Below are 56947 nucleotides of genomic sequence, written 5' to 3'. Positions count from 1 at the left end.
GCGGACCACGCCCTCGATCGTCGCCTTCACTGAAGATGAGCGACTGGTCGGTCAGCCTGCAAAGCGTCAGGCGGTCACCAACCCCGACAACACGATCTTTGGCGTCAAGCGCCTGATCGGCCGTCGTGTGGATGATGCCGAAGTCGAAAAAGACAAGAAAATGGTGCCTTATACCATCGTTGATGGTGGCAATGGCGACGCGTGGGTTCAGGCCCGCGGTGAAAAATACTCCCCAAGCCAGATCTCGGCCTTCACTCTGGGTAAGATGAAGGAAACCGCGGAAAGCTATCTGGGTGAGGAAGTCACGCAGGCGGTCATCACCGTTCCCGCATACTTCAACGACGCACAGCGTCAGGCCACCAAAGACGCCGGTAAAATCGCCGGTCTGGAAGTGCTGCGGATCATCAACGAACCGACAGCTGCCGCTCTGGCCTATGGTCTGGACAAGCAGGAAACCCAAACCATCGCAGTCTATGACCTTGGTGGCGGTACCTTCGACGTGACCATTCTGGAAATTGACGACGGCCTGTTCGAGGTCAAATCGACCAACGGCGACACCTTCTTGGGTGGTGAAGACTTTGACATGCGCATCGTCAACTACCTGGCGGATGAGTTCAAAAAGGAACACGGTGTCGATCTGTCTGCTGACAAGATGGCCTTGCAGCGTCTGAAAGAAGCCGCCGAAAAAGCCAAGATCGAACTCAGCTCGACCTCGCAGACCGAGATCAACCAGCCGTTCATCTCGATGGGTTCGAACGGTCAGCCGCTGCACATGGTCATGAAACTGACCCGTGCCAAGCTGGAATCCCTGGTCGGTGATCTGATAAAGAAGTCGATGAAGCCGTGCCAGGCTGCTCTGAAAGACGCAGGTCTGTCGGCCGCTGACGTGGACGAAGTTGTTCTGGTCGGTGGTATGACCCGGATGCCGAAAGTGATCGAAGAGGTCACCAAGTTCTTCGGCAAAGAGCCGCACAAGGGTGTGAACCCGGACGAAGTGGTTGCCATGGGTGCCGCCATTCAGGCCGGTGTTCTTCAGGGCGACGTCAAGGACGTGGTTCTGCTGGACGTGACCCCGCTGTCGCTGGGCATCGAGACGCTGGGTGGCGTGTTCACTCGCCTGATCGACCGCAACACCACGATCCCGACGAAAAAGTCTCAGGTCTTCTCGACTGCCGAGGACAACCAGAACGCCGTGACCATCCGCGTGTTCCAGGGCGAACGTGAAATGGCTGCGGACAACAAGATCCTGGGTCAGTTCAACCTCGAAGACATCCCGCCCGCACCGCGCGGCATGCCCCAGATCGAGGTGACCTTCGACATCGACGCCAACGGCATTGTCTCGGTTTCGGCCAAGGACAAAGGCACCGGCAAAGAACAGAAGATCACCATCCAGGCATCGGGCGGTCTGTCCGACGAAGACATCGAAAAGATGGTCAAGGACGCCGAAGAGAACGCGGAAGCCGACAAGGAACGCCGCGAGCTAGTCGACGCCAAGAACCAGGCGGAAAGTCTCATCCACTCGACCGAAAAGTCGATGGAAGAGCATGCCGACAAAGTCGACCCGACCACGATCGAAGCCATCGAACTGGCCATCGCCGCACTCAAGGACGAGCTGGAAACCAACAATGCCGACAAGATCAAGTCTGGCATCCAGAATGTCACCGAAGCAGCGATGAAGCTGGGTGAGGCCATCTACAAGGCGCAGTCCGAAGAGGCCGAGGACGAGCCTGTCGCAGCGGATGCCGCACATGGTGATGACGATATCGTCGATGCCGAGTTTGAAGATCTGGACGACGAAAAGCGTAACTAACGGGTAACCGGGCCAATGTGGGCCGGTCCGGATGCCGGGCCGGCCTATTTACGTTGAGGCAGAAGGAAATACTGATGTCAAAACGCGACTATTACGAAGTGCTCGGTGTGTCCAAGGGCGCTTCGGCGGATGAGATCAAGAAAGGTTTTCGCACGAAAGCCAAAGAGTTGCATCCGGACCGCAACAAGGACAACCCGGATGCCGAGGCGCAGTTCAAGGAAGCCAACGAGGCTTATGACGTGCTGCGCGATGCCGACAAAAAGGCGGCCTATGACCGCTTTGGCCACGCCGCGTTTGAAAACGGCATGGGCGGCGGTGGTCGGCCTGGCGGCGGCTTTGGGCAGGGCGATTTCTCCAGCGCGTTCTCGGATGTATTCGACGACCTGTTCGGCGATTTCATGGGCGGGCAACGTGGTGGTGGCGGCCGACGCGCCGCGCGCGGCTCTGACCTGCGCTATAACCTGCGTGTATCGCTGGAAGAGGCGTTCTCGGGCCAGCAGAAAACCATCAATGTACCTACAGCCGTGGCTTGTTCCTCCTGCGAAGGAACCGGTGCAGAAGGCGGGGTCGAGCCGACAACCTGCCCCACCTGTTCCGGTATGGGCAAGGTGCGGGCGCAACAGGGCTTCTTTACGGTCGAACGAACTTGCCCCACCTGTTCGGGTCTGGGTCAGATCATCAAGAACCCCTGCAAATCCTGTAAGGGTGCAGGCCGCGTCGAAAAAGATCGCGCTTTGTCGGTCAACATCCCCGCTGGTGTCGAAACCGGAACGCGTATTCGACTGGCGGGTGAAGGCGAGGCCGGAATGCGTGGTGGCCCTCCGGGCGACCTCTACATCTTTGTGGAAGTGTCAGATCACAAGTTGTTCGAACGCGACAGCGTAAACCTTTATTGCCGTGTACCGGTCAGCATGGCCAAGGCCGCGCTGGGCGGATCGATCGAGGTTCCGACAATCGATGGCGGGCGTGGGCGGGTGCAGATCCCGGCTGGCAGCCAGTCGGGTCGGCAAATGCGTCTTCGCGGCAAAGGCATGCCCGCATTGCGCGGCGGCGGTGTTGGCGACATGTTCATCGAACTGGCGGTTGAAACCCCGGTCAACTTGACCACCCGCCAGAAAGAACTTCTGCGCGAGTTTGATGACCTGGGCGAAGACAACCACCCGGAATCAAAAAGCTTTTTCTCATCCGTCAAATCCTTCTGGGACGGTATGAAAAGCTGACAACCAGGATTACCCGGGGGCTCTGCCCCCGCCGCCCGTTCCGGGCGCCTCCCCCGGGATATTTCCAGCCAGATGAAGCAGGGATCCGTTATTCATCTGGCTCTAAATATCCCGGAGCGCGAGGCAGAGCCTCGCAAAACACTCCCTAAAGACACTCAATTGGCCTTATCAGATGACCAAAAGTGGCAATGCATTTGCCAAATTGGGTCTTGATTCCGACCGTCGACCCTGAAATTGTCCACGACAACCGTTGGGGTGCCCGTATCAGGGCTGAGAGGCGCAGCCGCGCTAACCCATCGAACCTGATCCGGGCAATTCCGGCGTAGGGAACGGTCTTATGAACACAGACGTTTTCCCTACCTCGTTGCCCAAAGAAGATGGAGCAACGATATGGCGGCAATTGCCCTGACCATTGCAGGGTCTGACAGTGGCGGAGGCGCCGGGATTCAGGCCGATCTGAAAGCGATGTCCGCGTTGGGTGTATTCGGCGCTAGTGTCATTACCGCTGTTACGGCGCAGAACACGCAAGCCGTCACTGCGGTGCATGGGCTTCCTCTGGATATCATTGCTGCTCAAATCGACGCGGTGCTGAGCGATCTGGACGTGAAAGCCATTAAGATCGGTATGCTTGCCACGCCAGAGATCATTCACACAGTGGCTCGAGGTCTGGAAACGTTCAAGGGCCCCATAATTCTTGATCCCGTCATGATCGCAAAATCCGGAGATGCCTTGCTGGCGCAGGAAGCGGTCCGGACGCTGCGCGAAGTGATGGTGCCAGCAGCGACTGTGCTGACACCCAATCTGCCCGAAGCGGTGTGTTTGCTGGATGCGACACCGGCGCAATCACCGGACGAGATGGCCGCACAAGGCCAGGCCCTGTGTGATCTGGGCGCAGGTGCGGTTTTGATGAAGGGCGGGCATGGGTCCGGCGATGTCTGCCACGATCTGCTGGTCGACCCCTCAGGTATCGTGGCCGCGTTTCAGGCCCCGCGACAGAACACGAAGAACACCCACGGAACCGGATGCACCCTGTCGTCATCGATCGCCGCCGGTCTGGCCAGGGGCCTGCCGCTGAGGGATGCGGTCGCGCAGGCGCATGATTATCTCCAAGGGGCCATCGCGCGGGCGGATGAGCTGAAGATTGGTGCCGGGCACGGCCCTGTGCACCACTTCCATCGGATCTGGCCCGCGTGACGCCCTGGTCGGTCATAGGTGCAGGCGTTGCGGGTCTGGCCGTGGCCAGTGAGCTTGTGTCACGCGGCGCAAGGGTGCAGGTTTTTGATCCGGGCGGCCCGCCCGGCCCGCATGGGTGTTCCTGGTGGGCCGGTGGGATGCTGGCGCCTTGGTGTGAATATGAAAATGCGGAAGAACCGGTTCTGCGGCTGGGGCAGGAAGCCATCGAATGGTGGGCGCAGCGAACGCAGGTAAACAGAAGTGGAACCCTTGTTGTTGCCAACGCACGTGACCTGCCCGACCTGCGTCGGTTTGCACGCAGGACCGAAGGGTTCAGCGAGTTTGATCGCGCGAAAATAATCGAATTAGAGCCTGATCTGAGCAAGTTTAGCAAAGCTCTGTATTTTGAAAACGAAGCGCACCTTGATCCTCGCCAGGCATTGCGCGATCTGCATCGTCACCTGCAAGGCGCAGGCGTGGAATTCCACCGAAAGCTGGCTCCGGCGCAACTGGACAACGCCATTGACTGCCGGGGCCTGCACGCGCGCGAATATCTGCATGACCTACGCGGCGTGAAGGGTGAAATGCTGGTTCTCCGCTGCCCCGATGTGAACCTTTCGCGCCCGGTGCGGCTGTTGCATCCGCGGATGCCGCTCTACATCGTTCCGCGCGGGGACGGCGTCTACATGCTGGGTGCAACCATGATCGAATCCGAGGACAGCAGCCGCATCACCGCCCGCTCGATGCTGGAACTGCTCAGCGCGGCCTATGCCGTGAACCCGGCCTTTGGCGAGGCCGAGGTGCTGGAGATCGGTGTCGACCTGCGCCCCGCTTTTCCGGACAACCTGCCGCGTATCCGGCGCTTGGGTCGGACAATCTATGCCAATGGGCTGTATCGCCATGGCTATCTGCTGGCCCCTGCATTGGCGCGGGGTGTCGCTGATCTGGCATTGGACAACACACATTCGGAGATGGTCGATGAAGATCGTGCTTAACGGCGAGACGCGCGATGTGCGCGCGGAAACCCTGTCGGATCTGTTGCTGGAATGCGGCTTCTCAGGCCGTGTGGCCACCGCAGTGAACGAAGATTTCGTGCCGTCAAGCCTGCGCATTGCGCACAAACTGACCGATGGCGACCGGATCGAAGTTGTCGCGCCGATGCAGGGGGGCTGAGGATGAGAACGTTCTACGGCATCGAGTTGCCGAACCCGCTGATGCTGGGCACCGCCCAATATCCCAGCCCCGCCATTCTGGAACAGGCCTTTCGCGAAAGCGGTGCGGCGGTTGCAACGGTATCGCTGCGGCGGGAATCCGGCGCGGGGCAGACATTCTGGCAGATGATCCGTGAACTGGGTGTACTGATCCTGCCAAATACGGCTGGCTGTCATACGGTGAAAGAGGCGGTGACCACAGCCCATATGGCGCGCGAAGTGTTTGATACCAAATGGATCAAGCTGGAACTGATTGGCCACACCGACAGTTTGCAGCCGGATGTGTTCCAGCTGGTCGAGGCCGCGCGCATCCTGACCGAAGACGGGTTTGAGGTGTTTCCCTACACAACCGATGATCTGATCGTGGGCGAACGCCTGCTCGAAGCGGGATGTGAAGTGCTGATGCCGTGGGGGGCGCCCATCGGGTCCGGGCGTGGGCTGAACAACGAATACGCCCTGCGGTCGATGCGGGCCGAGTTTCCTGACACGCCGCTGGTGGTGGATGCCGGGATCGGCCTGCCCAGCCACGCGGCCCACGCGATGGAACTGGGTTATGACGCCGTTCTGTTGAACACCGCTGTGGCCCGTGCCGGTGATCCCGTTCTGATGGCCAAGGCGATGGCGCAGGCAATCCATGCCGGGCAATTGGCCCATCAGGCCGACCCGATCGAGGCGCGTGATATGGCCGAACCTTCGACCCCTGTTGTTGGAAAGGCCTTCCTGTCATGACGCTGGACCGTTTCTATCCGATCTTCGATCACTCGGACTGGCTGCGGCGGATGCTGCCCCTGGGTGTCAAACTGGTGCAGCTGCGTATCAAGGATCAGCCGGTTGAGGTGGTGCGCGGTCAGATTGCCGCCTCGCGCGATCTGTGCCGCGACTATGGGGCGGTTCTGGTGATCAACGATTACTGGCAACACGCCATCGATCTGGGTTGCGACTGGGTTCATCTGGGTCAAGAGGATCTGGATGATGCTGACCTGAAAGCCATCCAAAAAGCGGGTCTAAAGCTGGGCGTTTCCACTCATGACGATGACGAGCTTGAGCGGGTTTTGGCCATGGATTCCGATTACGTGGCGCTGGGTCCCGTCTATCCGACCATTTTGAAAAAGATGAAATGGCATCAGCAGGGCCTGCCCCGCGTGACCGAATGGAAGGCACGGGTTGGCGACATTCCTCTGGTCGGCATTGGCGGCATGAGCGTCGAGCGCGCAGCGGGGGTGCTGGCAGCCGGGGCCGATATCGTCTCGGCCGTCACGGACATCACGCTGAACACCGACCCCGAAGTGCGGGTGCGTGCTTGGATAGAGGCCACGAGATGAGCCGCTATGCCCGCCAGACGCTGCTGCCCGAGGTTGGGGCCGAAGGACAGGCCCGCCTGACTGCGGCCCGTGTTTTGGTGGTCGGCGCAGGTGGTCTGGCCGCGCCGCTTCTGCCGCTATTGGCCGGAGCCGGAGTGGGGCACATCACGATTGTAGATGGTGATATCATTGATCTGTCGAATCTGCATCGCCAAACGTTGTTTTCAGAAGAAGATTGCGGGCAGTCAAAGGCTGAACGCGCCGCTGACCGATGCCGTGCGTTGAATGCCGAAATCGATGTGATTGCCAAGAAACAGGCTCTAACAGGGGAAAATGCGCCCAATCTGGTGTCGCAGGCGGATCTTGTCCTGGATTGTGCCGACAGCTATGCGGTCAGTTATATGCTGTCGGATACTTGTCTGGCACAAGGCAAGCCACTGATCAGCGCCTCGGTGCTAGGGCTTTCAGGATATGTGGGCGGCTTTTGCGGCGGCGCGCCTTCTCTGCGTGCCGTTTTCCCCGACGCACCGGAAAGTGGCGCAAGCTGCGCCACGGCGGGTGTTCTGGGTCCCGTTGTCGGTGTGATCGGGTCCATGCAGGCGCAGATGGCGCTGAGCCTGATCTTGCGGCTTGACCCATCACCCCTAGGGCAGATGGTGCAATATCATGCGCGAACCCTGCGCAGCACCGGGTTTCGTTTTGATGACGCGCCGGAACCGTCAAGCTGTTTCCGCTTTCTCTCCGCCAGTCAGTTGAAGGAGACAGACCAGATTATCGAACTGCGTGACCCGAACGAAGCTCCGGTTCCGGCTCACCCGAATGCAACGCGCATTTCACCCGAAGAAATACAAAAAATAGACCCAAACAAGGGGCAACGCCTCGCCCTTTGCTGTGCCACCGGGCTGCGCGCATGGCGCGCTGCCGAGAAGATCCAACCGATTTGGCCGGGCGAGATTGTCCTCGTCGCGGCCTCAGCCTCCTGAGAAAAGGAAACGTGAGATATGAAAAAGCTGATGACAGCCCTTGCCCTTCTGGCAGCCGCGCCGGCCTGGGCCGAAGACAAGATGACCGTCCTGCTGGACTGGTTCATCAACCCCGACCACGGGCCCATCATCGTGGCACAGGAAAATGGCTATTTCGCCGAGCAGGGGTTGCAGGTCGAAGTCGTTGCCCCCGCCGACCCGTCCGCGCCGCCGCGTCTGGTGGCTGCCGGTCAGGCGGATCTGGCGGTATCCTATCAGCCGCAACTGCATTTGCAGATTCACGAAGGGCTGCCGCTGAAACGGGTCGGCACGCTGGTCGCGACGCCCCTGAACTGCCTGCTGGTTCTGAAAGACGGCCCGATCAAATCGCCCGCTGACCTCAAAGGCAAGAAAATCGGCTTTTCCGTCGCCGGTGTGGAAGAGGCCATTCTCAGCACCGTGCTTGGCAAATACGACGTCGCGCTGGATGATGTTGAGATGATCAACGTGAATTTCTCGCTCTCACCCTCGCTGATGACCGGTCAGGTGGATGCGGTGATCGGCGCCTATCGCAACTTCGAGCTGAACCAGATGGATATCGAAGGTCGCCCCGGCACCTGTTTCTATATCGAGGAAGAAGGCGTGCCGTCTTATGACGAACTGATCTATGTCGCCAACCCCGATACGATGGACAAAGACAAGATCGCCCGTTTCCTGGCCGCGACCGAAAAAGCGACTCAGTACATCGTCAACAACCCGGAAAAAAGCTGGGAGGTCTTCTCAGCCACTTCACCCGAACTGCAGGACGAGCTGAATGCACGCGCATGGGTCGACACGCTGCCGCGCTTTGCCCTGCGTCCCGCCGGGTTTGACGCTGGCCGTTATGCCCGGTTCGAGGCATTCCTGAACGACAGCGGCATGATCGACACCGTCCTGCCCGTCAGTGACATTGCCATCGACGTAACCGCGCAATGAGCGATTATGGCAAAGCCTTTGCGCTGATGCGCGATGCGGCGCAGGGGCCGTGGCGGGATTACACCCGCCACGCTTTTGTCGAAGCACTGAAAGACGGCACCCTGCCACGCCCGGCGTTCCTGCACTATCTGCGTCAGGATTATGTGTTCCTGATACACTTCTCGCGCGCCTGGGCGCTGGCCGTGGTGAAATCGGAAACACATGCTGAAATGCTGGCAGCGTCGCGTACCGTGAACGGCCTGATCAGCGAAGAGATGAAGCTGCATATCGGTATTTGCGAAGCAGAAGGCATTTCGCAGTCCGATCTGTTTGCAACGCCGGAACGGCCCGAGAATCTGGCCTATACCCGCTTTGTTCTCGAGGCGGGCTATAGCGGTGATCTGCTGGATCTTCTGGCAGCACTTGCACCCTGCGTCATGGGATATGGTGAGATAGGCACCCGCTTGGCTGAGGAGGCAACATCAACGACCTATCGTGGCTGGATCGATACCTACGCGGACGAGGGCTACCAGAACGCCTGCGTGGCCGTGGGTGAGTTGCTGGATTCGGCTCTAACAAGGCGGATTGGGGCGGATTTCCAAACTTCGCCTCGCTGGGATCGTCTGTGCAGGACGTTCCGCTCGGCCACGGAATTGGAAGTCAATTTCTGGCAGATGGGTCTGACCCCATGACCCCGGCGCCCGATCTGACCATCAGCGGCACAGCCATGATCGATGGCGCGACTCTGTTCGCGCCGCTGACCCTGACGCTTGACGCAGGGGCGTGGACCTGTCTGCTGGGTGGATCGGGTGTTGGCAAAACCACGGTTTTGCGGCTGATTGCCGGGCTGGAAACCGGGGCTGAATTCACGGGCCGGATCACCGCCAGCGATGGCCAGTCGGTTTCAGACCGGGTTGCTTATATGGCGCAGGACGACCTGTTGCTACCTTGGGCGAGTGTTGCGCAAAACGTCTCACTGGGCGCGCGGCTGCGGGGCGAGAAAGTTGACCTTGACCGGCGTGACCGCCTGATCGAACGGATGCGGTTGCAGGACCATATGACCAAGAAACCGCCCGAGCTTTCGGGCGGGCAGCGGCAGCGTGTGGCACTGGCCCGCACCTTGATGGAAGACCGGCCGATTGTGTTGCTGGATGAACCCTTTTCAGCCCTTGATGCCCGAACCCGTGCCGATATGCAGGATCTGGCCGCCGAGGCGCTGCGGGGCCGCACTGTCCTTCTGGTAACCCACGATCCGGGCGAGGCCGCGCGTCTGGGGCAATCCATCGTCGTCATGACACAGCACGGGCTGACACCGTGCGATCCGCCGGTTGCTCCAGCCCCGCGCAGCGTCGATGATTTGCAGACGCTGGAAACACAAGGCGCGCTTTTGCGGCTGCTGCGGGAGGGCGGGGTATGAAGTCCCTCTCTGTTCTGGCAGCAACCCTGTTTGCCATTGCCATCTGGCAGGGGACCGTGACCCTGACCGGATTGCCAAAGTTCATCCTGCCCGGCCCCGTGGTGGTTGCCGAGACCTGGTGGCAGAACCGCTGGCTGATTGCCGAACACACCTGGATCACAGCCATTGAGGTCATTATCGGCCTTGCCTGCGGCACGCTGCTTGGCGTTGTCACTGCATTGCAGCTGGCCAATTCCCGCGTCGCACGAGTTTTGGTGCAGCCAATGCTGGTGTTCACGCAGGCCCTGCCGGTCTTTGCACTGGCCCCGTTGCTGACCCTGTGGCTGGGTTATGGCCTGTTGTCCAAGGTCGCGATGGCGGTCCTGATCATCTATTTCCCGATCACGTCGTCCTTTTTTGACGGTTTGATGCGGACACCGCAGGGGTATCTGGACCTTGCACGCACGATGCAGGCCAGCAAGCGCACTGTGTTGTGGCACATCCGTATCCCTGCGGCGTTGCCGTCTCTGGCCTCGGGGATGCGGCTGGCGGCGGTGTATGCGCCGATCGGTGCCGTGATCGGTGAATGGGTCGGTTCATCGCAAGGTCTGGGATATCTGATGCTGCTGGCCAATGGCCGTGCCAAGACGGACCTGATGTTTGCGGCGATGCTGACTCTGGGCGTATTTTCGATCCTTCTGCACATGATTGTCCGCCGCGCCACCGCGCGTATGGCAGGAGAGGCTCATTAACCTTTCGGAAAGTGATTCTGCGTCAGGGTAAACGCATGACACAGGACGCCTTTGCCGAAGCCCCCATGCTGTTTGATACGGACGAAGCGCCAGCGCAGCCGCTGCCGAATGGTCGGTTACCCTCCTACATCAAAGACCATCGCAAGCGGCTGCGCGAACGGTTCATGGCGGGCGGATCCGCAGCGATCCCGGATTATGAGTTGCTGGAACTGGTTTTGTTCCGGTCCATCCCTCGGCAGGATGTGAAACCATTGGCGCGGGCATTGATGAATGCCTTTGGCGATTTCAACCGTGTGTTGGCAGCACCCGAAGAACGGCTGCGGCAGATCAAGGGCGTTGGTGATACGGTCATCACCGATCTGAAAATCCTCGAAGCCTGCGCGCATCGGATGGCACGGGCGCGGGTGATGCAACGACACGTAATATCCAGCTGGGACGCGCTGCTGGATTATTGCCACACGACAATGGCGCATCGCGAGACCGAGCAATTTCGCGTTTTCTATCTGGATCGCAAGAACGTCCTGATCGCGGATGAGGAACAGGCCAAAGGCACCGTGGATCACGTGCCGGTCTATCCGCGCGAAGTGGCGAAACGGGCGTTGGAACTGAATGCCTCGGCCCTGATATTGGTGCACAACCATCCTTCGGGCGACCCAACGCCGTCACAGTCAGATATCGACATGACCAACCGCATTCAGGATGCCTGCTCCGCCCTGGGGCTGACCCTGCATGACCACCTGATCATCGGCAAATCGACCGAGCTCAGCTTTCGTTCCGAAGGGTATCTCTAGCGGCTACTGCACCCAAATCTCGACCCGCCGGTTGACCTTGCGGCCCCATTCGGTGTCATCGCAGGCCATGGGCATCGCTTCACCAAATCCTTCGGCGGTGACCGTGATACTATCAGGGATCGGGGCTTCAAGCGCGGCGATAACCGCGTTTCGCACGGTTTGCGCGCGCCGTAGGGCGATGCGGGCATTTGAAACGGCACCCCCGTCCCCATCGCTGAAGCCTGCAAACACAACCTTGCGCGCCTGCAACGTACCCGCGTCCAGCATTTGCGCCAGTTGCTGAATATTGGCGCGCGACTGCGCGTCCGGGCGGGACGATCCGGGTTCGAACCGGACCGACAGGGACAGGCGCGACAGCGGGCGCAAGGTCTCGATCATGCGCTGCAACTCCTCCAGTCCGACCTCAGTTCCGCCGGTGACGACCGCATTGGCAAGCCGGTCCCCCTGCACGCCAACCGGCAGGGTTTCAGCAGATTGATCCACATATCCTGCGTCACGTATCGCCACCTGTGCCTCGGGGCTTTGGCTATAGGCCAGAAACTGTCGCGCAATCCGGGGCAGGCGGCGTTCCGGCAGATACAGGAACATGGGCATATTCAGCGGGTAATCTTCGGTCTTGATTGACTGGCGGGTCGCGGCCAGAGGATGCCCGCACCCGCCAGTCAAAGGCACAGCGCGGGTGCCATGGGCCGATGCCTTGCTGGCGATACCGATGGAAAACGGATCCTTAGCCACAGCCGCGGTCAGGTCATGTATGCGATTGTGGCGGATCGCCGTATCGGTCAGCACCACACCGGCGGTTTTCAGAACCTGATCCTCGACCGCCTGCGCCAGACCCGACCCGGCCTCTGGCACATGCAGTGCAATAGGGGCATCCGGCCCACCCAGCTGCGCCCAGTTGCTGACCTCGCCGGACAGAATGCGGGCCAGATCCGCCAGCGAAACCTGTCGCATCACGCTGTCGGGGGCCACGACCGGGACCATGGCATCCAGTGCAATGACCCGTGATCGCCGCGAGCGTTTCAGATCACCCAACCCCGCAGCTTCGGCAGCCTCCCGCTCGGCCTCGCGCATCTCGCGCAGGGCCATCACGATATCCGCCCGGTCTGCGATCAGGTCGCTGAACCCGCGATCCGTGGTGCCCACGTCAAAGAAAAACCGCGCAAGCGGCGCCGACCGGCCTGCCTGATGCAACTCGTAAATAAAGGTGTCCTCATCCATGCGGGCGGGGGTCGCGGTCAGGTCTTCCTGACGGGCAAAGCCGATGATCAGGGCGGGCAGCACCGTTTCGGCCATCACCGATGATCCGGAAAACTGCACTTCGGCGACGAAATCGATCAGGTTGGGGCAGGCGGGTCCCTCGCATGTGACGCCGGAACCATCCACGGTCAACGTCCCGAATTGCGTATCGACGCGATAAAACTCACCGTCAAAGCTCAGCAGATTGCCTGTCACTTCGACCTTGCCATCATGCGAGGTCAACGTGATGTCCTGCCCAAAAGCACCGGTCGCCACCGTCACGGAAAACAGCGCAGCCACCGCCACACGGAAAAATGTCATAAGAGGTTCAAGCCTGCCTGCGGATTACTTTGCCGCGATTGTCAGGTCTGAGAGCAGATTATTCAACACCAGAAACTCGCCCGAGCGCGAACAATCCGGCAAGGTCACAGACATGTCGCGCGACCGCAGGCGGCGGTCCGACAACAACTCCAGCGACTGCACGTTCAGCGTGTGGCCGCAATTTGCATCGGTCACTTCGGCCTCGACGGTCAGGTCAATCGTGCCCGACTGTTCAGATGTACTGGCCGGGAAAGAATACACTTCGATATTCTGAGTAATCCCGGAATCGGATTGACCCAAGCGCATAACCTTACCGGCGCCTTCGGCAGATGCGTCATCCCAGACATGGCCATCCGCGCCATAGCTGGCGCCAAATTCCAGCGCGTGAATCTGCAACTCGGTATCACCCTGCCATTGCAGGACAACACGATCAAAACCGGCGATTTCGGGGACGTGAGTGGTGGCGACGGTGCCTGTTTCATCTTCGAAGGAAAACAGGAAAATCGCATATTCCGAAAGGGCCGGGATCGTCATGTCCAGCGCGCCGCTGGCGTCAGTCATCTGGCTAACAGTCAGGCCGCTATGGTGGATTTCAATCCGCTCATTCTTGTGGCACGGCGCTTTCAGCGACAGGTGCGCCAAGGCACCGGGCGCTGCGGTCGCGTGCGCGCTGATCCTGCAACTCGATGTTCTGGGGACCGCGGGTACAGCACGGGGTGCCGGTGTGACATTGACCGGATCGGCATCTGATACTGTAGCCGACGTCAGCACGATACCGTCCAGCCCCGACAGAATCGAAGACTGATCGGCAACGGAGGCCACATCAACACTGCCCTGCGCGCGGTTCTGCTGCGCAGCCGGTCCGTTCTGCATCAGATAGCCTATGCCCAAGGCACAAGCGACCGTTCCGCACATGGTTACGTAGTTGCGAACTACAAACAAGACACCCTCCCCAGTTGAAGGAGCAGCTTGCACTCTCGCCACCAATCGCGGCCAATTTGTGGCCGCGAGACGGACTCATTGTGATGAAAGGGTGTTAACGTTAGGTCAATCTGCCGTGGCAGTGTTTGAACTTCTTTCCGGATCCGCAGGGGCACAGGTCGTTTCGCGACGGGTTACCCCAGGTTGACGGATCGCCCTCATCAAACCCCGGCAGGGCATCGCCTGATGCCGCCGCTTCGGCCTTGGCCTCGGCTTGGCTTGCGGCTTTGTCCACGGCCTGTTGTGCCTGCGCCTGTTGCGCCGCCATCTGCGCCAGCATTTCCTTCTGCTCTTCTTCGGTCAGTGGCCGCACGCGCGACAATTGCTGTGTCACGGTTTCCCGCAAACCGTCCAGCATGGTTTCGAACAGCTGGAAGCTTTCGTTTTTGTATTCGTTCAGCGGATCGCGCTGGGCATAGCCGCGGAAACCCACGACCGAGCGCAGATGTTCCAGCGTCAGCAGATGCTCGCGCCATTTGGCATCGATGGTCTGCAACAGCACCTGCTTTTCGATGTTGCGCATGTTTTCGGGACCAAAGGCGACCGCCTTCTGGGCCATCATCTCATCTGCGGCCTTAACCAAGCGCTCCCGCACTTGCTCGTCATCCACGCCTTCTTCGGCAGCCCAGTCCTGAACCGGGGCGTCGATGGTCAGCTTGTCCTTGATCGCCGCATGCAGACCGTCTGTATCCCACTGATCCGCATAGGATTTCGGCGGCATGTATTCGTCAATGAGATCGTCAATCACCTGCTCGCGCATATCCGAGACGATCTCGGACAGGTCATTGGCCGACATGATTTCGCGGCGCTGGCTAAAGATCACCTTGCGCTGATCGTTCATCACGTCGTCGAATTTCAGAACGTTCTTGCGCATGTCGAAGTTGCGGCCCTCGACCTTGGACTGCGCGCGTTCCAGCGACTTGTTCACCCAGGGGTGAATGATTGCCTCGCCTTCTTTCATGCCCAGCGTGGTCAGCACCTTGTCCAGCCGTTCCGAGCCAAAGATGCGCATCAGGTCGTCTTCAAGGCTCAGGTAGAACACGGTACGGCCCGGATCGCCCTGACGGCCCGAACGGCCGCGCAGCTGGTTGTCGATGCGGCGACTTTCGTGGCGTTCGGACGCCATCACATAAAGGCCTCCTGCGGCCAGAACCTTTTCTTTTTCTTCCGCGTGGCGTGCTTCTTCTGCGGCACGCAGGTCTGACGGATCAGCCTCGGGGTTGTCCGCCATCGCTTGCAGCACCTTCATTTCGACATTGCCGCCCAGCTGAATGTCTGTACCGCGACCGGCCATGTTGGTGGCGATGGTCACCGCGCCCAGACGGCCGGCATCGGCAACGATCTGCGCCTCCTGCTCGTGCTGGCGGGCGTTCAGAACATTATGCGCGATGCCTTCCTTGGTTAGCATCTGGCTCAGCAGTTCCGATTTCTCGATCGAGGTCGTGCCCAGCAGGACCGGCTGGCCCGTTTCCTGCGCCTTCTTGGTTTCTTCGATCATCGCGCCGTATTTTTCCATGGCGGTGCGATAGACCTGATCGTCCTCGTCCACACGGGCAATCGGCTTGTTGGTCGGAACCTCGACCACGCCCAGGCCGTAAATCTCGGCAAATTCCTCGGCCTCGGTCAGGGCGGTCCCGGTCATGCCGCCCAGCTTGTCGTAAAGGCGGAAATAGTTCTGGAAGGTCACGCTGGCCAGCGTCACGTTCTCGGGTTGAATCTGCACGTTTTCCTTGGCTTCGATGGCCTGGTGCAGACCCTCGGACAGGCGGCGGCCCGGCATCATGCGGCCGGTAAACTCGTCGATCAGAACGACATTGCCGTCGCGCACGATGTAATCCTTGTCGCGCTGGAACAGCTTGTGCGCGCGCAGACCCTGATTCACGTGATGCACAACGGTCGTGCTTTCCGGGTCATACAGCGAATGGCCTTCGGGAATCAAACCGGCAGCCAACAGCTGCTGCTCCAGAAACTCGTTGCCCTCATCCGTGAAGGTCACGTTGCGGGCCTTTTCGTCCAACGTGTAGTGTTCGTCGGTCAGGCTCGGGATCAGCGCATCGATGGCGGTATACAGGTTCGAGCGGTCCTGTGCCGGGCCCGAGATGATCAGCGGCGTCCGCGCCTCGTCGATCAGGATCGAATCGACCTCGTCCACAATCGCGAAATTGTGGTGCTTCTGGTAAACCTGCTCCAGATCGGCCTTCATATTGTCGCGCAGATAGTCAAAACCCAGCTCGTTGTTGGTGGCATAGGTGATGTCGCATTTATAGGCGGCCAGTTTCTCTGCATCGGGCTGGCCCGACCAGATCACGCCGGTGGTCATGCCCACGGCAGCAAACACCTTGCCCATCCATTCCGCGTCGCGCTTGGCCAGGTATTCGTTCACCGTGACCACATGCACGCCCTTGCCGGTCAGCGCGTTCAGATACGCCGGGAAGGTCGCGACCAGTGTCTTGCCCTCACCCGTCTTCATTTCCGAGATGTTGCCCTGATGCAGGAACACACCGCCCATCAGCTGTACGTCAAAGGCGCGCAGCCCCAGCGCGCGGCGGGCACCTTCGCGCACGTTGGCAAAGGCTTCGGGCAGCAGATCGTCAAGGCTTTCGCCATCCAGCGCGCGTTTGCGCAGGTCTTCTGTCTTGTCGATCAGGTCCTGATCGGACAGCTTCTCGAACTCGGGTTCCAGCGCGTTGATCTTTTCGATCAGGGGGCGGGTCGCCTTGATCTTGCGGTCGTTCGGTGTTCCGAACACCTTTTTGGCGAGCGTTCCGAGTCCCAGCATGTTCACTCCAGCGGATCTGTTCTTGTCTTGGTTTTTGACAGGCTTGCCCACCTTGCGCGCAACCCATAGATACGTGGGGTGAAAGGCGGCCCTGTCCAAGGCTTCAAAGCGATGTAAGCGGCAGGTTCCAGAGTGTCAACGCTGCGCCCTGCCGCGGCAAGGAAATAGGATGATTCAATGCCCAAAGGCCTCACTATTCTGCCATCGCTGGCTCTGACCGCCATGATGGCCTTGCCGCTGGCCGCCGAAACCCAGCCGGATGCATCCACCGTGGTGGCGCGTGTGAACGGGGATGAGATCACTTTGGGTCACGTGATCGCAACCGTTGCCGCCTTGCCGCCGCAGTACCAGCAGGCCGAAGATGACGTATTGTTCGACTTCGTACTGGAACAGCTGATCCAGCAGCAACTGCTGGGGCAACAGCAGGATGGGCTGAACAAACTGAACACGCTGCGGCTGAAAAATGAAGAACGCTCACTTCTGGCGGTTCAGACCGTCACAGCCCTGACCGATACCGTTGTCACGGATGAGGCCATTCAGGCAGCCTACGACGCGCAGTACAACGATTTCGCGGGTGAGGACGAATTCGATGCCAGCCACATTCTGGTCGAGACCGAAGAACAGGCCAACGACCTCAAGGCGCAGCTTGATGACGGCGCCGATTTCGCCGAACTCGCGCGCGAGCACTCCACCGGTCCGTCCGGCCCCAATGGCGGCTCGCTGGGCTGGTTCGGCAAGGGCCAGATGGTACCGGAATTCGAAACAGCCGTGGTCGCGCTCGAAAAAGGGCAGGTGTCCGACCCGGTTCAGACGCAGTTCGGCTGGCATGTGGTCAAGCTGAACGACAAGCGCAAAACCGAAGCGCCCGCGCTGGACGCCGTGCGCGAAGAGCTTGCGCAAACCGTTCAGCAGGACGCCATTCAGGCGCGCATCGATGAACTGACACAGCAGGCCCAGATCGACCGCCCCGCTCTGGAAGGTGCCGGGCCCGAAGTTCTGCGCCAGCTGGACCTGATTCAGGAGTAATCCCCGTGGCCAAGATCACCAAGGTTTCGCCGCTGGCGCCAGCGTCCTTCCCTGATTTGCCTGCAATTGACGGTGTGCGGTTCGCCACCGTCGCGGCGGGCGTGCGATATCAGGGCCGCACCGATGTCATGCTGGCCGTGCTGGACCCGGGCACATCTGTGGCCGGGGTCTTTACCCGTTCAGCCACGCGCGCCGCCCCGGTTCTGGATTGTCAGGACAAGATCGGCGGGCCCAGCGATGGCCCGGCGGCAATCCTGGTGAACTCGGGCAATGCCAATGCCTTTACCGGGCATTATGGTCAGACCTCGGTGGCCGAGGTGACGCAGGCCGTCTCGAAGGCGACTGGTGTTCCGGTCGAGCGGGTCTTTACCTCCTCCACCGGCGTGATTGGTGAGCCGCTGGCTCATGACCGCATCATTGCCAAGATTGAAACGCTGAAGGCGGGTCTCAGCCGTCACGCGATCGAAGAAGCCGCACGCGCGATCATGACCACGGACACCTTCCCGAAAGGGGCCGTGGCGCAGGTCGAAATTGATGGCAAAACAGTCTCTATTGCGGGGATTGCGAAGGGGTCGGGCATGATTGCGCCAGATATGGCGACGATGCTGGTCTATATCTTCACCGACGCGCAGGTCGAACAATCGGCGTTGCAGGCGATGCTGAGCGCGCAGACAGACCGGACGTTCAACTGCATCACCGTGGACAGCGATACATCCACCTCGGACAGCCTGCTGCTGTGCGCCACCGGCGCTTCGGGTGTGGACGCCACCGGCAACGCGGCCTTCGCCGAGGCGCTGGAAGCCGTGATGCTGGATCTGGCCCAGCAAGTGGTGCGCGATGGCGAAGGTGCCACGAAGTTCGTCGAAATCCGCGTGACAGGGGCCGCAACAGACGCTGACGCCAAGATCCACGGCCTTGCCATCGCCAACTCTCCGCTGGTCAAAACTGCCATCGCAGGCGAAGACCCGAACTGGGGTCGTATCGTCATGGCCATCGGTAAATCCGGTGCCGCGGCGGACCGCGACCTGCTGAGCATTTCCTTCGGCGACATCCTTGTGGCCGAAAAGGGCTGGGTCAGCCCCGATTACAGCGAAGACGCAGCTGCCGCTTATATGAAAGGTCAGGATCTGGTCATCGCCGTTGATCTGGGCCTGGGCGAAGGCAATTCCACCGTCTGGACCTGCGATCTGACGCACGGATATATCGAGATCAACGCAGATTACCGCTCGTGAAAACCGTGTTGGTCTCTGCTGTCGCCCTGATCGACATCGAGGGCCGGGTGCTGTTGGCCCAACGCCCCGAGGGCAAATCCATGGCCGGTCTTTGGGAGTTTCCCGGCGGCAAGATCGAGCCCGGCGAAACCCCCGAGGCCGCCCTGATCCGCGAATTGCACGAGGAACTGGGCATCGACACCTGGGCCTCGTGCCTTGCCCCCCTGACCTTTGCCAGCCACAGCTATGATGATTTCCACCTGCTGATGCCTCTGTTTGCCTGCCGCAAATGGCAGGGTATCCCACAGTCGAAAGAGGGGCAGGCGCTGAAATGGGTCCGCGCAAATGACCTGCGCAATTACCCTATGCCGGCCGCGGATGTGCCCCTGATCCCGATCCTGCGGGATTGGTTGTAAGGGCTCAAGGGGCGTCAGGCGCAAACAGTCCGAATTTCGGCTTGGCGGAATTATTTGCCGATTTGTGGTAGTGTTCGAGTGCTTTCTCAATGGTGAAGGAGTACCTCGTTATGATCGCAAGTCGAGTTGGAAAGCTTTGGGGGTCCAGGATTGCTTTGATTTTGGCCTTATTTGTTTTGGCGGTTCATAGTGCCAAAGCAGAAGATGCGAAGACTGCGATAACGGTCATGATCGAAGAACAGGCCCGAATTGACCGCTACGTCGAACTCGATTTTGCACGGCAAGATCTTTTGTTTCACCAGACGAGCACGATCCTGGCCCTATACGGTGAATACAACTCCTACACCAAATCGGACGGCACTCAGGCCAATGGCTCTGACATGACGCGATTCAGAAATCGGGTCACTGAATACGTGCCCGCTGCCATCGTGGATTTCCGCCGAAAGTCCCAAAGAGACAAAACAATTTCAGAGGATGAGGCAAGCAAGGCGGAAGCCGCCGAAGCCTTGATGGAAGAGATGCTTTTGGCCGCAGGTGAAATCATTGAACTTTGCGACGCCAACAAGCCCTATGAGGCAAGTCTCGTTTACCGCGATAAGACAATGCCCTTGAACGCGAAACTTTTGGGGTTGCTGTACACGTTGCGCTCAACATCTGTTGGTCGTTTTAAAAAAGCAGCATTAAAAGCTAAGTATCAGTAACCGCGCCAACCTGCCGAAGGTCGAATTCTGTTTGCCGGTCCGGCGTCCCTGCTGCACAAGGGACCTGTTTGGTACGGTAATTGCGTGGGACGAACGGGTTCCTCGTAACAGTCTGCATTTGTACATATTGTACAAAACGTAACATCACCCTTCTGCACCTGTTACAATTCGTAAGAATTGAGAAAACATCAGGCAAAACTTGACGCTGATCGTGCGGGTGTCCCAAATCGGGGCACTGGCATCCGGGGGCTTTCCCGGATCCGCCATTTCCGGCTTTGAGGAGGCCGGATGGGGAGGAGAAAAAGATTGGCTCAGACGCAGTCGGGCGCCGAAGGGTTGCACTCCCTTCCGGCGCTTCTACACCGCAACGCGACCCAGTTCGGGGATGCCCCGGCCTATCGGGAAAAAGAATTTGGGATCTGGCAATGCTGGACCTGGGCTGAAGCGGCCAAGGAAATTCGCGCGCTCGCTCTTGGATTTCTTGAAATTGGCGTTGAGCGCGGTGACCACATTGCCGTGGTCGGACGCAACCGGCCAGCGCATTACTGGACCATGGTCGCGGCACAGATGGTCGGTGCAATTCCGGTGCCTCTGTATCAGGACGCAGTCGCCGAAGAGATGACCTATGTGATGGAGCACTGCGGCGCGAAATACGTCGTCTGCGGTGATCAGGAACAGGTCGACAAGGTCATCGAAATTCAGGAAAAAGTGCACCAGATCAAGCATATCCTCTATACCGACAAGCGGGGGATGCGGAAATACGACCACAGCCAGATGAACGCGCTGGAAGACCTCATGGCCGAAGGTCAGGCAGGACATCAGCGGTTTGATGCAGAGCTGGACAAGCGCATCTCTGAGATCACCTATAACGACACCTGCGTCATGCTTTATACCTCGGGCACAACGGGCAAGCCCAAGGGGGTGGTTCTGTCGAACCGCAACGTGATCGAAAGCGCCAAGAATTCAGCGATCTTCGACCATCTGACCCGCGATGAAGATATCCTCTCCTACCTACCAATGGCATGGGTTGGGGATTTCATCTTTTCCATCGGTCAGGCCTATTGGTGCGGGTTCTGCGTGAACTGCCCGGAAAGCGCCGACACGATGATGACCGATCTGCGCGAAATCGGGCCGACCTATTTCTTCGCCCCGCCACGCGTGTTTGAAAGCCAGCTGACCAATGTGATGATCCGGATGGAGGATGCGAGCAAGCTGAAGCAGCGCATGTTCCATCACTTCATGGCGCATGCCAAAAAGGTGGGCGGCAAGTTGCTGGATGGCAAACCCGTCGGCTTTGGCGACCGGATGAAATACGCGCTGGGTAACCTGTTGGTCTATGGGCCGCTCAAGGATACGCTGGGCTATGGCCGGTTCCGGGTTGGCTATACAGCGGGTGAAGCGATCGGACCGGAAATCTTTGATTTCTATCGATCTTTGGGCATTAACCTGAAACAGCTTTACGGTCAGACCGAAGCAACCGTGTTCATCACCGTGCAGCCGGATGGTGAGGTTCGGGCCGATACGGTTGGCGTGCCCGCGCCGGATGTCGAGATCAGGATCGACGACAAGGGCGAGATCCACTACCGCTCGCCCGGCGTGTTTGTCGAATATTACAACAACCCGGATTCCACGGCATCAACCAAAGATGCCGAAGGCTGGGTGGCAACGGGTGATGCCGGGTTCATCGAGGAAAGCTCGGGCCATCTGCGGATCATCGACCGCGCCAAGGACGTGGGCAAAATGGCCGACGGGTCCATGTTCGCGCCGAAATATGTCGAGAACAAGCTGAAGTTCTACCCCGATATTCTCGAGGTCGTTCTGTTCGGAAACGGCAAGGATCGCTGTGTGGCCTTCATCAATATTGACCTGACGGCGGTCGGCAACTGGGCGGAACGCAACAACGTGGCCTATGCCTCCTATCAGGAACTGGCGGGCCATCCGCGTGTGTTAGAGACGATCAAGGCGCATGTGGAAGAGGTCAACAAATCGGTAGCAGCTGATGAAATGCTGTCCGGTTGCCAGGTGCATCGCTTTGTGGTGCTGCACAAGGAACTGGATGCTGATGATGGTGAAATGACCCGCACCCGGAAAGTTCGGCGCGGGTTTGTCGAAGAGAAGTTCCACGACATCATTGCGGCGCTTTACGACGGGTCCGAAAGCGTCTCGACCACGACCGAAGTGACCTATGAGGATGGGCGCAAGGGATCGATTAGCGCAACGCTGAAAATCGTGGACGCGCCGGTTGTACCGGTTGCGCAGCACAAGGTGGCAGCGGAATGAGGGCTGCCACAGCACCGCGCGACCTGCGGCCATCGCCCTGTCCGCCATCCCGTTTTTGCGCAAGTCAGGGAGTGACTGATGCTGGATAACGCCGAAGGATATGTCACTGAAGACGGTCGCAAGATCGGCGGCGTGGTGATGGAGATGAAGAACATCACTCTGCGCTTTGGCGGCGTCGTGGCGATCAAGGATATCTCGTTCGATATTCGCGAGGGTGAGATTCGCGCCATCATCGGGCCGAACGGGGCCGGAAAATCATCGATGCTGAACGTCATCTCGGGGTTCTATGTCCCGCAGGAGGGCGAGGTCTGGTTCCACGGATCAAAACGCCCAGCGATGCGGCCCTTTGAGGTGGCGCAGCAGGGGATCGCGCGGACGTTCCAGAACATCGCCCTGTTCGAGGGGATGAGCGTTTTGGACAACGTCATGACAGGGCGTTTGAATTTCATGCAGACCAACATCCTCCAGCAGGCCTGGTGGAAGGGAAAGGCCGAGGCGGAAGAGGTTGAAAACCGTGAGGCGGTCGAGAAGATCATCGATTTCCTTGAAATCCAGCACATCCGAAAAACGCCCGTGTCGCGCCTTCCATACGGGTTGAAAAAGCGGGTGGAACTTGCGCGTGCTCTGGCGGCAGAACCAAAGCTCTTGCTGCTGGATGAACCGATGGCGGGCATGAACGTTGAAGAGAAAGAGGACATGAGCCGCTTTATCCTCGACGTGAATGACGAATTCGGCACCACCATCGCCCTGATCGAACACGATATGGGCGTGGTGATGGACCTGAGCGACCGCGTGGTCGTGATGGATTACGGCAAGAAGATTGGTGACGGCACGCCCGACGAGGTGCGCAACAATCAGGAAGTCATCGACGCCTATCTGGGAGTCAGCCATGACTGAGACCAAAGCAGATATCCGGGGAGGCACATATGCCTGAGCAGTTAATCTTTGCCACGGAGGTCATCCTTAACGGTCTGATGGCCGGGGTGCTTTATGCGCTGGTCGCGCTGGGCTTTGTGCTGATCTACAAGGCGTCGGGAATTTTCAATTACGCGCAAGGGGTTATGGCCCTGTTTGCGGCGATGACACTGGTCGGGATCATGAACGGGCAAGTGCCTTTCGCGCATTTGATCAACGCGACCTTCGGCACACATGTCTATAACTTCGGCTGGACCATCCCCGCCCTGTTGGCGATCATCCTGACAATGGGCGTGATGGTTCTGTTGGCCTGGTGTGTGCAGCGCTTTGTCATGCGGCATCTGGTTGGGCAGGAGCCGATCATCCTGTTCATGGCCACGATCGGTCTGGCCTATTTCCTAGAAGGCGTGGCCGACCTGATGTGGGGCTCTGAGATCAAGACGCTGGATGTGGGTCTGCCGCAGGGCATCAACCTGTGGATTGACGAGGTCACCTTTAACATCTTCGGCTATGGTTTCTTCATCGACAACCTCGACATCGTGGCAACCGTGATCGCGGCGCTTCTGGTGGCGGCGCTGGTGGCCTTCAGCCAGTACACAAAGCAGGGGCGGGCCATGCGCGCTGTGGCGGATGACCATCAGGCGGCACTTTCGGTCGGGATCTCGCTCAACTTTATCTGGGTCATGGTTTGGTCGGTGGCCGGGTTCGTGGCGCTGGTCGCGGGGATCATGTGGGGCACCAAATCGGGCGTGCAGTTCTCGCTGTCGCTGATCGCGCTCAAGGCGCTGCCGGTGTTGATGCTGGGCGGGTTCACCTCGATCCCCGGTGCCATCGTCGGCGGTCTGATTATCGGTGTGGGCGAGAAGCTGTTCGAATTCTCGATTGGCCCGCTGGTCGGCGGCGCGACCGAGAACTGGTTCGCCTATGTGCTGGCGTTGATCTTTCTGGTGTTCCGACCACAGGGTCTCTTCGGTGAAAAAATTATCGAGAGAGTATAGATGGATAACCTGAACCCCCTTTTCAAAGCCCTGCCGATTGCCTTGCTGATTTATGGGCTGACCCGTTCGCTGGTTGAGTGCTTTGAGATCAACCTGGCGGGTTCAAGTATTGCAATGACAGGCGATACGGAATGGCAGATGAGGATGCTTGTTTACGCAGGATATTTGCGGGCGATGGATTCATTGTTCTTCTACGCAGCCTTGGCCGGAGTGGTTCATTGGCTGAACGTTAGAACCAGAGGTGCCCCGGCATGACCAAGGTGATCGCCATCATCAACGTAATCGCATGGGCGGGGTTCTGGGCCTTTGGCTACATCGCGCTGACCTCGAATGACCTGACAGACAGCCAGTTGACGATTGCCGCGATCCTGGCCTTTGCCGGGCTGATCATGGGCGTTCTGGCCTACCTGAAACTCGTGCGCGCCTCTGAGGCGAGCGGATATGCCAAAGGGTCCAGCCAGCTGGACGCCGCGACCCGTAACCGGGCGCAGGAAGAATGGGGAAAGTAACAGATGTTCTATCGTGAGGCCGGAGATTTCAAAACCTCCTACGTGGATGACAGCCAGACTTTCCCGATCAAGTTCGACCGGTACCGGTACTATGTCGTTCTGGCGGTGGCGTTTGGGATCATTCCGTTCATCATCAACGACTATTGGGCAAACGCCCTGCTGCTGCCCTTTCTGATCTACGCCATTGCGGCGATTGGGTTGAACATACTCGTGGGCTATTGCGGGCAGGTTAGCCTTGGTACAGGCGGCTTCATGGCTGTTGGCGCCTATGCCTGCTACAAGTTGATGACCGCACTTCCAGACGTCAGCATGTTCATTCATGTCCTGCTGGCTGGTGGCATTACCGCGATTGTAGGCGTTTTGTTTGGCCTGCCTTCCCTGCGGATCAAGGGGTTCTATCTGGCGGTGGCCACGCTTGCGGCACAGTTCTTTCTGGTCTGGCTCTTTAACCGGGTGCCGTGGTTCTACAACTACTCGGCCTCGGGCCAAATCAACGCACCGGAACGTGACGTGTTCGGCATTATCATCTCGGGCCCGAACGCCCCGGCCTGGGCGACATACCTGTTCTGCCTGATCTTCCTGACCTTCAGCGCCATCATTGCGCGCAACCTGACCCGTGGCACGACCGGGCGGACATGGATGGCGATCCGCGACATGGATATCGCCGCCGAAATCATCGGGGTGAACCCGTTGAAAGCCAAGATCAGCGCTTTCGCTGTCAGCTCGTTCTTTGTGGGCATCGCCGGGGCGTTGTTCTTTGCCGTCTATCTTGGAGCGGTCGAGGTGGGCGAAGCATTCGGCATCCAGAAGTCGTTTCTGGTGCTGTTTATGGTGATTATCGGCGGATTAGGCTCGATTTTCGGGTCTTTTGCCGGGGCGGCCTTCCTGGTGCTGCTGCCGGTTCTGCTCAAACTGGTTGGCGTCGATCTTCTGGGTTGGCCGACCGATATCGTTGCCCATCTTCAGCTGGTGATCGTGGGCGCGCTGATCATCATGTTCCTGATCCTCGAGCCCCACGGTCTGGCACAGTTGTGGCGCGTGGCGAAAGAGAAACTCAGACTCTGGCCGTTCCCGCACTGAGGGCTGGCCCAATCATAAAGACGGGTGATCAAGCCCGAACTCAATATCGGATCAATCAAGGGAGGAGACACCCGATGAACAAGAAACTGGCAACCGTGGCGCTGAGCGCCCTGATGGCGGCAGGACCCGCGATGGCGGATCTTGTGTTCCCGTCGCTCAGCTATCGAACCGGGCCCTATGCGGCCGGTGGTATTCCATTCGCGGACGGTTACGCCGACTATTTCACGCTGCTGAACGAGCGGGACGGTGGCATTGGCGGTGTACCAGCAAACGTGATCGAATGCGAAACCGGGTATAACACCGAAAAAGGCGTGGAATGCTATGAATCCACCAAAGGTGAAGGCGCGCTGGTGTATCAGCCGCTGTCGACCGGTATCACCTATCAGCTGATCCCCAAAGTGACCGCCGACGGCATTCCTCTGCACACGATGGGGTATGGCCGGACCTCGGCTGCGAATGGCAAAGTGTTCAGCCACGTGTTCAACTATCCGGCCAACTACTGGAACGGTGCGTCCGGCGCGATCAACTATCTGCTGGATGAAAATGGCGGTGACCTGAGCGGCAAGAAGATTGCGCTGGTCTATCACAACTCGGCCTATGGCAAGGAACCGATCCGGACGCTGGAAACTCTGGCTGAAAAGCATGGGTATGAGCTGTCCTTACTGCCGGTTGATCACCCGGGCCAGGAGCAGAAGTCGCAATGGCTGCAAATTCGCCGTGAAAAGCCTGACTATGTCATCATGTGGGGCTGGGGCGTCATGAACCAGGTTGCGGTTCAGGAAGCGGCCAACATCCGTTTCCCGATGGAAAACTTCATCGGTGTCTGGTGGTCTGGCGCGGAATTCGACGTTCAGCCTGCTGGGGAAAAAGCGACCGGTTACAAGGCGCTGACCTTTACTGGCCTTGGCATGGACTATCCTGTCTATGACGACCTGAAAAAGTACGTCGTTGACTCGGGCAAGGCTGCAGGTGCCGGCGATCAGCTGGGTACAGTTCAGTACAACCGTGGTCTTTATGCCGCCATGCTGGCAGCCGAGGCTGTGAAAACGGCGCAGGCGATGCACGGAACCGCTGATATCGACGCGTCGATGATGCGCGATGGCATGGAAGCGCTGGAAATGACCAACGCCAAGATGGAAGCGCTTGGCATGTCCGGGTTCGGCCCTGAATTCTCGGTTTCCTGCGAAAATCACGGCGGCCCAGGCCTTGTCGGTGTTGTTCAGTGGGATGCGGCGACTGGCGCCTGGAACCCGGTACAGGACTTCAAACCGACAGATGCCGAAGTTATCGGCGCGTTGATCGATGAAGATTCCGGTGCCTACGCAACCGAAAACAGCATCTCGCCACGTTGCGAGTAAGGCATGTTGCGCCACGGATGTGATCCGGGGCGTTCAGACAACCGGAGCGGCGGGTCGCCTGCCGCTCCTCACGAACAGCCCCGGAACGGGCAGGCATGAGGAAACGCGCTGATGCTGGATGCGGCACAAACCACTGACGTGCAGGCGGAAACCCTGCTTGAGGTCAATAATATCGAGGTGATCTACAACCACGTGATCCTCGTGTTGAAAGGCGTCAGCCTGAACGTTCCAAAGGGCGGCATCACAGCACTGCTGGGCGGCAATGGCGCGGGCAAGACAACCACGCTCAAGGCCGTTTCGAACCTGCTGCATTCCGAACGCGGAGAAGTCACCAAAGGTTCGATCAAGTATCGCGGCCAGAACGTGCATGAAAGCGATCCGGCCGATCTGGTTGAAAAGGGTGTCATTCAGGTGATGGAAGGCCGCCACTGTTTCGAGCACTTGACCGTCGAGGAAAACTTGCTGACCGGCGCATATACTCGAAAAGACGGGGCTGCTGCGGTCCAGCGGGATCTTGAGATGGTTTACGCATATTTTCCCCGGCTCAAGGAACGCCGCCGGTCGCAGGCAGGCTATACATCGGGTGGGGAACAGCAGATGGTTGCCATGGGGCGGGCGTTGATGTCGCGGCCCGAGACGATTTTGCTGGACGAACCCTCAATGGGGCTTGCTCCGCAGCTGGTCGAAGAGATTTTCAGTATCGTGAAGGACCTCAACGAAAAAGAGGGCGTGTCCTTTCTGCTGGCAGAGCAGAACACCAACGTCGCCCTGCGCTTTGCACATTATGGTTACATTCTTGAATCCGGGCGTGTCGTGATGGATGGCCCGGCAGCCGACCTGCGCGAAAACCCGGATGTGAAAGAGTTCTACCTGGGTATGTCCGATGAGGGCCGCAAAAGCTTTCGCGATGTGCGGTCCTATCGTCGTCGCAAAAGGTGGCTGTGAGCGGATGGAGGATATGGCGATGACCTATTTCGACGCACTCGAAACACGCTCGGCAGATGAACGCGCCTCGGATCAGGCCAGGGCACTAGTGGAGCAGATCAAACGCGCGATGTCGGCCCCTGGATTTGCGTCTCATTTGTCAGAATCAGAAACTAATAAGGTAAAATCAGCAGAAGATTTGCCGACATTGCCCGTTCTGCGGAAATCGGATCTGACCCGAGCACAAGCCAAACGCCCCCCGTTTGGCGGATTTACGGTAAAACCGGCGCGGCATTTCCATCATGTGTTCCAGTCACCCGGACCGATCTATGAGCCGGGCAGCACTGATCACGACTGGTGGCGCATGGGCCGTTTCCTGAATGCTGCGGGTGTTGGCGCAGGGGACATCGTCCAGAACTGTTTTGGGTATCACCTGACCCCGGCCGGTATGATTTTTGAAAACGGCGCACGCGCTGTTGGCGCGGCTGTTCTGCCCGCAGGAACCGGACAAACCGAGTTGCAGGTGACTGCCGCCCGTGACGTTGGTTGCACGGCCTATGCAGGCACGCCGGATTACCTGAAAGTCATTCTGGACAAAGCCGACGAGATGGGCGTTTCACTGCATTTCTCGAAAGCCGCCGTTGGCGGAGGCGCTTTGTTCCCGTCTTTGCGACAGGAATATGCCGACCGGGGTATCTCGTGCCTGCAATGTTACGCGACAGCGGATCTGGGCAATATTGCTTATGAAAGCGCCGCGATCGACGGGATGATCATCGACGAGCACGTGATTGTCGAGATTGTGACACCTGGAACCGGAACTCCGGTGGCGCCGGGTGAGGTGGGTGAGGTCGTGGTAACCTCACTCAACCCCGATTACCCGCTGATCCGCTTTGCGACGGGCGACCTGTCCGCCGTGATGCCGGGAATTTCTCCTTGCGGTCGCACGAACACCCGGATCAAGGGTTGGATGGGGCGTGCAGATCAGACAACCAAGATCAAAGGTATGTTCGTGCGACCGGAACAGGTTGCCGCGTTGGTCGACAAGCATGAAGAAATCGTCAAGGCCCGCGTCATCGCCACCCGTCAGGGCGAGATGGATTCGATGACTGTCCAGATCGAAAGCACAGGCGGGGATGATACGGCATATGCCAGATCGGTGGCCGAAGTGCTGAAACTGAAAGGCGCAATCGAAGTCGTCGCCCCCGGCTCGCTGCCCAAAGACGGGCTGGTGATTGAGGATCAACGCGTCTACGAATAGCAGTGAAAATCAGGTCTGCGGCAGTTTGTGTCGCAGATTTGTTGACCGACGCACTGGTGTTTCCGAGCATTTTGGTCGATTAAAGGCAGACCCTAAGCCTTTGCCAATCAAAAGCCGGGATGATGGCCCAGATCGACTATTCAGAAAACGGATCACGCAATCGCGGTGTACGCGGCACACGGCTGTTGGCCGCTGTCGCCTATCTTGTGGCTGCCGCGTGCCTGCTGCCCATGGTGGCCGTGGTCTTGGCAGCGGTGACCGGCGGAACAGATACGATCTCGCACCTGATGGACACGGTGTTGCCCGGCTATACCGTGACGACCCTGATCCTTGTGGTGCTGGTTGCGGCGGGTACGTTCAGTATCGGCACGGGCGCTGCCTGGTTGGTGACGATGACCCGCTTTCCCGGTGTCAGGATCCTTGAGATCGCGCTGGTCTTGCCGTTGGCCTTTCCGGCGTATGTGCTCGCCTATGCGTACACCTTTATTCTGGATCACCCGGGTATCGTTCAAAGCACCTTGCGGGATGTAACGGGTTGGGGGCCGCGCGACTACTGGTTCCCTGAAATCCGCTCGACCGGGGGCGCTGCAGTAATGCTGATTCTGGTGCTGTACCCCTATGTCTACCTTCTGGCACGGGCTGCGTTCCTGCAACAAAGTGCTACGGCGTTTCTGGCGGCGCGGGCGCTGGGCAACAACCCATGGCTGGCGTTTCGGCGCGTGTCGCTGCCGATGGCGCGCCCGGCAATCGCCGGTGGTGTGCTTCTGGCCATCATGGAAACCATCGCCGATTTCGGAACCGTGTCGTATTTTGGTGTGCAGACCTTTGCGACCGGGATCTACACCAGCTGGTTTTCCATGGCCGACCGAGCGGCGGCGGCGCAGCTGGCGTGGTGTCTGCTTGTCTTTGCACTGATCATGGCTGTGGCCGAGCGCACCCAACGCGGTAAGGCAAAATACTATCAGGCCGGAAAGAAACATGCTGCCCAACCGGCGGAAGATCTGACCGGTCTTCGCGCCGTCGCGGCATTCTTGTTATGTACCATACCTGTTATCTTCGGGTTCCTGCTGCCCGTTATCATACTGGTCGAGATGGGTTTGGAATCGGAACAGAACCTGCTGTCGCGGCGCTATATCAGTTTCATCCAAAACTCGCTGACCCTTGCCGGCACGGCCGCGGTCGTCACTGTCTTTGCGGCGATCTGTGTCGGGTTCTTTCAACGTCTGAGACCTGGGCGCGCGTCGTCTGCGACGGCCTACATGGCGCGGCTGGGATATGCCGTGCCCGGTGGCGTCATCGCAGTCGGCTTGATTGTACCTTTCGCCAGCTTTGACAACGCGCTGGATGCCTGGATGCGGCAGACATTCGATGTGTCAACTGGGTTGTTGGTTACAGGTTCAATCTGGCTGCTGGTCGCCGCTTACATGGTGCGATTCCTTGCTGCCGCGCTCAGCGCATATGAGGGGGGGCAAAGCACGGTTCATGCCAATATGGATGCCGCGGCCCGGTCGTTGGGGCAAACACCGCTGGGAACATTGCGGCGCGTTCACCTGCCCATTCTGACACCGTCGCTGCTGACTGCGCTGTTGATCGTCTTTGTGGACGTAATGAAGGAATTGCCTGCCACCCTGATCATGCGCCCGTTCAACTTCGACACACTGGCCGTACAGGCATACAGGCTTGCCTCGGATGAGAGGCTTGAGGGTGCCGCCGTGCCCTCACTGGTCATTCTGGCGGTCGGCCTGCTGCCGGTAATCCTGATCTGCCGTCAGGTTGGTCGGCGGTAACACTTGTGTTGTAAATGCCGGACAACCGCGCATCAGGCTTGATTCAAACATAATTTCCGGCAAGGCTGGCGGTATGAACATGCAGCCTCCCAACCGGTTTTCGGCAAGCGCAGCGCAGATGCCCGTGGCCTTTGACCGGCACGAGATGTCGCAAATCCTGTCCGTTTATGGACGGATGGTCGCCGCCGGAGAGTGGCGGGACTATGGTATCTCAAACCTGCGCGACATGGCGGTGTTCTCGATCTTCCGGCGCACTGCTGAGCACCCGATCTACCGCGTCGAAAAGCACCCGCGCCTGAAATCCCGGCAGGGGATGTACTCTGTCATCGGTATGGATGGCCGCATCCTGAAACGCGGCCACGATCTGCGAGCCGTCCTGCGGGTGCTGGAACGCAAGCTCATCCGGGCCGTAAACCCGGATTAGAGCCTTTTTCGCGCTGTAACAGGCCCGTCGCCCTGATCCTGAATGCGCTGGATCGCCCGGTCCATCAGCTCGTACACAACCGCCATATGGCTGGCGTTCGCATGCAAAATCATGTTGTCGCCCGAAACCCAGGCCACGTGACCTTTCCAGAACAGCAAATCCCCGCGCTGCGCAGGTGTTCCAGCTGACAGGGCAGCGCCCAAGGCTTGTTCCTGATCGCCGCTATCGCCGGGGCAGGGAATACCGCAGGCCAGCAACGCGGCCTGAACAAGCCCTGAACAATCGATGCCGAACCGGCTGTTGCCGCCCCACAGATAGGGCGTACCCAGGAACAACTCGGCCACGGCAACCGGATCGTGCGGTTTTTCTGCAATAGGGGCCATGTGAACCTTTGGGACAAAACCCAATTCGGTCTGCACAAACCGATCCGTTTCGGCAGTCGCGTGGATTTTACTTCCGAAACTCAGAGACACGAGATCGCGGCTTTTGATATCAGGGGTCAAGTATGCATGTGTTGCGGGCGCATTGATCCAATGCGTTGCAGGTATATCCTCGGACAGGTGGTCTGTTTCCAGCCAACCAGCATATCCGTCTTTTTCTGCGACGATCCTGCTCCACCCGCCGTGGTTTTCTTTGACGTGAACTGTGTCCCCCAGCAGCAATTGACGATCACGCGGCCCGTCAGGAGCACGCAACAGGTCGACGACCGGTTTGGATACGCGGCGCTTGGTCATAATCCCAATACCTCCGGTAAGGCCGACAGCACCGCGCGTGATCCCTGACCCAGACCGCCTTTTGTGCGGCCGGGTTCATTGCTGGGTTGCCATGCGTAAATGTCAAAATGGATATAGCGGCTAGACCCTACGAACCGGCGCAGAAACAGCGCGGCGGTGATAGACCCGGCAAACCCGCCTGAGGGGGCATTGTCCAGATCGGCAATGCCGGGTTCGATCATCGCCTCGTAGGGTGTGTGAAACGGCATTCTCCAGACCGGATCGGCAGACGTTTTGGCCGCTTGTGCCAAGGCCAGCGCGCAGCTTTCGTCGTCGGTGTAGAACGGTGCCAGATCAGGGCCCACGGCCACGCGCGCCGCACCGGTCAGCGTCGCCATCGAGATCACCAGATCGGGATTCCCTTCATCCGCCAAAGTCAGCGCATCAGCCAGAACCAGACGCCCTTCGGCATCGGTGTTGTTGATTTCAACGGTCAGGCCCTTGCGTGACGTCAGGATATCACCGGGGCGAAAGGCATTGCCTGAGACTGCGTTTTCAACGGCCGGGATCAGAATCCGCAGTTGCAGGGGAAGGTCCAGCGCCATGATCATCCGGGCCAGTCCCAGCACATTGGCCGCGCCGCCCATGTCTTTTTTCATCAGGCCCATGGAAGCGCCCGGTTTCAAATTCAGCCCGCCGGTGTCGAAACATACACCTTTGCCCACTAGTGTCAGTCTGGGGCCACTGGTGCCCCAGTTCAACTCGATCAGCCGGGGGGCCTGCGCCGCGGCCCGTCCCACCGTGTGAATCATGGGAAAATTCTGATCCAGCAGCGCATGGCCGGTGATCACCTTGCAAGACGCGCCGAACTCATTCGCCAGAACCTCGACCGCTTGCTGCAACTGATCCGGTCCCATGTCCGAAGTGGGCGTGTTGACCAGATCGCGCGTCAGAGCCTCGGCATTTGCCATGGCCTCGATACGGGCGGCGTTGATGCCATCAGGTGCAATCAATGCCGCTGACCCTCCGGTCTGGGACGCGTATCGATCGAAGACATAGCCAGTCATCAGCCAGCCAAGACACTCCATCTCCAAAAGATCCGCAGGAATGCCCGAAGCAATGCCGTAGGTGCCTTCCGGCAGCGCCATGGCCGCTGCGGCAAGGGGGAACCGTTTGCGCGCACGTTTTTCTTCGGTTCCGTAACCAGCCAGCGCGAATTCAATTGAGCCGTTCGTTGCCGGCACAAGCAGGGCCTGCCCCAGTGCGCCGGAAAACCCGTTTGCTGCGACCCAGAACTGCACGCGCTCAGGCTGATCCAGAAGCCAGCCGTCCAAATCCGGCTGCGCGATCACATGAAGCGGTACGGAAGGGTCAGAGGATGGGGCGAAGGACAGAGTCATGGGCGCCTCGGCAGATTGTTTCTGTGCACAGACTAGCCGCGCATAATCTGCCCGCAACCCCTGTCAGACGGAAAGGTCCTGTTGGTCCCAGACGGCTGTCAACGACCGCTCACCAACGCGGATCAGACGTCCCAGCGTCGCGCCCGCTGCTACCGCGTCACCGGCATCGACGGCCTGCGCTACGTCACCTGCAACCCTGGCCAGAACCGTCATCCCGACCTGTTCGGAAATCGCGACCAGCGACCTTGCGCATTTGCGCAGGTCGGCCCACTCGCGCTGACGCCAAAAGCGTTCGCAGTTCGACAGGCGCACTGCCAGTTCTTCGATGGTGCGGCACAGCACATCCAGCGCGTTCTTGTCGCCCAGTTGACGGTAAAGGCCACTTAATTGATCCGAATCCAGACGGACGGATTCCTTGTGTTCAAGCGTGATTATTTTTTCCACCACATTCACCCTAATTCTGACGCCCCCACGGCGCAGGTTTGATACTGGTGGCAAATTCCTTTGCAAAACCTTGCAGAGAAATCGGATAATTGCTCGAATTTTCCTAGAATTCGGTTTAGAGGATCGATCAGCGACAAGAACGGGGACACCGTAATGGAATTTGCCAAACCTTTGCCGAGCTATCTGGTCACGCGGTATCACGGCTGGAAAGCGACCACGTATTCGGAAAACCAGGTCTGGTTCAAGCGGCTGGCAGATGAAGGGCAGCGGCCCCGGGCGATGGTGATCTCCTGCTGCGACAGCCGGGTCCATGTGACTTCGATGTTTGGTGCGGATCAGGGCGATTTCTTTATCCACCGCAATATCGCCAATCTGGTGCCTCCCTATGCGCCGGACGGCGATCATCACGGTACCAGCGCAGCAATCGAGTATGCCGTCACTTCTCTCAAGGTTGCGCATCTGATGGTTCTTGGCCATTCGCAATGCGGTGGCGTTCAGGGCTGTATCGACATGTGCAAGGGTCAGGCGCCGCAACTGGATGCAAAAGAAAGCTTTGTCGGCCGCTGGATGGACATTCTGAAACCAAAATTCGAACTTGTCGCTGATATCGAAGACAGCCTCGAACAAGCCCGACAGCTGGAACGCCAATCGGTTGTCGCGTCGCTTGAAAACCTGATGACGTTCCCGTTTATCTCGTCAGCGGTCGAACAGGGCACTCTGAGCCTGCACGGGTTGTGGACCGATATCGGCGCTGGCGGGTTAGAGAGTTACGATCCCATACAGAAGAAATTCGTTCCGGTCTGACGACAGTTCATAGTGAATAAATGATGAGGAATACGGCTCTGATTCAGAGCCGTTATTTCGTATACTCCATTCATGACGTTTGAATTTGGAGCTTGCTATGAAGATGCTTAAGCAATTTCTCGCAGGGTTGTGCCTCCTTGTTTTACTGTTCATTGCAGTCTCTTACGTGTTGCCCGGCAAGGCGGAAGTGTCCCGCAGCATCACCATCGACGCCCCGGCCGCAGTGATCTTTCCGTTTGTGAATTCCATGCAAGCGACCGAGAAATGGTCCCCCTGGCTGTCACGCGATCCGGAGACGAAACTAAGCTACAGTGGCCCCGATGAAGGTGTCGGCAACAAGTTGAACTGGAGCTCGGATCACGCACAGGTTGGCAGCGGTACGCAGGAAATCGTCGAAAGCGTGGAAAATCAACTGGTCAAAACAGATCTGGACTTTGGGCAGATGGGCACGGCCTCGGCTTCGTTCACACTGAAACCCGATGGTGACGCAACCATCGTGACTTGGGGGTTCGAATCCGATCTGGGGCTCAATCCCATGTCCCGCTGGATGGGGTTGATGATGGATAAATGGGTTGGCGGCGATTACGAGCGCGGGTTGAATAATCTGAAAGTGCTGATCGAAAATAACACCTAGACCCTTCTTGAGATCGCAACATGCGTTCTGGTTTGCCCACCAAGGCAGCGGGGACCTCGCGGATCAATCCAAACGAAACCGCGCGAATTTGCCGAAGTGGTCGGATCCCATGAAGGGGCGCAGTTCGACTGTTCCGGTTGTTCCTTTTGGGAACAAAAGGTTGTCGATTGGCAAGGGTAGGTGCCAGCTGCCAAGATTATGCGTATTCAGGACAGCCCCAAAACTCTGGTTGTCGGCTGCCGCTGCGATCCGCCGGACGCTTGCGCCCCATGGAACCATGTTGAAATCCCCGGCAATCAGAACCGGGCCATCCAGACCTGCGATGCGTTCTGCAATGATCCGGCTTTGGGTTGATTGGTCGAAAGGAAAAGGCCAGCTCAGGTGGATCGATACGATCCAGACCAAAGACCCGTCCGGGGCTTCGACTTGTATTCCGACAAGACCATGACCTTTCAGGCAGAACCCGGAACCTTCGACAATCGGAAGAGTTGTCAGGATGGCAACGTTTTGTTCGGGACGAAACTCACAGATCACCTTTTCGGGGTAATGCTCGAACAGGTTGCTCATGTATTCGCGGTTGTGACTTGAGACTTCCTGCAACGTCACGATATGGGCATCGGATGCAATGATGTCGTCGGCCAGCGAATACCGCGGCCATGCCCGGCTCATGAGGTTCTTTTGATATAGCGTCAGACACGGGCCGTCGCAGGCCTTGGGCGGGGCAGCGAAACTGGTTGCGATTGATCCGACAGCAACAGCGGCAAAGGCCAGGGTCACCAATGCAAGGTATCTGGCGCGCATATACAGCAGGATCGCGGCACACGGCAAAAGCAGAACGCCGGCTTGCGGGCGGAAAAGAGCAAAGGAGTCTCCGACCGCCAGGAATTGCCCGGTAAACCCGATGAGGATAAGCCCGACCAGAATGCCTGCACATCCTATGATCAGGTATCTTCCAATTCTGCGTTTGGTCGAAATTCCCATACTATGCCTCTGATGCCCTGTGCAGGGCACCACCTGTTGTCTGTTCTGGCCCATCCGTCGCGTTCAGGTCTGTGTTTAGCTGGCAAGCAAGCCTGAATTTGTCAACTGGTCGGCAATTTGGATTGCCGTCAGCGCTCTGCCGTTGCTTGGGGTCCAGTCGGTGCCTTGATGGGTGCGGCTGATGAAATAGACGGCAAAAGCCGAGCGTCTTTGGAAACTACTTCAGGTCCATCCCCTCAGGCCAATTCAATTCAAGGTTCAAGGTGATGTTTGCCTTTTGATCGGGGGCAATATCCATCTCCCAAACCAGAATTCCGCGTTGGTTGTCCACATTCTCTTCATTTGGGCGCGGATTGGCGTTCCACGTGATTTCCAGATCGTCCTGCTCGGAATATGGAACCCGGTCCAAGAGGCGCAGTGGCCAGGTTTGGTCCGTCAGGTTTTCAATACTGATTTCAGCCTGTTCGACCCGTTGATTGGACCGCGAAATAATCCCGGTGTCACCGCTGCTGCGGTTCAGGATCTGTCGGGAAAGTGTCAGACCATGGATTGGGCCAAACCCCATCTCGATTTCTTCCCGAGGGCCAATTTCCTGCGAGTCTCCGGCAGCAACCAGAACATCATCTACAAATCACCGTGCGGCAGCAGACTCCAGAAGCCTCTGATCCATTGGGTTGGTGAACCGAGCGGTCCGATACGCCGTGTCATCGCGCCAGGGCACGCCAAGCGCAAAAACCTCGGCAGATTGGGTGATTGCGTCCAATGCGACCTCGGTAATCTCATAACCAGTGGAAACCGAGATGAGATTTGGCAAAGTGTAAGTGATGCCGGTGCCTTCTACTGACGAGGTCAGTATCGTGCCAATGGATGTCTCTTCCACCACAACAGGTGCCTCGACAACCGCTTCTGCCAATTTCCCGAAATTTCCCCGTTCTGGTTGCGGTGGCGGTGTTTCGCGTATCCAATGTCGTAATGAAGGCAGCCATGATGCAGCGTTCTGTCCAGTTGGGGCAATGGTCGACACATGCATCGTAACATCGCGCCAGTTTTCACCGGTGTCCTGCGTGATCAGGAGGTTGCGGTCGATCCGAACTGTGGGCGCGTCGCCTGTTGCCAAATGAAACTCGTATCCCGGCGACCATTCTGCGGCATAGGAGTCGATGTACGACACGGTCAAAGCACCTTTTGTTGCTGTTTCGGCGGTCACGTCGACGGCAACGAAAACATGGTCATCAGCTTCGGGGATCAGTGCAGCCAGATCAGCTTGAGCAATCAACAAATCTTCTTCCAGCTGTTCCAGTTGCCGCTCGACACCTCGGGCTTCGATTTCAGCCGTTTGGGCTTCTTGCTCGGCGCGCAGAGATTCCTCGGCAATCATGCGGGTGATCTCACGCAGCGTGTTTGGGTCGGCAGGCAGACCTTCATTCTGTCCCAATTGACCAAGAAACAATAAGGATTGGCGTGCAGCCTCGGCGCGTAGACGGGTGGCTTTCGCCTTGTCAGTGACAGCAGTGATCTGATCTTCTATTGCTTCGATCCGATCCTCGGCCTGCATTACAGCTTCGCTTTTGCGGTCCTGTACCGGGAGGTTTTCAAAGCGTCGCAGCAACGCGGTTTGTGTCAGGCCTTCGGTCAGAACCTGTATTGAAAACAACTGATTTTCGTCATTCGCGGGAATGCCCTGCAAGATCAAACGATGTTTGCCAGCAGGAATTTCGTAGGCTCCTGTGCGGATAATGTCGGCTCCTCTGGGGTAAACCGTGACCTCACGCACTTTGGTGTCGATCAAAAATGTTTCAGCATGCAGGACGGTGGGCGTAAGGGCCAAAAGGTAAATCAGGGGTCTCATAATCACTCGCGGAAATCAGGTGTTATATGCCCGCAAAGGTTGCAGCCCGGATGGACGACTGCAAGCACAAAAAAGGGCCGCCTGCAAAGGGCGACCCTTAGGGGTTTTCAGCTTCGCTAGCCCTCAGCCCTTTTTCAGGACTTCCCGGCCCAGCAGTTCGGCGATCTGAACCGCGTTCAGGGCGGCACCCTTGCGCAGGTTGTCGCTGACGCACCACAGGTTCAGACCGTTTTCGATGGTCGAATCCTGGCGGATGCGGCTGATGAATGTGGCAAAGTCGCCTGCGCACTCGATGGGCGAGACGTAGCCACCGGCTTCGCGCTTGTCGATCACCATGATGCCCGGCGCTTCGCGCAGGATATCGCGGGCTTCGTCTTCGTCCAGAAATTCCTCGAACTCGATATTCACGGCCTCGGAATGGCCGACGAAGACCGGAACGCGGACGCAGGTTGCGGTGACCTTGATCGACGGATCGACGATCTTCTTGGTCTCGACAACCATCTTCCACTCTTCCTTGGTCGAGCCGTCTTCCATGAAGACGTCGATCTGCGGAATGACGTTGAAGGCGATCTGTTTCTGGAACTTCTTCGGTGCGACTTCGGTGGTTGGGTTGTAGACGGCCTTGGTCTGATCCCAAAGCTCATCCATACCTTCCTTGCCGGCACCCGAAACCGACTGATAGGTCGACACAACAACGCGCTTGATCTTGGCGCGGTCATGCAGCGGCTTCAGCGCGACAACCATCTGCGCGGTCGAGCAGTTGGGGTTGGCGATTATGTTCTTGTTTTTGTAGTCGTGGATCGCCTGCGGGTTACATTCCGGCACGATCAGCGGAATCTCCGGGTCATAGCGATAGAGCGACGAGTTATCAATCACCACGCAACCCGCCGCCGCCGCTTTTGGAGCGTAGACTTTGGTCGCCTCGGAACCCACGGCAAACAGCGCCATGTCCCAGCCGGTGAAATCGAACGTGTCCAGATCTTTGGTCGTAAGGGTCTTGTCGCCAAAGCTTACTTCGGTACCCAGCGAGCGACGGCTTGCCAGTGCGGCAAGTTCATCAACCGGGAACTGGCGTTCAGCCAGAATGTTCAGCATTTCGCGGCCCACATTACCCGTGGCGCCGACGACTACGACGCGATAGCCCATTTCATGTCTCCAAAGTTAAGGACGCGCGTTCATAGCCGCGTTGCGGCGAAGAAAAAAGGGCTATCAGCGGTGTTTTCAACGACTGATGCCGAATTCAAGCGGTTCAATCGTTCAAAAGTCGTTCATAAAGCGCAACCAGCGTCTTTGCTTCGCCCTGAATGTCAAAATTCTGCTCGACATGGGCGCGGGATGCCAGGCCCGCTTGTGACAGGGAATCATTGCTTTTCAGCATTAGGGCAATCGCCTCGACCAAGGCGGGAACATCATCGGGGGCCACCACCTTGCCAAAGGATGGATCAGTAATGATTTCGGAAAACGCGCCGACATCTGTGGCCACGACCGGAACACCGCAGGCCATTGCTTCGAGAGGGGTCAAACCAAATCCCTCCCACCTTTGTGGCGCAACAAACAGGTCCAGGACCTGATACCATTCAGCAATCTGATCTACGGTCACCTCGGGCTTGAAAAGGATGCGATCAGACAAGCCAGCTTTGGCGACTTTAGTCTTCAGTTCGGCCAGAAAAGCGGTGTGTTTCTCGGTTGCCCGGCCCATGACGATGCCTGACACTGTTTCGAACCGTCCGCACACGTCAATCATGGCGTCGACAAAGGCATCCGTGCCTTTTTGGTGTCGGATACGGCCATAACACCCCAACAGTACCCCATCCGGCAGCCCCAGTCGGGCACGGACAGTGGCCTTGTCTGAAGGTGGAACAAAGTCCTGGAGGTTAATGCCATGCATTACCACCTGTGAGTCTCGCTCAAGATACCCTGCGGTTTTGCGCGAGGTTGCAACGACAGCATCCATCTTGCCGATCAGCCATTTGGTATAGCCTGTGTGCGGCCTTTGGGACGCGCTTGTGAACAGCATTTTGAGTTTCAACCGGAACACATTGCGCAGGATGAGCCCCAGCAACATCTCGGTGTTGCGGCGTGCGTGCCAGACCCGCCTTTTACGACGCGACAGGAAAGGCAGTCGACCCAGCGGGATGTGCGGAGTGTCGGCGGGCAGACCCGGACCAGTGGCGGCGATATCGATCCATTGCGCTTGCAGCGGAACCAGCCTTGCTATGGTCGCCGTTACGCCCGAAAGTCTGCGTTTCAGATTTGGGGCTATGACAACGGGGTCGTTCAACGGACTCTCCTGATGGCTGCGTCAATCCACACTATCCCGGCTGAATAGATAGATCACGCAACCAATGGCAAGGGTAACCGCAAAAAACCCGAATATTGCTGTGTACGGCACGGTTGATCCGTCTTGCACGGTGGCTGCGTGAATACGCCCGGTGACGAATTGAGCAATGCCAACGCCGCCGATGCCGAAAAGATTCAGCAATGTCACACCACGCCCCACCAGATGCGCAGGCACGAAGGCCCGGCCATGAGCCATGATGACCGGAAAGCTGGCACCGGTAAAGCCGATCACGGCCATCAGCAGGACGGACAGCCATATTGCATTATCAATCCACAGGCAGAGCAGGCCCAGCGCAACTGAACCCAAAGCGTTGCCAGCGAAAACCACCCATTTCCGGGTGCCAAAAATACGGTCCAGTGGTCCGTAGACAAAAGTGCCCGCAATCATGGCCGAGCCCATGATCAGCGTTGCGGTGCCGATCTGAGTGGAACTGAGGTCGAAAACGTCATTCAGGTACGGCCCGGCCCACAGCCCGCGCAGCGCTGCAGCGGGGGCGTAAGCAACCAGCATCAGGGGCAGGATCAGCCACAAGGCAGGCTCCTTCAGCAGATCCAGCAGCGATCCCTTGTGTTCTGTTTCGACCTTCGCAGGGTCGTGAACAGTCAGCCAAAGGCCCAATGCGATTGCGGCGGACACCGCGGCAAGCCCGACCATCGTACCGCGCCACCCCATCCATTCCACGGCAAGCGCGGTTGGATAAGAAGCCACCAGATTTCCAACGGACCCTGCGCCCAGCATCACGGCCGCTAATGTAGCAAACCGCGCCGGAGGGTATTCGCGTGCAAAGATATAGTAGGAGGCCATAAGGACCGGAGAGCACCCGACACCGATCAGGCCCATGGCTATGCTGATGTGCAGGGGCGTTGTTGCGGCTGCGAAAACCGCCGCCCCACCTGCCCCGCCCACCAGAAGCAGCGCGGCGGACGTGAGGCGGGGCCCAATCCTGTCCAGCGCCCATCCGACCGGGATCTGCATGACGGCGAACACGATAAACCAAAGACCGGAAGCAAAGGCCAGATCTTCGGGCGCGGCACTAATGTCACGCTCCAGATCCAGGCTGAGAACCGCAAGGAAAGCACGGAAAAACTGGCTGAGCACATAGCCCAGGCATAAAACCACCAAACCTGCCTGCATATTCAGCCCTTTCCTGCTCGTCCGAGGGAAATGCTTGGCACGCCGTGATGCAACGCACAAGCCTGTGTATATTGTTTCAAAGTTAGGACATGGCTCGCCTTACGGCTATCTTTGTCAAAACACTGATTCCGAGGGGGAGCATGAAAGACCTCCAGTCCGCATTTTACGAAAACCTTCCCTTGCAGCGCGATTTTACCCGTCTGGCAGACCCCGCGCAGTTTTCAAAACTGCCCGATGATTGGGTTCTGGGTGTTGCTGATATTGTCGATTCAACGGGCGAAATCGCGCGGGGCCGGTACAAGACTGTCAATACTGTGGGCGCTGCGGTAATTTCGGCCATGATCAACGCAATGGACGGCGCGTTGTTTCCATATGTCTTTGGCGGCGATGGGGCGGGGTTTGCTGTCCCGCCCGGAAAAGCTGAAACCGCCCGGACTACGCTGGCGGATTTGCGGCGCTGGGCAGATGAAGAATTCTCCATGCCTTTGCGGGCAGCGCTGGTGTCGGTGGCTGATATTCGCAAAGCGGGTAAGGATCTGCGCGTTGCGCGCTATGCACCCTCTACCGGAGTGGATTACGCCATGTTTTCCGGCGGTGGTCTGGCCTGGGCCGAGGCCGGGATGAAAGCCGGGAAAAATATGGTCACACCCGCCGGGCCAGGTGCGCAGCCGGATCTGACAGGCCTGTCTTGCAGGTGGTCCAACAGCCCGGCCCGTCACGGTCAGATCGTTTCGCTGGTCGTACAGCCCACACCGTCAGCAACCGAACGGGACTTTGCCGATCTTGCGCAATCCGTCCTGTCCGCGTCTGAAACACTGGATCGCGCAGGCCATCCGGTGTCGGAAAAGGGTCCGCCCATAGCGTGGCCTCCACCCGGCCTTGACATCGACGCTCATGTGTCGCGCAACGGGCGTCATGTGATTTTGCACAAACTCGTCCTGCTGGTTCAGAACCTGTTGATCGCAGTATTGTTCAAAACTGGCCTGCGGATGGGACGCTTTGAGCCGGACCATTACAGACATATGGTCAGCAGTAATGCCGATTACCGAAAGTTTGATGACGGGCTGAAAATGACGCTCGACTGCGATCCGGACACGTTGCGCCAAATCGAACACCTGCTTGAAGAGGCGCGTCGCCGGGGGAAGATCAGATACGGTTTGCACGCACAGGAGGAGGCGATGATGACATGTATCGTCCCCTCGGCCATGCGGGATGACCATGTGCATTTTGTTGATGGAGCCTCGGGCGGCTATGCGCAGGCCGCTGCGGCCATGCGCAGTTGACTGTTTAGGATGGTTTCCATTGCCCGGCCAGCGCGCGAGCCGCCTGCGCCAGCAGCATCACATCTATGCCGACCGCCAGAAATTGTGCGCCCATGTCCAGATAGGTCTGACGTGCTTCGTCATTGGTGGCAAGGATGCCCGGCGCTCTGCCTGCGGCCTTGATCCGGGCCAGGGCGTCCGCGATGACCTCGCGCACCTCGGGTGCGGCGCTGTTGCCCTTGTACCCCATGTCGGTTGACAGATCAGCGGGACCGATGAAAACGCCATCCACACCTTCGACTTGAAGAATGTCATCCAACGCGGCCAATCCGGCGCGGGTTTCCACCTGCAACAACAGGCAGATTTCCTGATCTGCGGTCTGGATATAGTCGCTTGTCGACCCATACATCGTGGCGCGCGATGCCGCTGCACCAACACCCCGCACCCCGTCCGGCGGATAACGGCAGGCACGGACCAAGTCCTGCGCCTGAGCGGCGCTTTCGACAATCGGAACCAGTACTGTTTGGGCGCCAGCATCCAGAACCATCTTGATCAGCCAGGTCTCTCCGACAGGAACCCGCACAACGGGATGAGATGCGCTGCTGGCCAAAGCTGTCAGCTGATCCCGGATCGAGCGGATATCATTTGGTGCGTGTTCACCATCGATCACCAGCCAATCGAAACCCGCGGTTCCCATGATCTCGGCGGTGACGGATTCAGCAAAGCTCATCCAGCAGCCAACCTGCAGTTTGCCCTGTATTAGAGCCTGTTTGAATGCGTTTTGTGGGGCTGCCATGCTGAAACCTCATATTTCGACCGCAGGGGGTGAGAAGGACAAGAAGCGGATGTCGATGGCATCTTCAACGGTCGTTTTGAATTGTCCAGCCCGAAATCGGCCCGCATGACGGTGCAAATTCGGGTGCGGGCGCTGCTGCTGCGTGTCGGGTTGCTTGCTTATATCCCGGATTTCGGTGATAATTTTCTTATGACCGACGATCTCCCTCTGACGTCGCGATCTTTGCCCATTGCGCTTTTGCGGGCGCGGGAAAAGGTTATGGGACCCATTCGAGCAATGCTGGCTGACGCTGGCGTCACGGAACAGCAGTGGCGGGTGTTGCGGGTGTTGAACGAAGAAGGCCCACAAGAGCCGACCCACATCGCCGATCGCGCCTGCCTGTTGCTGCCAAGCCTGACGCGCATTCTTCAGAAGTTGGAGAACCGTGGACTGATCACGCGGCGCAGCCATCCGGCTGACCGACGGCGTCAGGTTGTTGAGATCAATAAAAAAGGGGTTCAGATCATTCGTGCCAATCTGGCTGCAAGCACGGCCCAGGCGGAACGTATTCGATCTCAGCTTGGACCGGACAAGCATGAGTTACTGCTGGATCTGCTGAACGAGTTGAAGGACCTCGACTCCTGATTTTTGGCACTGTATCCGATGTCGTTGGTAGTGACCCCGCCGGAAACTGTAGGGGGAGTCTCCGACGGGGCGGCCAGACCCGGACTGGTCGTTGGTGCCTGGCCCAAGACCGGTTACGTCAAACCTGACGGTCCGGCCTGTGCTTCGGAGTATACGAAAAGCCTGAAATGTGGCTCTGAACAGGGTCTTTTTGGCCCATGGGGGAGGGGCCTAGCACCTATACTCTCCGAAACTGGTTTAGGCAGTTGCCGATCGGTAAATGGGTCAGCGTATGGTTTGTCGACGTCACTTTGGTGGAATGCTTTACCAAAGCTGCTGTTCTGAATTTTGACGCCGCACCGAAATCGGCACGGGCCTGACTACCTGAGGATTTAGCCCGGCTTTTGACTGAGCCAAGAGTTGTTTCGATCTGTTTGTTTACTGGTGAGACCATAAAAACTGATGAAACCAATTTTTGACACGGCGTCAGTCATTCAGGTCAGAATTGAGCCGTTTCACGCTGAAACACCTCCTCGAGATTGGCGAAATACAGCGTGTTTTCCGGGCTTGCTGGCGGGTTTGGCAGACGTAATATGGAAGTTACGCAACCTTCAGGGATTATCATGCCAAACAGCCTGTTTTCGCTTCCGGACCCGATCACCATCCCCGTTGTCGGCGCGGCGGCCGGATATCCCATTGGACGGATCTTCTGTGTCGGTCGAAATTATGCTGCCCATGCCGCAGAAATGGGGAACGAGGTGGATCGCGAGGCACCTTTCTATTTCACTAAATCCGCCCCGAACGCTGTACTCTCAGGTGCGACGGTTCCTTATCCTGCCGGGACCGAAAATTACCACCATGAGATGGAATTGGCATTGGCCATTGGAAAACCCGTGTTTCGCGCCACCAGTGCGCAGGCGTGGGATGCCATTTTTGCCTATGGCTGCGCCCTGGATATGACGCGCCGTGATCTGCAAATCCGCGAGCGCAACAAGCAGCGGCCCTGGGATCTGGGAAAGGACGTCGAAAACGGAGCGGTCTTTGCGCCGTTGACACCAGCTGCCGACTGGACCCCGGAGGATGACAAGCGCATTCGGCTAAGCGTAAACGGAGAGTTGCGCCAGAACGCGACCCTGGAGGAGCTGATCTGGAAGATCGACGAGATTGTCATGCACCTGTCCGGCTTTTACCACCTGCGCCCCGGTGACCTAATCCTGACCGGTACGCCGGCTGGCGTTGGTCCAGTCGTTGCAGGGGATGTTCTGACAGGTGAGATTGATGGGCTGGAACCGATCAAATTGCCCCTGTCAGACGCAGAATAGACCCTATTTAGGGTCATTCAGCCAGTCCTTGGCGAAAGTCACATGTTCCACACCGGCCAGTCGCCGCACCCGGTCCAGCTCGGCGTTCAGGCGTCGGGTACGGGCATCTGACCAGCGCACCCCGCGCTCGGGCCAGAGCGCTTTGACATGCAGCAGGTCACGATCGCGGTGGGCCTTCATATCGATACGGCCAATCATACGGTCGCCCTCGAGCAAAGGAAAAACGTAGTATCCATAGGTTCGTTTGGCCTCGGGGACGAAAACCTCGATGCGGTAGTGAAAGCCGAACAGCCGCTCGGCCCGGCGGCGGTCGCGCAGCATGGGGTCAAACGGGCTGAGCACGCGAATGCGGCCTGGTGGTTGCGGTACTTCGGTCGTCAGGTCTGGGCGGGCGTATGTCTTGCGCAGGCACCCATCGGCACAGGTGACCTCGATTTCTTCAATATCGCCACTTTCCAGCGACGCCGCGCACCAGTCTTTTGCCTCAGCCGCGCTGACGGTGTCCCAGAAAGCCGCCAACTCTCCGGATGTTGCAAATCCAAGCCGGTCCAATGCGGCGTTGCACAGCCAATCCACGGTCGCTTCGGCATCACAGGGCGTGTTTCCGGGGCAGAGCTGTGTTTCAATCACGCGCTCTGTCAGATCATAGCGTTTCTGGAACCCATCCCGACCGACGACGGTCAGGGCACCCGAGCGCCACAGATACTCCAACGCGGTTTTCGATGGGTGCCAGTCCCACCACCCGCCCGAGCCCTTCTTTTCATCCTTGCCAACATCCGAGGACGACACCGCCCCATGGTCGCGGATGTGTTGCAGGACTGTGTCAAACTGCTGTTCGAACCCATCCCGCCGCCAGTTCTTCCACCGCGCCTTCAACATATCCGCATCCCGCTGAAAGCGCAGATGCCAATGCTGATAGAATTTCATCGGAATCACCGCCGCATCGTGCGTCCAATGCTCGAAAAGCGCGTTATCCCTTTCATAGAGCCTTTTTAGGTCGGCGCTGCGATAGGCGGGCCTGCGCGAGAACAGGATCATGTCATGGGCACGGGCAACGGTGTTGATGCTATCAAGCTGAACAAATCCAAGCCGGTGGATCAGATCCAGAAGCGCGGAACCTTTGGCCGAGCCTGAGGGTTGTTCACCCAATACGTGCCGGTCCATGAAGATCGCCCGTGCCGCCCGATTGTCGAGCCTTTTCAGGGGTGTGTTCATCGCCGTTTCAGCGTGTCACCATAACTGATCGTGGGGGTCAGAGTAACGCGTGTCTCGATCTCAGTATCAGGATTTTCCAGACGTTCGGCGATGATCTGGGCGGCTTGACGGCCGATTTCCAGACGACAGGCGTCCATCGTCGCGAGTTTTCGGGGCAAGCCTTGCAAAAGCTCGACATTGTTAAACCCGGCCAGGCCGATCTGTCCCGGAATATCGATACCCTGTTCCAGCAGGTACAGCAGGCCACCGGCCCCGATCATATCGTTCGAGTAATACAGAAAATCCAGCTCGGGTGAGCGTTCCAGCATGGCCTGGGTCATCTCGCGCCCTTTGGCCAGGGCCGATCCGCCGGAATAGAACTCGCGATCCTCGATCTCGATCCCGTGTTTGCCAAGAACCTCGGTAAAGCCCTCGAACCGCTTCCGTGCGCGATGATCCAGCGGCATCTTGGTACCCATGAAACCGATATGCTGATACCCGGCCTTCAGGATTGCCTGCGCCATTTCGCGCCCGGCGCGACGATGTGAGATCCCCACCATCGCATCTACCGGTTTGCCATCCGTGTCCATGATCTCGACCACCGGAATACCCGCCGAATCCAACATGGCGCGTGCGGCTTCGGTATGTTCAAGCCCCGCAATGATCACGCCAGAGGGCCGCCACGAGAGCATCTCGTACAGCACTTTTTCCTCTTTCTCGGGCAGATAATCGGTTACACCCACCACGGGTTGCAGTTCGGTGTCTTCCAACACCTGGTTGATGCCTGTCATCACCTCGGGGAAGACCATATTCGAAAGCGAAGGGATGATCACCGCGATCAGATTAACCCGGCTGGACGCCAATGCGCCCGCGATCTTGTTGGGAACATAGCCAAGCTCCTTGGCGGCGGCCAGAACGCGGGTGCGGGTGGCGTCAGACACATCCCCCCGGTTACGCAGAACCCGGCTTACCGTCATCTCGGATACTCCGGAAGCCTCGGACACATCACGAAGGGTAAGCGGGCGTTTGGTTTCACTGTTCACGGGAGGCACCTGCGTTGTTGTTTTGTCCGATGGTAGCGTGAACAGGTCGGCGTGTACAACAATTGTGCAAAGGCGATGACAACCCGGAAAATCCCGGTTACAGAGAGCCTGGCACGGCCCCGTGGCTCAACTGGATAGAGCAGCCCCCTCCTAAGGGGCAGGTTGCAGGTTCGAATCCTGCCGGGGTCACCAATAAAACGTATTGTTTAACAGATACCGGGTTTCCGCGGCCAGTGGTGCCGTCATGATTTGCTAAGCTTTGCGAGGTCATATGCCGAAACATATAAAATTCTCGCTAATCGTTCTTCAATAACCTTGCGCAGCCCCTCTGATCAGAACGCCACCGATCATAGCAAGAGCGATCCAGTCCGTGAGATATCGTTCGAAAAGGTCACGTCAGTGCTTCGGAGGTTTGATCCGTCAGTTTGCCTGAAGTCAGCGCAGCAAGGGCCACCATCACGGTCGCGGTCCCGAGGACCAGTGGCAATCCTCCGATCTGGTAGGTCAGGCCGGACAGAACCGTGCCGATCAGCCGGCCTGTTGCATTTGCCATGTAATAAAATCCGACATCCATTGTCACACGTTCGGACAGGGTGAAAGCCAGGATCAGATAGGAATGCAGCGATGAATTCACCGCAAAGATTGCTCCGAAGATCAGCAGCCCAGCTACAAGCGTTGTGGTTAGCCAGGTTTCAGGCCCATGTGACAGCGAAACGGCCAATGTTAGAGTCGCAGGAACGCAGAAAAGGGCACTCGCCCAACTGCGCGCCGCGCGGATCAAATCGCCTTCGGTTCGATCCGCCGCACGAAGGATCTTTGGCGCGTAGGCCTGCACTGCGCCATAGAGGATGACCCACACCGCCATGAATGTTCCGATCATGAAGAACGCGGAACGGTTGCCGTCCTCGGTGCCATCCGACAGGACGGCGTAGAAATAGATCGGGATGCCGACCACGAACCAGACATCGCGCGCACCGAACAGAAAGACCCGCGCCGCGGACAGCCAGTTCACATTGGCGGATTTTGACAATACTTCCGAGAATTTCGCCCCTTTTCGCCCCTTCGGCAGGCCCGCTGGCATGAACAGGATAACTGCGAACAGGATCAGTGCCAGAACCGCCGCCATGACCAGGATTGCCGCCATGAATCCCAACGTGGCCAGCATGGCCGCGCCCAACAGGAAACCCAGCCCTTTGACGGCATTTTTTGATCCGGTCAGCGCAGCGACCCACCGAAATAACCCGCCGCCCTCGGCCGGGGCCAGTAATTTGACTGATGATTTCGACGACATCTTGGCCAGATCCTTGGCCACTCCGCTTGCCCCCTGTACCATCATCACAAAGCTGACCGAGGCGGTAACGGTCCAGTGCGGATCAAGCTGCGTCATGGCAAGCAACGCCACCACCTGCAGCCCCAATCCTGCATACAGGGTGGACGTTAGCCCGAACCGGGCGGCAATCCAGCCTGCGGTCAGGTTGGTGACGATCCCAGCAATCTCGTAAAGTACAAACAGATAGGCCAGCTGAACCGGTGAGAACCCCATGGTGTGAAAGTGCAGCAGCACCAACATCCTGAGCGCCCCGTCAGTCAGCATGAAGGCCCAATAAGCCGCCGTGACCGCGACATAAGCCGACAATCCATCGGGCCGCTGGGTCACAGCGAGGACCCGACCATCAGCGCTACATCCACCAAGCGGTGCGCATAGCCCATCTCATTGTCGTACCACGCATAGATTTTCACCTGCGTCCCGTTTATCACCATGGTTGAGGGCGCATCGACAATCGAGGAGCGTTTGTCATTGGTGTAATCGGTAGATACCAGAGGGCGGGTTTCATAACCCAGAATACCTTTCAGATCGCCCTCAGCCGCCGCTTTAAAGAGGGCGTTGACCTCGGCAACCGTGGTGGCCCGCTCAACTTCGAATACGCAATCGGTCAGCGAGGCGTTCAAAAGCGGCACCCTGACGGCGTGACCGTTCAGACGCCCTTTGAGTTCCGGATAGATCAGCGTGATGGCGGTGGCCGAACCGGTGGTCGTCGGGATCAGTGAGTTGAGGGCCGACCGCGCGCGCCGCAAGTCCTTTGCGGGCCGATCAACGATTGTTTGCGTGTTGGTCACGTCATGGATCGTAGTCATCGACCCGTGGCGGATACCCAGATTCTCGTGGATCACCTTGACCACCGGCGCCAGGCAATTCGTTGTGCAAGAGGCCGCTGTCACAATTTTATGGGTCGCGGGGTCATATGTGCTTTCATTCACTCCGACAACGATATTTGCCGTCGGGCCGTCTTTGACCGGGGCAGAGACGACGACTTTCTTTACCCCGGCATCAAAATACGGGGCCAGCTTGGCCTCGGTTTTGAACACGCCCGTACAGTCGATCACGACATCAACGCCATCCAGCGGCAGGGTGTTCAGGTCTTTCGTGCCGATGAACGGCAGGCGGGTTCCATTCACAGTGATGCTGTCGGCATCAAAGCTGAATTCTGCATCCCAACGCCCGTGTACCGTGTCGAACTCCAACAGATGCGCGTGCATCTGGGGGTCGCCGACGGCATCGTTGATCCAGGCAATCTTTGCGCCCCGTTCCAACAAGGGCTTCAGGGCCAGTTTCCCCATTCGGCCAAGGCCGTTCACAGCGTAAGTCGTCATGGCGCATCCTCAAGTGGCGACCGCGCGATTTCATCAACGGCGGATTGCAGTGCGATCCGGTCCAGGCTTTCAACCGGCAGCGATGTAAAGGCTTGAATCCGACGCTTCAGCGCGCCGTACGCGTTTTGAAAGGCCAGGCTTTTCTCGGCATCGGTGCCTTCTGCCTTGACCTGATCCGCCATGCCCCAGTGACCACTGATCGGCTGGCCTTCCCAGGCGGGGCATTCTTCGTTCGCAGCCTGATTGCAGACCGTAAAGACGAAATCCATTTCAGGTGCGCCCGGTCGCGAGAACTCGGATACGTTCTTGGAGCGGAGCGCCGACGTATCATGCCCCTTGTCTTGCAGAACCCGAATTGCAAACGGGTTGAGTTCGGAAAACGGTCGTATGCCGGCCGAATACACATTGAACCGATCCCCGCCGATATCCCGCAAAAGGGATTCGGCAAAGATCGACCGGGCAGAATTACCCACGCAAATGAACAACACATTGAACTTTCGGTCAGCCATGGTTTCGCGCCCTTTGGCCAAGGGCATGCAAAGATCGGGTCGGCCACGGCAGCAATCCACGAGCAGGAAATCGAACATGTGCTGCACGTTCTTCATCTCAATCGAATAGAGCAGTGACGTCCCGGATCGTTCCTGCTTGACCAGCCCGGATCGCTGCAACGCGTTGAGATAGTTCGACAAGGTGCTGGACTTGATCCCCAGTTCCGACGCCAGTTCCCCCGCTGGAACAGTGTCAGGATACCGTCGCATCAACATGCGAAATACGGTGATACGTTGTGGGTGGCCAAGGATGGCTAGCTGGTCGGTTATCTCTTCTACCATATTTCATGAAATATAGAATAATAAGTTTAGAGTCAAAACTACTCATGCGTCGTTACAAAAATTTCACAAACTGAAAGCTCGCCCCATTGGATTGATCATTGGCCCAATACGTCAACGACAACCTCTGGTGAAAAGGGGGGAAAGGCCCGAACGGACATAACTGGTCTTGCAGGCTTTAGGCTGACAGTTTAAATGGGCCATCTCATCCGGTAGAGGCCAGTTCCGGATGACTCAAGGTGCCGCTGTAGCTCAGCTGGTAGAGCACGTCATTCGTAATGATGGGGTCGGGGGTTCGAGTCCCTTCAGCGGCACCAGTTTTCCGAAGATTAAAACACCATGTACATATTGATACTCGGACCAGTTCCAGGAAACGCACCTTGGTCTGAAGTGCAGCCTCAAAGCAGGTTACCGCAAACGGAAATTTTGCGCTCAATAACAGGCATTGAAGACTTTGATGGGCGGTTCACGTGTTACACTTCTCGAAAGCTTGTTGATGGTATCCGCTGAGTGATAATCATCAATGTGAGATTGCGCAGCTGCGAATTATGAACCACCTGCTTGGTATCCACGCATTGGAGTAAACCCTCCGACTTCCAGTCGTACCTGCTTCAGCGCGGAGAATCGTGTTATGACCTCACCCTCTGGAAAATGAGCCGTAGCCGGTTCGAAGGCTCATTTTCCAGAGGGTAAAGTCATGTAGTATGACACTGGCAAGCACTGTGTTTTCTATCACCGCTACCATATCGTCTGGTCGACCAAGTATCGCTACTAGGTGCTGACCGGTGCGGTGCGCTTGCGGGTGCGCGCCATCATCCGTTGGGTCTGCCACGAGAACGAGGTCGACATCTTGCGCGGGGTGTTGTCGAGCAATCCCGTGCATTTGTTCGTGTCGGTGCCGCCGAAGATTGCCATCTCGGGTCCGGTACGCAAGATGAAGGGCCGTTCGTCTCACAAGGTGCAACGTGAACTTCCCGCGCTGCGCAGCCGCTACTGGGGTCGCCGGTTCTGGGGCAGGAGGTATTTCTCAACCACCAACGGTGCCATCACCGAAGACATCGTGCTGCAATACCTCGAAAACCATATCGCCGATCCTACCGACGCCAGTCGGTGGTCGTTCAGTCCTGACATCATATGAATTGAGGGTAAGTGTTTGGTATTATGCCTTAGCTCAGACAATCACTTTGATCGCTTCCTGTGCGCCCACGCCAAACACCCGTTTGTATCGCTCGATCTGATCCGCAGGGCCCATTGCCTTTTCCGGATTGTCCGACAGCTTTACCGTCGGGCGTCCGTTTGCGGATACGGCTTTGCAGACCAGTGAGAACGGTGCCAGCGCGTCATGAGGGACCAGTCCGCGGAAATCGTTGGTCAGCAAGGTACCCCAGCCGAAAGATACTTTGGTGCGGTCCGCAAACTGTGCATGCAATTCCTGAATACTGCCTACGTCCAACCCGTCCGAGAAAATGATCCGTTTTTGGGTCGGGTCCTCTCCGCGCGCTTTCCACCAGTCGATGGCCACCTCGGCGGCGGTAGCCGGGTCGCCGCTGTCGATGCGAATACCGGTCCAGCCCGCCAACCAGTCGGGCGCGTTGTCCAGAAAGCCCTTGGTGCCGTAGGTATCGGGCAGAATGATGCGCAGATTGCCGTCATGTTCGTCATGCCAATCGCTGAGAACGTCATAAGGGGCCTGCGCCAGTTCGGCATCGGTGTCAGCCAGCGCGGAATAGACCATCGGCAGCTCATGCGCGTTGGTGCCGATGGCCTCAACTTCACGCCGCATCGCGATCAGACAGTTTGATGTTCCGGTAAACGCGGGGCCAAGCCCTTCGATCATTGCCTGCACGCACCAGTCCTGCCACAGGAAGGAATGCCGTCGTCGTGTGCCGAAATCGGCAATCCCCAGACCGTTGATCGTGCTCAGCTTTTCGATCTTTTCCCATACGCGGGTCATCGCGCGGGCATATAGCACCTGTAGCGCAAACCGGCGCATGTCGTTCAACACCGCACGCGATCGCAGTTCCATCAGCACCGCCAGCGCCGGAATTTCCCACAACATGACCTCGTGCCATTTGCCTTCAAAGGTCAGTTCATACTGATCGCCTTTGCGTTCAAGGTGGTAGGGCGGCAGGCGCATATTTTCGAACCATTCCATGAAATCGGAACGGAACATCTGGCGTTTTCCATAGAACATGTTGCCCCGCAGCCAGGTGCTTTCCCCCCGGCTGAGACTAAGCGAGCGAATATGATCCAGCTGTTCCCGCAGCTCGCCTTCATCGATCAAACGGGCCAAAGGCACGTGATTCGACCGGTTGATCAGGGAAAACACCACATTTGTTTGGGGCTTGTTTCGAAACACTGACTGGCACATCAGCAGTTTGTAGAAGTCTGTGTCGATTAAAGACCGGACAATCGGGTCAATCTTCCATTTGTGATTGTAGACACGGGTCGCGATGTCGACCATGGGGAACTCCTGCGATTTCCGTAGTTAGATCAATCGACAACGGGAATGGCAAGAGTCGCTGATTTGGTGACAATGCCAGCATGACGTCACAATACGGGCATATTGTGCATTGTTTTCGCCGGTTAGTGAGAGAAGGGGATGGAAAGACGAAACTGAGTTTGTGAATGGGTCTCGAGTACGATTTTGATATTGTTAATGTAGCACTGAACGAAATTGACCCGGAAAAGCTGGGGTCAGACTCTGATGTGGAACGCCAGGTGTGTGCGGTGTTTCGCGACATCAGAACGGCAGATGCGCTACGGGGAACATCGCCGAAAATCCGCAAGATTTTCCTGGATGCCGGGTTCAGCCTCGAGTCGCGGAACAGCGGCATCGTGCCCGGTGTGTTTCCGGCCGAAGATCAGGTGGACCGGGTCAGGATTCTGCGTTCTTTGTTTGAGAACATAAAATCGCGCGGCGTTCAGGGGGAGTATTGCGGCGAGTTCAACCTGTGGGACTTTCTGCATTACATACGGATGGCGCAGCCCATGGCCGGGATCGTGCGTACGCGTCAGGTGCGCAAACCGCCGCCACCGCCACAGCAGCCCGTTTCGGCACGTCGGCGTTCTATTTCGGGGCGTATCGGGCTGGCGTTCGGGCTGGCCGTTATTCTGTTTGTGACGATCAAGCTGCTGGCCGCTGCCGGGGCGACACCTTAGGCCAGCGTAACACCGGCATCGCGCATGGCCTGTTTTGCGGCAGCCAGCGATCCGTCCATGTCAATCGCGCGGCAGGCATCCATACGGACTGTGACATCAAAGCCCAGCTTCGCAGCGTCAATCGCGGAAAAGCAGACACAAAAATCCGTTGCAAGTCCGACCAGCGTCAATTGGGTTATTCCACGCGTCTCCAGGTAGCCTTTCAAACCTGTCGGCGTTTTCCGGTCATTCTCGAAAAAGGCGGAATAGCTGTCGATGCCCGGTCGAAAGCCTTTTCGTATGACCAGATCGGCATGAGTGCGTAGATCAGGGTGAAAATCTGCGCCTTCGGTTCCCTGAACACAATGATCCGGCCACAAGACCTGCGGCCCGTAATGCAACTCGGTCGTATCAAAGGGGTCTTTGTCATCATGGAAGCTCGCGAACGAAGAATGCCCCGCCGGATGCCAGTCCTGCGTCAGGATCACGGCGTCAAACTCCTCCATCATGGCGTTGATCGGCGCGACGATTTCATCTCCTCCGGCCACTGCCAAGGCACCGCCGGGGCAAAAGTCGTTCTGGACATCAATGACAAGCAGGGCATGGGTCATGGCGGCCTCCGTATAACTGCCTTATCGGTAGGGGGCTGGGCGCGGGGCGTCAATGCAATCCCTTGCGACTCCGGGTTTGCGAGGGTAGATCGCGCATATGTACACGATCGCTGCCCTCTATCACTTTACCCGATTCCCGGACCCTGTCGCGCTGCGCGAACCGTTGCTTGATCTGTGCCGCGCGCAGTCCGTCACGGGAACGCTGTTGCTGGCGCAAGAAGGCATCAATGGCACCATCGCAGGCCCACGCGCCGGGATCGATGCGGTTCTTGCGCATATCCGGGCTCTGCCCGGTTGCTCGGATCTGGAGTGGAAAGAGGCGTCCTCGGACCATCCGCCTTTCGGCAAGATGAAAGTGCGGCTGAAGAAAGAGATTGTGACCATGGGTCAGCCGGATGTCGATCCGCGCGCCCGTGTCGGCAACTATGTCGATCCGCAGGACTGGAACGATCTGATCCGTTCGGACGATGTCGTGGTGATCGACACCCGCAATGACTACGAAGTGGCGATCGGCACGTTTGAAGGCGCAATAGACCCTGAAACAGCCAGTTTCCGCGAATTTCCGGCCTGGTGGGAGGCGAACAAGGACCGCTTTCACAACAAGCGCGTTGCCATGTTCTGCACCGGCGGTATCCGGTGCGAGAAGTCCACCAATTACCTGCTGGGGCAGGGGGTCGAGGATGTCTATCACCTCAAAGGCGGTATCCTGCGCTATCTTGAAGAGATGCCATCCGAAGACAGCTCGTGGCAGGGTGACTGCTTTGTGTTCGACAACCGCGTCTCGGTTGGCCACGGCCTTGTTGAAGGGCCGCACAAGCTGTGCCATGGCTGCCGTCGCCCGATCCTGCCCGAGGATATGAAACGCCCCGAATATGAACATGGCGTGTCCTGTCACCAATGCATCGACGAGACCTCCGAGGCTGACAAGATGCGCTTTCGTGAACGGCAAAAGCAAATAGTGCTTGCGCGCAAGCGGGGCGAGCCGCATTTGCGGCAGGACTGAAAGCGGGTTGCAGGCTCTTGCTTTAGGCCGGATGATCACCCTCAGACTAGGCTGAGAGGGCGTTCATGCACCGCAAACCCACAACTCTGGAAGAATGGAAATCGACCCTGATTGCTGCATTGGGGCTGGTTCTGACAAGTTTTCTTGCCTGGTTCGGGCTGTCGCGTCTTAACGAAACCGCTGCGGGTGACATGATCGGAACAATCGCGTCGGTTGGCCTGCTGATCTGGCTGGTGTCGCAATCCTGGTATTACATGACCCAGGTGACATCACCGCGGCGGCTTTTGTTCCTGATGGGCGTGTCATTTATCCAGGTCGTCCCATTCCTGTTCGCCGCCGTCTACGGAGCTTTTGGGTACAACGATAATTGTGTGGTCGGGGCGCAGGGTCCGGGGGATGTCCTGTATTTCTCATAT

The 56947-nt window shown here is 58.1% G+C and carries 56 protein-coding genes, 2 tRNA genes, 1 pseudogene and 1 riboswitch (2 of these 60 only partly in view); of the genes and pseudogenes, 39 read left to right on the top strand and 20 right to left on the bottom strand.

Translation table 11 applies throughout. The annotated features are described in order from the left end of the window. The 13 genes from dnaK to radC form a co-directional block, all read left to right on the top strand. Positions 1-1810, top strand: the 3' portion of a protein-coding gene (gene dnaK / locus ACR3FC_RS08825; RefSeq protein ID WP_480474360.1) for a molecular chaperone DnaK. 98 nt of this gene lie to the left of the window's left edge; the window shows 1810 of its 1908 coding nt (coding positions 99-1908); its start codon lies off the left edge, out of view; its stop codon occupies positions 1808-1810. Positions 1811-1884: 74 nt separating this feature from the next. After that, on the top strand, positions 1885-3030 hold the full coding sequence (gene dnaJ, locus ACR3FC_RS08820) for a molecular chaperone DnaJ (protein ID WP_480474359.1): 1146 nt from the start codon (positions 1885-1887) through the stop codon (positions 3028-3030). 241 nt (positions 3031-3271) lie between these two features. Next, positions 3272-3376, top strand: a riboswitch (TPP riboswitch). Positions 3377-3420: 44 nt separating this feature from the next. Then, on the top strand, positions 3421-4224 hold the full coding sequence (gene thiD / locus ACR3FC_RS08815; RefSeq protein ID WP_480474358.1) for a bifunctional hydroxymethylpyrimidine kinase/phosphomethylpyrimidine kinase: 804 nt from the start codon (positions 3421-3423) through the stop codon (positions 4222-4224). Next, the gene (gene thiO / locus ACR3FC_RS08810; protein WP_480474357.1) at positions 4221-5198 is read left to right on the top strand and encodes a glycine oxidase ThiO; all 978 of its coding nucleotides are present in this window, start codon (positions 4221-4223) and stop codon (positions 5196-5198) included. The genes thiD and thiO overlap by 4 nt, the downstream gene beginning before the upstream one ends. Then, positions 5182-5376, top strand: a complete 195-nt coding sequence (gene thiS, locus ACR3FC_RS08805) for a sulfur carrier protein ThiS (RefSeq protein WP_480474356.1) — start codon at positions 5182-5184, stop codon at positions 5374-5376. The genes thiO and thiS overlap by 17 nt, the downstream gene beginning before the upstream one ends. A gap of 2 nt (positions 5377-5378) precedes the next feature. Next, positions 5379-6143 (top strand): thiazole synthase, encoded by a 765-nt coding sequence (locus tag ACR3FC_RS08800; RefSeq protein ID WP_480474355.1) that lies wholly within the window; start codon positions 5379-5381, stop codon positions 6141-6143. Further along, a complete protein-coding gene (locus tag ACR3FC_RS08795; RefSeq protein WP_480474354.1) occupies positions 6140-6736 on the top strand; it encodes a thiamine phosphate synthase in 597 nt (198 codons plus the stop codon). The genes ACR3FC_RS08800 and ACR3FC_RS08795 overlap by 4 nt, the downstream gene beginning before the upstream one ends. Continuing rightward, on the top strand, positions 6733-7698 hold the full coding sequence (locus tag ACR3FC_RS08790; protein ID WP_480474353.1) for a ThiF family adenylyltransferase: 966 nt from the start codon (positions 6733-6735) through the stop codon (positions 7696-7698). The genes ACR3FC_RS08795 and ACR3FC_RS08790 overlap by 4 nt, the downstream gene beginning before the upstream one ends. Before the next feature lie 18 nt (positions 7699-7716). Continuing rightward, positions 7717-8652 (top strand): ABC transporter substrate-binding protein, encoded by a 936-nt coding sequence (locus tag ACR3FC_RS08785; RefSeq protein ID WP_480474352.1) that lies wholly within the window; start codon positions 7717-7719, stop codon positions 8650-8652. Then, on the top strand, positions 8649-9323 hold the full coding sequence (tenA, locus tag ACR3FC_RS08780; RefSeq protein ID WP_480474351.1) for a thiaminase II: 675 nt from the start codon (positions 8649-8651) through the stop codon (positions 9321-9323). Before ACR3FC_RS08785 ends, tenA begins: the two co-directional genes overlap by 4 nt. Continuing rightward, positions 9320-10048: an ABC transporter ATP-binding protein gene (locus ACR3FC_RS08775; RefSeq protein ID WP_480474350.1), complete on the top strand. Its 729-nt coding sequence runs from the start codon at positions 9320-9322 to the stop codon at positions 10046-10048. Before tenA ends, ACR3FC_RS08775 begins: the two co-directional genes overlap by 4 nt. After that, positions 10045-10779 (top strand): ABC transporter permease, encoded by a 735-nt coding sequence (locus tag ACR3FC_RS08770; protein ID WP_480474349.1) that lies wholly within the window; start codon positions 10045-10047, stop codon positions 10777-10779. The genes ACR3FC_RS08775 and ACR3FC_RS08770 overlap by 4 nt, the downstream gene beginning before the upstream one ends. 35 nt (positions 10780-10814) lie before the next feature. Continuing rightward, a complete protein-coding gene (gene radC, locus ACR3FC_RS08765) occupies positions 10815-11570 on the top strand; it encodes a RadC family protein (RefSeq protein ID WP_480474348.1) in 756 nt (251 codons plus the stop codon). Between the two features lie 3 nt (positions 11571-11573). On the opposite strand, the gene ACR3FC_RS08760 is transcribed toward radC, so the two are convergent. From ACR3FC_RS08760 to secA, 3 genes are all read right to left on the bottom strand, one after another. Beyond that, the gene (locus ACR3FC_RS08760; protein WP_480474347.1) at positions 11574-13130 is read right to left on the bottom strand and encodes a phosphate ABC transporter substrate-binding/OmpA family protein; all 1557 of its coding nucleotides are present in this window, start codon (positions 13128-13130) and stop codon (positions 11574-11576) included. Between the two features lie 24 nt (positions 13131-13154). After that, positions 13155-14072, bottom strand: coding sequence for a hypothetical protein (locus tag ACR3FC_RS08755; RefSeq protein WP_480474346.1), 918 nt, complete (start codon positions 14070-14072; stop codon positions 13155-13157). Positions 14073-14172: 100 nt separating this feature from the next. Beyond that, entirely contained in the window at positions 14173-16890 is a 2718-nt protein-coding gene (gene secA, locus ACR3FC_RS08750) for a preprotein translocase subunit SecA (RefSeq protein ID WP_480474345.1), read from the bottom strand. 177 nt (positions 16891-17067) lie between these two features. On the opposite strand from secA, the gene ACR3FC_RS08745 reads away from it, so the two are divergent. The 15 genes from ACR3FC_RS08745 (at position 17068) to ACR3FC_RS08675 (ending at position 31777) form a co-directional block, all read left to right on the top strand. After that, positions 17068-17916 carry a peptidylprolyl isomerase gene (locus tag ACR3FC_RS08745; RefSeq protein WP_480474344.1) on the top strand — a complete coding sequence of 283 codons (849 nt, stop codon included), beginning with the start codon at positions 17068-17070 and terminating at the stop codon, positions 17914-17916. 5 nt (positions 17917-17921) lie between these two features. Then, positions 17922-19148 (top strand): bifunctional glutamate N-acetyltransferase/amino-acid acetyltransferase ArgJ, encoded by a 1227-nt coding sequence (gene argJ / locus ACR3FC_RS08740; protein ID WP_480474343.1) that lies wholly within the window; start codon positions 17922-17924, stop codon positions 19146-19148. Beyond that, positions 19145-19543 (top strand): 8-oxo-dGTP diphosphatase MutT, encoded by a 399-nt coding sequence (mutT, locus tag ACR3FC_RS08735; RefSeq protein ID WP_267363933.1) that lies wholly within the window; start codon positions 19145-19147, stop codon positions 19541-19543. The genes argJ and mutT overlap by 4 nt, the downstream gene beginning before the upstream one ends. 89 nt (positions 19544-19632) lie before the next feature. Beyond that, positions 19633-20244: a hypothetical protein gene (locus ACR3FC_RS08730; RefSeq protein ID WP_480474342.1), complete on the top strand. Its 612-nt coding sequence runs from the start codon at positions 19633-19635 to the stop codon at positions 20242-20244. 306 nt (positions 20245-20550) lie between these two features. After that, entirely contained in the window at positions 20551-22524 is a 1974-nt protein-coding gene (locus ACR3FC_RS08725) for an AMP-binding protein (protein WP_480474341.1), read from the top strand. Positions 22525-22602: 78 nt separating this feature from the next. Continuing rightward, complete coding sequence (locus ACR3FC_RS08720; RefSeq protein WP_480474340.1) at positions 22603-23421, top strand: ABC transporter ATP-binding protein; 819 nt, start codon at positions 22603-22605, stop codon at positions 23419-23421. Between the two features lie 29 nt (positions 23422-23450). Beyond that, on the top strand, positions 23451-24437 hold the full coding sequence (locus ACR3FC_RS08715; RefSeq protein ID WP_480474339.1) for a branched-chain amino acid ABC transporter permease: 987 nt from the start codon (positions 23451-23453) through the stop codon (positions 24435-24437). Further along, positions 24438-24692, top strand: a complete 255-nt coding sequence (locus ACR3FC_RS08710) for a hypothetical protein (protein ID WP_480474338.1) — start codon at positions 24438-24440, stop codon at positions 24690-24692. It abuts the gene before it with no gap. After that, positions 24689-24946: a hypothetical protein gene (locus ACR3FC_RS08705; RefSeq protein ID WP_480474337.1), complete on the top strand. Its 258-nt coding sequence runs from the start codon at positions 24689-24691 to the stop codon at positions 24944-24946. The genes ACR3FC_RS08710 and ACR3FC_RS08705 overlap by 4 nt, the downstream gene beginning before the upstream one ends. A gap of 3 nt (positions 24947-24949) precedes the next feature. Beyond that, positions 24950-26026, top strand: coding sequence for a branched-chain amino acid ABC transporter permease (locus ACR3FC_RS08700; RefSeq protein WP_480474336.1), 1077 nt, complete (start codon positions 24950-24952; stop codon positions 26024-26026). Between the two features lie 74 nt (positions 26027-26100). Next, positions 26101-27384 (top strand): ABC transporter substrate-binding protein, encoded by a 1284-nt coding sequence (locus ACR3FC_RS08695; RefSeq protein WP_480474335.1) that lies wholly within the window; start codon positions 26101-26103, stop codon positions 27382-27384. 111 nt (positions 27385-27495) lie between these two features. Beyond that, on the top strand, positions 27496-28329 hold the full coding sequence (locus ACR3FC_RS08690; RefSeq protein ID WP_480474334.1) for an ABC transporter ATP-binding protein: 834 nt from the start codon (positions 27496-27498) through the stop codon (positions 28327-28329). Positions 28330-28348: 19 nt separating this feature from the next. Further along, the gene (locus ACR3FC_RS08685) at positions 28349-29566 is read left to right on the top strand and encodes a phenylacetate--CoA ligase family protein (protein WP_480476856.1); all 1218 of its coding nucleotides are present in this window, start codon (positions 28349-28351) and stop codon (positions 29564-29566) included. 122 nt (positions 29567-29688) lie between these two features. Beyond that, on the top strand, positions 29689-31353 hold the full coding sequence (locus ACR3FC_RS08680) for an ABC transporter permease (protein ID WP_480474333.1): 1665 nt from the start codon (positions 29689-29691) through the stop codon (positions 31351-31353). Between the two features lie 73 nt (positions 31354-31426). Next, positions 31427-31777, top strand: coding sequence for a DUF2794 domain-containing protein (locus ACR3FC_RS08675; RefSeq protein WP_480474332.1), 351 nt, complete (start codon positions 31427-31429; stop codon positions 31775-31777). Here the strand turns inward: ACR3FC_RS08675 and ACR3FC_RS08670 are convergent. The 3 genes from ACR3FC_RS08670 to ACR3FC_RS08660 form a co-directional block, all read right to left on the bottom strand. Then, positions 31774-32511, bottom strand: a complete 738-nt coding sequence (locus ACR3FC_RS08670) for a C40 family peptidase (protein ID WP_480474331.1) — start codon at positions 32509-32511, stop codon at positions 31774-31776. The genes ACR3FC_RS08675 and ACR3FC_RS08670 overlap by 4 nt on opposite strands. Beyond that, entirely contained in the window at positions 32508-33890 is a 1383-nt protein-coding gene (locus ACR3FC_RS08665) for a leucyl aminopeptidase family protein (protein ID WP_480474330.1), read from the bottom strand. The genes ACR3FC_RS08670 and ACR3FC_RS08665 overlap by 4 nt, the downstream gene beginning before the upstream one ends. A 63-nt stretch (positions 33891-33953) precedes the next feature. Further along, positions 33954-34343 carry a hypothetical protein gene (locus ACR3FC_RS08660; RefSeq protein ID WP_480476854.1) on the bottom strand — a complete coding sequence of 130 codons (390 nt, stop codon included), beginning with the start codon at positions 34341-34343 and terminating at the stop codon, positions 33954-33956. Between the two features lie 144 nt (positions 34344-34487). On the opposite strand from ACR3FC_RS08660, the gene ACR3FC_RS08655 reads away from it, so the two are divergent. Together ACR3FC_RS08655 and ACR3FC_RS08650 are read left to right on the top strand one after the other, a co-directional pair. Then, the gene (locus tag ACR3FC_RS08655; protein WP_480474329.1) at positions 34488-35138 is read left to right on the top strand and encodes a carbonic anhydrase; all 651 of its coding nucleotides are present in this window, start codon (positions 34488-34490) and stop codon (positions 35136-35138) included. A gap of 97 nt (positions 35139-35235) precedes the next feature. After that, a complete protein-coding gene (locus ACR3FC_RS08650) occupies positions 35236-35772 on the top strand; it encodes an SRPBCC family protein (protein WP_480474328.1) in 537 nt (178 codons plus the stop codon). 63 nt (positions 35773-35835) lie between these two features. Here the strand turns inward: ACR3FC_RS08650 and ACR3FC_RS08645 are convergent, their stop codons facing one another. The 6 genes from ACR3FC_RS08645 to ACR3FC_RS08620 all read right to left on the bottom strand — a co-directional run bounded on the left by ACR3FC_RS08645 (position 35836) and on the right by ACR3FC_RS08620 (position 42077). After that, on the bottom strand, positions 35836-36753 hold the full coding sequence (locus ACR3FC_RS08645; RefSeq protein WP_480474327.1) for an endonuclease/exonuclease/phosphatase family protein: 918 nt from the start codon (positions 36751-36753) through the stop codon (positions 35836-35838). A 217-nt stretch (positions 36754-36970) separates the two neighbouring features. Beyond that, on the bottom strand, positions 36971-37342 hold the full coding sequence (locus ACR3FC_RS08640) for a DUF4139 domain-containing protein (RefSeq protein ID WP_480476852.1): 372 nt from the start codon (positions 37340-37342) through the stop codon (positions 36971-36973). Between the two features lie 42 nt (positions 37343-37384). Then, positions 37385-38602: a DUF4139 domain-containing protein gene (locus ACR3FC_RS08635; RefSeq protein ID WP_480474326.1), complete on the bottom strand. Its 1218-nt coding sequence runs from the start codon at positions 38600-38602 to the stop codon at positions 37385-37387. Between the two features lie 123 nt (positions 38603-38725). Next, complete coding sequence (locus ACR3FC_RS08630) at positions 38726-39748, bottom strand: aspartate-semialdehyde dehydrogenase (protein ID WP_480474325.1); 1023 nt, start codon at positions 39746-39748, stop codon at positions 38726-38728. A gap of 103 nt (positions 39749-39851) precedes the next feature. Then, complete coding sequence (locus ACR3FC_RS08625) at positions 39852-40883, bottom strand: glycosyltransferase family 4 protein (protein ID WP_480474324.1); 1032 nt, start codon at positions 40881-40883, stop codon at positions 39852-39854. Positions 40884-40904: 21 nt separating this feature from the next. Then, positions 40905-42077, bottom strand: a complete 1173-nt coding sequence (locus ACR3FC_RS08620) for an MFS transporter (protein WP_480474323.1) — start codon at positions 42075-42077, stop codon at positions 40905-40907. Between the two features lie 140 nt (positions 42078-42217). Here ACR3FC_RS08620 and ACR3FC_RS08615 point away from each other — a divergent pair, with 140 nt between their 5' ends. After that, a complete protein-coding gene (locus ACR3FC_RS08615) occupies positions 42218-43360 on the top strand; it encodes a DUF3095 domain-containing protein (RefSeq protein WP_480474322.1) in 1143 nt (380 codons plus the stop codon). Positions 43361-43364: 4 nt separating this feature from the next. Here ACR3FC_RS08615 and ACR3FC_RS08610 read toward each other — a convergent pair whose 3' ends face one another. After that, complete coding sequence (locus ACR3FC_RS08610) at positions 43365-44135, bottom strand: HpcH/HpaI aldolase family protein (protein WP_480474321.1); 771 nt, start codon at positions 44133-44135, stop codon at positions 43365-43367. 189 nt (positions 44136-44324) lie between these two features. Between ACR3FC_RS08610 and hpaR the strand changes: the two genes are divergently transcribed. Further along, positions 44325-44759 carry a homoprotocatechuate degradation operon regulator HpaR gene (hpaR, locus tag ACR3FC_RS08605; RefSeq protein ID WP_480476850.1) on the top strand — a complete coding sequence of 145 codons (435 nt, stop codon included), beginning with the start codon at positions 44325-44327 and terminating at the stop codon, positions 44757-44759. Between the two features lie 602 nt (positions 44760-45361). Continuing rightward, entirely contained in the window at positions 45362-46060 is a 699-nt protein-coding gene (locus ACR3FC_RS08600; protein ID WP_480474320.1) for a fumarylacetoacetate hydrolase family protein, read from the top strand. Positions 46061-46063: 3 nt separating this feature from the next. On the opposite strand, the gene ACR3FC_RS08595 is transcribed toward ACR3FC_RS08600, so the two are convergent. Next, positions 46064-47275 carry a winged helix-turn-helix domain-containing protein gene (locus ACR3FC_RS08595; protein WP_480474319.1) on the bottom strand — a complete coding sequence of 404 codons (1212 nt, stop codon included), beginning with the start codon at positions 47273-47275 and terminating at the stop codon, positions 46064-46066. After that, entirely contained in the window at positions 47272-48297 is a 1026-nt protein-coding gene (locus ACR3FC_RS08590; RefSeq protein WP_267366879.1) for a LacI family DNA-binding transcriptional regulator, read from the bottom strand. The genes ACR3FC_RS08595 and ACR3FC_RS08590 overlap by 4 nt, the downstream gene beginning before the upstream one ends. Positions 48298-48412: 115 nt before the next feature. Here ACR3FC_RS08590 and ACR3FC_RS08585 point away from each other — a divergent pair. Further along, positions 48413-48489: transfer RNA gene (locus ACR3FC_RS08585), tRNA-Arg, on the top strand. Between the two features lie 199 nt (positions 48490-48688). Here the strand turns inward: ACR3FC_RS08585 and arsJ are convergent. Genes arsJ through ACR3FC_RS08570 form a run of 3 tightly spaced genes read right to left on the bottom strand, consistent with a single transcriptional unit; the run spans position 48689 to position 51779 of the window. After that, the gene (gene arsJ / locus ACR3FC_RS08580) at positions 48689-49954 is read right to left on the bottom strand and encodes an organoarsenical effux MFS transporter ArsJ (protein WP_480474318.1); all 1266 of its coding nucleotides are present in this window, start codon (positions 49952-49954) and stop codon (positions 48689-48691) included. Then, entirely contained in the window at positions 49951-50949 is a 999-nt protein-coding gene (locus ACR3FC_RS08575) for an ArsJ-associated glyceraldehyde-3-phosphate dehydrogenase (RefSeq protein ID WP_480474317.1), read from the bottom strand. The genes arsJ and ACR3FC_RS08575 overlap by 4 nt, the downstream gene beginning before the upstream one ends. Next, the gene (locus ACR3FC_RS08570; protein ID WP_480474316.1) at positions 50946-51779 is read right to left on the bottom strand and encodes an arsenate reductase/protein-tyrosine-phosphatase family protein; all 834 of its coding nucleotides are present in this window, start codon (positions 51777-51779) and stop codon (positions 50946-50948) included. Before ACR3FC_RS08570 ends, ACR3FC_RS08575 begins: the two co-directional genes overlap by 4 nt. 238 nt (positions 51780-52017) lie before the next feature. On the opposite strand from ACR3FC_RS08570, the gene ACR3FC_RS08565 reads away from it, so the two are divergent. Together ACR3FC_RS08565 and tnpA are read left to right on the top strand one after the other, a co-directional pair. Continuing rightward, positions 52018-52093 (top strand) — tRNA-Thr (locus tag ACR3FC_RS08565). 428 nt (positions 52094-52521) lie between these two features. After that, a pseudogene (gene tnpA / locus ACR3FC_RS08560) lies at positions 52522-52914 on the top strand (IS200/IS605 family transposase). A gap of 33 nt (positions 52915-52947) precedes the next feature. Here the strand turns inward: tnpA and pncB are convergent. Next, positions 52948-54240: a nicotinate phosphoribosyltransferase gene (pncB, locus tag ACR3FC_RS08555; protein WP_480474315.1), complete on the bottom strand. Its 1293-nt coding sequence runs from the start codon at positions 54238-54240 to the stop codon at positions 52948-52950. 164 nt (positions 54241-54404) lie between these two features. Here pncB and ACR3FC_RS08550 point away from each other — a divergent pair, with 164 nt between their 5' ends. Next, positions 54405-54938: a hypothetical protein gene (locus tag ACR3FC_RS08550; RefSeq protein WP_480474314.1), complete on the top strand. Its 534-nt coding sequence runs from the start codon at positions 54405-54407 to the stop codon at positions 54936-54938. Here ACR3FC_RS08550 and pncA read toward each other — a convergent pair. Beyond that, a complete protein-coding gene (pncA, locus tag ACR3FC_RS08545) occupies positions 54935-55528 on the bottom strand; it encodes a bifunctional nicotinamidase/pyrazinamidase (protein WP_480474313.1) in 594 nt (197 codons plus the stop codon). The two genes, ACR3FC_RS08550 and pncA, sit on opposite strands and share 4 nt — an antisense overlap. A gap of 97 nt (positions 55529-55625) precedes the next feature. Here pncA and trhO point away from each other — a divergent pair, with 97 nt between their 5' ends. Both trhO and ACR3FC_RS08535 read left to right on the top strand, forming a co-directional pair. Then, positions 55626-56531, top strand: coding sequence for an oxygen-dependent tRNA uridine(34) hydroxylase TrhO (gene trhO / locus ACR3FC_RS08540; RefSeq protein WP_480474312.1), 906 nt, complete (start codon positions 55626-55628; stop codon positions 56529-56531). Between the two features lie 65 nt (positions 56532-56596). Then, positions 56597-56947, top strand: the 5' portion of a protein-coding gene (locus tag ACR3FC_RS08535; RefSeq protein WP_209505145.1) for a potassium channel family protein. The gene runs 162 nt beyond the window's last position; only the first 351 of its 513 coding nucleotides appear in the window; it begins with the start codon at positions 56597-56599; its stop codon lies beyond the right edge, outside the window.

It is taken from the genome of Ruegeria sp. AF3, assembly GCF_056536285.1.
This window is presented reverse-complemented; position numbering and strand designations above follow the sequence as displayed.

Bases quoted from the DNA above. Each gene is read 5' to 3' on its own strand.
- dnaJ (WP_480474359.1), top strand. From the start codon at position 1,885: ATGTCAAAACGCGACTATTACGAAGTGCTCGGTGTGTCCAAGGGCGCT.
- thiD (WP_480474358.1), top strand. From the start codon at position 3,421: ATGGCGGCAATTGCCCTGACCATTGCAGGGTCTGACAGTGGCGGAGGC.
- thiS (WP_480474356.1), top strand. From the start codon at position 5,182: ATGAAGATCGTGCTTAACGGCGAGACGCGCGATGTGCGCGCGGAAACC.
- ACR3FC_RS08800 (WP_480474355.1), top strand. From the start codon at position 5,379: ATGAGAACGTTCTACGGCATCGAGTTGCCGAACCCGCTGATGCTGGGC.
- ACR3FC_RS08795 (WP_480474354.1), top strand. From the start codon at position 6,140: ATGACGCTGGACCGTTTCTATCCGATCTTCGATCACTCGGACTGGCTG.
- ACR3FC_RS08790 (WP_480474353.1), top strand. From the start codon at position 6,733: ATGAGCCGCTATGCCCGCCAGACGCTGCTGCCCGAGGTTGGGGCCGAA.
- ACR3FC_RS08785 (WP_480474352.1), top strand. From the start codon at position 7,717: ATGAAAAAGCTGATGACAGCCCTTGCCCTTCTGGCAGCCGCGCCGGCC.
- tenA (WP_480474351.1), top strand. From the start codon at position 8,649: ATGAGCGATTATGGCAAAGCCTTTGCGCTGATGCGCGATGCGGCGCAG.
- ACR3FC_RS08775 (WP_480474350.1), top strand. From the start codon at position 9,320: ATGACCCCGGCGCCCGATCTGACCATCAGCGGCACAGCCATGATCGAT.
- ACR3FC_RS08770 (WP_480474349.1), top strand. From the start codon at position 10,045: ATGAAGTCCCTCTCTGTTCTGGCAGCAACCCTGTTTGCCATTGCCATC.
- radC (WP_480474348.1), top strand. From the start codon at position 10,815: ATGACACAGGACGCCTTTGCCGAAGCCCCCATGCTGTTTGATACGGAC.
- ACR3FC_RS08760 (WP_480474347.1), bottom strand. From the start codon at position 13,130: ATGACATTTTTCCGTGTGGCGGTGGCTGCGCTGTTTTCCGTGACGGTG.
- secA (WP_480474345.1), bottom strand. From the start codon at position 16,890: ATGCTGGGACTCGGAACGCTCGCCAAAAAGGTGTTCGGAACACCGAAC.
- ACR3FC_RS08745 (WP_480474344.1), top strand. From the start codon at position 17,068: ATGCCCAAAGGCCTCACTATTCTGCCATCGCTGGCTCTGACCGCCATG.
- ACR3FC_RS08730 (WP_480474342.1), top strand. From the start codon at position 19,633: ATGGTGAAGGAGTACCTCGTTATGATCGCAAGTCGAGTTGGAAAGCTT.
- ACR3FC_RS08720 (WP_480474340.1), top strand. From the start codon at position 22,603: ATGCTGGATAACGCCGAAGGATATGTCACTGAAGACGGTCGCAAGATC.
- ACR3FC_RS08715 (WP_480474339.1), top strand. From the start codon at position 23,451: ATGCCTGAGCAGTTAATCTTTGCCACGGAGGTCATCCTTAACGGTCTG.
- ACR3FC_RS08710 (WP_480474338.1), top strand. From the start codon at position 24,438: ATGGATAACCTGAACCCCCTTTTCAAAGCCCTGCCGATTGCCTTGCTG.
- ACR3FC_RS08705 (WP_480474337.1), top strand. From the start codon at position 24,689: ATGACCAAGGTGATCGCCATCATCAACGTAATCGCATGGGCGGGGTTC.
- ACR3FC_RS08700 (WP_480474336.1), top strand. From the start codon at position 24,950: ATGTTCTATCGTGAGGCCGGAGATTTCAAAACCTCCTACGTGGATGAC.
- ACR3FC_RS08695 (WP_480474335.1), top strand. From the start codon at position 26,101: ATGAACAAGAAACTGGCAACCGTGGCGCTGAGCGCCCTGATGGCGGCA.
- ACR3FC_RS08690 (WP_480474334.1), top strand. From the start codon at position 27,496: ATGCTGGATGCGGCACAAACCACTGACGTGCAGGCGGAAACCCTGCTT.
- ACR3FC_RS08685 (WP_480476856.1), top strand. From the start codon at position 28,349: ATGACCTATTTCGACGCACTCGAAACACGCTCGGCAGATGAACGCGCC.
- ACR3FC_RS08680 (WP_480474333.1), top strand. From the start codon at position 29,689: ATGGCCCAGATCGACTATTCAGAAAACGGATCACGCAATCGCGGTGTA.
- ACR3FC_RS08675 (WP_480474332.1), top strand. From the start codon at position 31,427: ATGAACATGCAGCCTCCCAACCGGTTTTCGGCAAGCGCAGCGCAGATG.
- ACR3FC_RS08670 (WP_480474331.1), bottom strand. From the start codon at position 32,511: ATGACCAAGCGCCGCGTATCCAAACCGGTCGTCGACCTGTTGCGTGCT.
- ACR3FC_RS08665 (WP_480474330.1), bottom strand. From the start codon at position 33,890: ATGACTCTGTCCTTCGCCCCATCCTCTGACCCTTCCGTACCGCTTCAT.
- ACR3FC_RS08655 (WP_480474329.1), top strand. From the start codon at position 34,488: ATGGAATTTGCCAAACCTTTGCCGAGCTATCTGGTCACGCGGTATCAC.
- ACR3FC_RS08650 (WP_480474328.1), top strand. From the start codon at position 35,236: ATGAAGATGCTTAAGCAATTTCTCGCAGGGTTGTGCCTCCTTGTTTTA.
- ACR3FC_RS08645 (WP_480474327.1), bottom strand. From the start codon at position 36,753: ATGGGAATTTCGACCAAACGCAGAATTGGAAGATACCTGATCATAGGA.
- ACR3FC_RS08635 (WP_480474326.1), bottom strand. From the start codon at position 38,602: ATGAGACCCCTGATTTACCTTTTGGCCCTTACGCCCACCGTCCTGCAT.
- ACR3FC_RS08630 (WP_480474325.1), bottom strand. From the start codon at position 39,748: ATGGGCTATCGCGTCGTAGTCGTCGGCGCCACGGGTAATGTGGGCCGC.
- ACR3FC_RS08620 (WP_480474323.1), bottom strand. From the start codon at position 42,077: ATGCAGGCAGGTTTGGTGGTTTTATGCCTGGGCTATGTGCTCAGCCAG.
- ACR3FC_RS08615 (WP_480474322.1), top strand. From the start codon at position 42,218: ATGAAAGACCTCCAGTCCGCATTTTACGAAAACCTTCCCTTGCAGCGC.
- ACR3FC_RS08610 (WP_480474321.1), bottom strand. From the start codon at position 44,135: ATGGCAGCCCCACAAAACGCATTCAAACAGGCTCTAATACAGGGCAAA.
- hpaR (WP_480476850.1), top strand. From the start codon at position 44,325: ATGACCGACGATCTCCCTCTGACGTCGCGATCTTTGCCCATTGCGCTT.
- ACR3FC_RS08600 (WP_480474320.1), top strand. From the start codon at position 45,362: ATGCCAAACAGCCTGTTTTCGCTTCCGGACCCGATCACCATCCCCGTT.
- ACR3FC_RS08595 (WP_480474319.1), bottom strand. From the start codon at position 47,275: ATGAACACACCCCTGAAAAGGCTCGACAATCGGGCGGCACGGGCGATC.
- ACR3FC_RS08575 (WP_480474317.1), bottom strand. From the start codon at position 50,949: ATGACGACTTACGCTGTGAACGGCCTTGGCCGAATGGGGAAACTGGCC.
- ACR3FC_RS08570 (WP_480474316.1), bottom strand. From the start codon at position 51,779: ATGGTAGAAGAGATAACCGACCAGCTAGCCATCCTTGGCCACCCACAA.
- pncB (WP_480474315.1), bottom strand. From the start codon at position 54,240: ATGGTCGACATCGCGACCCGTGTCTACAATCACAAATGGAAGATTGAC.
- ACR3FC_RS08550 (WP_480474314.1), top strand. From the start codon at position 54,405: ATGGGTCTCGAGTACGATTTTGATATTGTTAATGTAGCACTGAACGAA.
- pncA (WP_480474313.1), bottom strand. From the start codon at position 55,528: ATGACCCATGCCCTGCTTGTCATTGATGTCCAGAACGACTTTTGCCCC.
- trhO (WP_480474312.1), top strand. From the start codon at position 55,626: ATGTACACGATCGCTGCCCTCTATCACTTTACCCGATTCCCGGACCCT.